Origin of the sequence: Duganella violaceipulchra, from assembly GCF_019166075.1 — a bacterium.
GTDB classification, from domain to species: Bacteria; Pseudomonadota; Gammaproteobacteria; order Burkholderiales; family Burkholderiaceae_D; genus Rugamonas; species Rugamonas violaceipulchra.
In genome coordinates, this window is sequence record NZ_JAHTGR010000013.1 from 1 (window position 1) to 57,671 (window position 57,671).

Sequence of the window (57,671 nt, forward strand, 5' to 3'; positions counted from 1 at the left end):
GTCTGACATTCGGACACGTGCTCTGCCGTACGCGAAGGCTACGGCAGAGCACGTGTCCGAATGTCAGACTTGACCCCGGCAGGTTCAGCAGGCCGCGTGGTTGACGGTGATCACGTGGATCGCCAGGCCGCCCAACGAAGTTTCCTTGTACTTGGCCTGCATGTCGGCGCCGGTCTGGCGCATGGTTTCGATCACTTCGTCGAGACTGACGAAGTGGGTGCCGTCGCCCTTCAACGCCAGCGAGGCGGCGGTGATCGCCTTGACCGCGCCCATGCCGTTACGCTCGATACAGGGAATCTGCACCAGGCCGCCGATCGGGTCGCAGGTCATGCCCAGGTGATGTTCGATGCCGATTTCGGCCGCGTTCTCGATCTGGGCGTTGCTGCCGCCCAGCGCCGCCACCAGCCCGGCCGCCGCCATCGCGCAGGCCACCCCCACTTCGCCCTGGCAGCCGATCTCCGCGCCGGAGATCGACGCGTTACGTTTGCACAGCATGCCGATGGCCGCAGCCGTCAGCATGAAGTTGCGGATGCCGGTGACCGGATCGCTCGGCTTGCAGTCTTCCGCGTAGTAGCGCAGCACGGCCGGGATGATGCCGGCGGCGCCGTTGGTCGGCGCCGTGACGACGCGGCCGCCGGCGGCGTTTTCCTCATTGACCGCCATCGCGTACAGGCTGACCTGGTGCAGCGCGTCGTGCGGAAGGTCGTTGGCGCGGTTGTCGGAAGCCTTGGCGTCGCTGGCCTGCTTCCACAGGTTGGCGGCGCGGCGCTTGACATTCAAGCCGCCCGGCAGCTGGCCCCCCGTCTCCAGACCGTGGGCGATGCAGTCGCGCATGACGTGCCAGATCTTGTCGATGCCGGCGTTCACTTCCTCGTCCGTGCGCTTGATGTTTTCGTTCGTGCGCAGCATCTGCGGGATGGTCAGGCCGGTGCGTTCGCCATGGGCCAGCAGCTGGTCCATGGTGTCGAAGGCGAACGGGATCGCGGCGGCGGGAGCGCTGCCCACCGTCGGCGCGGCCTGGTGGGCTTCGCCCTCCTCCTTGATGAAGCCGCCGCCCACCGAGTAGTACACCTTGCTGTAGGTGCCGCCGTCGGCGCGGGTCAGCGTGAAACGCATGCCGTTCGGGTGCTCGGCCAGCGATTCGGCCATGTGGAAGATCAAGTTTGTGCCGCGCTTGAACGGCACTTTGTGGGCGCCCAACAACAAAAGTTCGCCCACCTCTTCGGCTTGCGCCAGTTGCGAGTCAACGCTGGTCGGCACCACGTCTTGCGGGGTTTCGCCCATCAGGCCCAGGATCACCGCCTTGTCGGTGGCGTGGCCGATGCCGGTCAGCGCCAGCGAGCCATACAGTTCGGCCTTCACACCGGTGACGTCGTCCAGCGGAGCGCTATCGAGCAGAAAACGGCGGGCCGCCACCATCGGTCCCACGGTGTGGGAACTCGACGGCCCGATGCCGATTTTAAACAGGTCGAATACGCTCATGTCCATCAGTTGTCTCTCTTTTTTGTAGTGTGTTTGAATTACGCGGCTTTGCCCAGGTGGACGTCGACGTTGGCCAGCATGTCGGCGACCATCTCGTCGACGCCGATGCGGGCTTTCCAGCCCCAGTCGGCGGTGGCGGTGGCGTCGTCCAGGCTTTGCGGCCAGGTGTCGGCAATGGCCTGGCGGCTGTCAGGCTTATATCCGATCTTGAAGTCCGGCAGCGCACGGGTGATCGCCGTCGCCAGCTGCTCCGGGTTGAACGACACGCCGGCCACGTTGTAGGCCGAGCGCACCTTCACTTGCTCAGCCGGCGCGTCCATCAGCTCGATGGTGGCGCGGATCGCATCGGGCATGTAGATCATCGGCAGCGTGGTCTGCGGGCCGAGGAAGCATTCATAGCGCTCGCCGCGCAGCGCCGAGTGGAAGATGGCGATGGCGTAGTCGGTGGTGCCACCGCCCGGTGGCGACTTGAAGCTGATGATGCCGGGGTAGCGGATCGAGCGAACATCGACGCCGTACTTGATGAAGTAGTACTCGCACAGGCGCTCGCCGGCCAGCTTGCTGATGCCGTAGATCGTGGTCGGGTCCATCACCGTGGTTTGCGGTGTGTTGACGGCCGGGGTGTTCGGGCCGAAGGCGGCGATCGACGATGGCCAGAAGATGCGCAGCGGCTTGCCGATGGCGCCGCGCTCGCGCGCCACTTCCAGGATGTTCAGCAGGCCGTCCATGTTCAGCGTCCAGGCTTTCAGCGGCGCCGCTTCGCCGGTGGCCGACAGCATCGCCGCCAGCTGGTAGACCTGGGTGATGCCTTCGTCCGTGACCAGCGCCGACAGCGCGACCTTATCGAGCACATTGAGCGTGGTGTAGCGCGCCGCGCCATACAGATTGGTCGGGCTGATGTCGGCGGCGATGACGTTCTGCGCGCCATGCTGGGCGGCCAGCGCCTCCACCAGCTCGCTCCCGATCTGACCGTTGGCCCCAATGACGAGGATGCGTTCTTGAGTGTTCATATTATTGTTCCTGACGATTTTCATGTTTTAGTTCTTCAGCAGGCCGAGCTCACGGCCTGCCTGTTCGAATGCTTTGAGCACGGTTTCCAGCTGCTCGCGGGTGTGGGCCGCGGACAGTTGGACACGCACGCGGGCCTGGCCCATCGGGACCACCGGGTAGAAGAAGCCGCTGAGCAGAACGCCCAGCTCATACATTCGTGCCGCGAACTTCTGCGCGACGGGCGCGTCGAACAACATGACAGGAACTACAGGGTGCGTACCCGGCTTGATGGTGAAGCCGATACGCTCGATCTCCTTGCGGAAGAAGGCGGTGTTTTCATGCAGGCGGTCGCGCAGTTCGGTCGATTCCGACAGCTTTTGCAGCACGGCCAGCGAGGCGCCGGCGATCGACGGCGCCAGCGTGTTCGAGAACAGGTAAGGACGCGACTTCTGGCGCAGCATGTCGATCACTTCCTTGCGCGCCGAGGTAAAGCCGCCCATCGCGCCGCCCAGGGCCTTGCCCAGGGTGCCGGTGATGATGTCGACGCGGCCCATGACGTTGTGGTGCTCGTGCGTGCCGCGGCCGGTCGCGCCCATGAAGCCGGAGGCGTGGCATTCGTCGATCATCACCAGCGCGCCGTATTTGTCGGCCAGGCCGCAGATCTTGTCCAGCTGGGCGATGGTGCCGTCCATCGAGAACACGCCGTCGGTGACGATGACTTTATGGCGCTTGCCGGCCGCCGCTTGCAGCTGCACTTCCAGATCGGCCATGTCGTTGTGGGCGTAGCGGAAGCGCGCCGCTTTGCACAGGCGGATGCCGTCGATGATGGAGGCGTGGTTCAGCGCGTCCGAGATGATGGCGTCGTTTTCGTCGAACAGCGGCTCGAACACGCCGCCGTTGGCGTCGAAGGCGGCCGCGTACAGAATCGTGTCCTCGGTGCCGAGGAACTTCGAGATCGCCTGCTCCAGCTGCTTGTGCACGGTCTGCGTGCCGCAGATGAAACGTACCGACGACAGACCGTAACCATATTTTTCCGTCGCCTCGATGGCGGCCTGCGCCACCCATTCCTGGCCGGACAGGCCCAGGTAGTTGTTGGCGCACATATTGATCAGCATTCGACCATCTTCGCTCGTCACTTCCGCGCCCTGGCGCGAAGCCAGCACGCGCTCTGGCTTGTAGAGGCCCTGCTCGCGCAACTGGTCGAGGTTTTCTTGCAGGCCGCTGAAGAAGGTGGTTTTAGCTGGAATGGTCATGATGGGTCCCTGTGTGTGGTACGATTTCACCGCAATTACACTGCTTTATGCGAAATCCGTTATGTCGAACTTAAATTCAATATATCGAATTTTACAGAACAGCAGTGCGCTGCGCAAGCCATGCGCGCGCAGCGATTCACTTGAAATTTAGCCTATCTGCCGAATAAAACAATGAAAACACCCGTTTCGACGAATGCACCTCCAGAAGTCGGCGCCGCCCTCCAGCGGCTGCGCCTGGCCCGTGGCCTGACACTGGAGGATCTGTCGCGCATCGCCGGCGTCTCCAAATCAATGTTGTCCCAAATTGAACGTGAGAAGGCGAATCCGACCATCGCCATCACCTGGCGGCTGGCCAATGCGCTGGGCGTGCAGATCGGCGAGCTGCTGGCGACGGCGGAGCGGCAGACGGAGACCGTGCGCGTGATTGAGGCGCACGAGATCCCCACCCTGCCCGGCCATCACGCCGGTTATGTGCTGCGCATCCTGGGTCCGCTGGAACTGGCCAGCAAATATGAGTGGTATGAACTGACGCTGGCGCCGGGTGGCGAGCTGGCTTCGCAAGGGCATGATCCCGGCGCGCAGGAGCACCTGACTCTACTGCATGGTTCAGTGGAAGTGGAGGTCGGACCGGACAAGAAGAAGATGAAGCTGGGCAGCACGGCGCGCTACCCAGGGGACCAGCAGCACATCATCCGCAACGTCGGCAAGACCGAGGCGAAGGCGCTGCTGGTGGTGATACACCGCTAACCGTTAACGCTGGCGGCAGCGTCAATATTAGTGTTACTATCCTTGCAATTATTAATTAATAAACATTGCAAGGAGCCAGTTCAATGCCATCCCCTCATTTCGTCCGCACCTTCCTCGGCATGAGCATAGTGGCTGCAAGCGCGCCCGTGCTTGCAGCATCCTTCCCCATCGATACCATGATCGAGGCCGAGGCGCTCCCGGAGAATGCTTCCTGGACGTTGACCAACAACTCGACCGCATCGGGTGGCAAGTACATGGCCGCTACAACAGGGCTACTCGACCTCTCCTACGAGGTGGACATTCCTTATCCGGGCAACTACAAAATCTGGATAAGGGGACTGGCCAGAGACAAGAGTTCCAATGCCGTACGCCTCTTCACGTACCAAACATCAAACCCCAACTTTGTCATGCCAAAAACATCCGATGCGTGGCAATGGTACGCGACGACAAGAGTCCTGCCGAAGGGTAAGCAGACTCTCAAGTTCACGCCCTTTTCAGAAAATTTTGGACTGGACCGCATCTTCGTTACGGCATTGCCTTCATTTACGCCCACTGGCGTTGGAACTAACCCCGCCGCATTGCCGGTCACTCCACCCGCTGGCCACCCGCGCCTGTTTGTCAGGTCATCCGACCTGGCCGATATCCGCAGCCATTTCAGTGCCCCTGAGCTGCAGCTGATCCGCAAGCGCCTGGACGCCGCCGTGGCAGCACCAGGATCGGGCATCTTGCCGCCACCGGCGGAAGCAGGCAAATCCAATTTCAGCTCGGCGGTGTTGGCTTCGGTCAAGGCCAAGGCCCTCTATTATCTGCTTGATGGCAACCAGGCCAGCGGTGCGCAAGCGGTCACGATGATGACCGACTTTATCAACACGATTAGCTTCAACGTCCCGGATGACGACGGTAGGCCCCGCGGCGACACCATCCTGACCACAGCAATAGTCTACGACTGGTGCTACCCGCTGCTGAGCACCGAGCAGCGGCAGTTATTCATCGACAAGTTCGTCGAGATTGCCGGGAAAATGGAGATCGGTTTCCCGCCGAGTAAGCAGGGATCGGTCACAGGCCATGGCAGCGAAACTCTGTTGATGCGCGACCAGCTCGGTGCGGCCATCGCCTTCTACGACGAAGCGCCAGCCATCTATCAACTGGTGGCTGGCCGCTTCTTTGCCGATTACATCGAGCCGCGTAACTACGCCTACCCATCGCACGCGCATCACCAGGGCGTGTCCTACGGGCCGGTGCGCTATATCGGAGACATGTTTGCATCGTGGATCTTCCGCCGCATGGGCAGCGCGAACCTGTTCGATCCTGCACAGCAAATGACACCGTATCATTGGATCTACATGCGCAGGCCGGATGGACAGTTCTTGCGCGACGGCGATGTCTATCATTCGTACTACATGCAGTACCGCCAGTATTGGTCAGAACCGATGCCATACCTGCTGGCATCCAGCTACTACAGCGATCCAATGCTGAAGCATGAGATGGTATTACAGCAAAAAGTTGTGGAGCAACTTAACGTCACGTCTGCTGCGCTGGACGACATCTGGCATGTGCTGTTCCGCGACACCCAATTGCCGGAACAAGTGTCGCAATCACTGCCATTGACGAAGTATTTCCCGGAACCGTATGGAATGATGGTTGCGCGCACCGGCTGGACAGACGGCGTGAATATGGATTCCGGCGCGGTGGTCGCAAGCATGAAGATTGGCAGCGTCCAATACAGGAATCATCAGCACCTGGACGCAGGACAATTCCAGATTTACTACAAGGGCGGGCTGGCCACGGCATCCGGCATTTATGAGGGGCTAGCGGAAAACTGTCCCGGAGTGAAAAACTGTCCAACGCAGGGCTACGGCGGTTTGCACGACATGAACTATCAAAAACGGACCATAGCGCACAACAGCCTGTTGATTTTCGACCCCGCCGAGACTTTCCAGACATCCGGCAATGACGGTGGCCAGCGCTGGGTCAATCCGCAGAATCGGCAGGAGTCATTCTCGCAGGCGGATCTACTGGGCACCTCGCCGGCCGATGTCTTGCGCGACGTGCCGGTCAAAGACAGCTCCATTGTAGCAAGCGTGCTGAAGCACGATTTCGGCCCCGACCCGGTCATACCGGACTACAGCTATCTGAAGGGCGACCTGACCAATGCGTACTCGGCCAAGGTGAGCGAAGTCAAACGCTCCTTTGTCTTCCTGAATCTGAAGAACACGGAACACCCTGCCGCACTGATCGTGTTCGACAAGATTACGTCGACGAATGACAGCTTCACCAAGACGTGGCTGCTGCATAGCCAATCCCAACCACAGATCGTTGGCGACACCGTCACAATCAAGCGGGTCGACGCCACCGTCGGCTACAACGGCCAACTCGTTAATCGCACCCTGTTGCCGGCCGGCGCCAACGCCGTTATCACGGCAGTGGGCGGGACTGGCAACGAGTACCGGGTCCAGGGCAGCAACTATCCTATTTACGCCGCCAACGTCAAAAACACAGAAGAAGCCGGAGCATGGCGCATAGAAATATCGCCCGCCACAAAAGCCGCCGCAGACACCTTCCTGAATGTCATGCAGGTCATGGACGCTACCGGCCGCACGACTGCGCTTCCGGCCACGGCTGTCGTATCCGACCTGCTATCCGGCGTGCAGATTCAGGACCGCGCCGTACTTTTCTCCAAGGACAGCAAGGAACTGGACACCTCCGCCAGCTTTACCTTGTCGGCCTCAAGTCTGTCGGTTCAAGTGCTAGTTACCGATTTGAGCGCGGGAATATGGTCCGTCGCCAAGCTGGGCGGCCAGCCGGTACAGTACGAAGTCAAGCCCGAGGCCGGCACGCTGTACTTCACGGCGCCCGGCGGTGGCGACTACGTGCTGCAACGCGGAGCGGTCAGCCACATACCGTAAGCTACCAATTGGCTTCACGCTCCGGCGTGGAGCTGATGCGGTGGATCGCCAGGTCGGCGCCCTGGAACTCTTCTTCCGGGTCCAGGCGCAGGCCCAGCGTGGCCTTCAGCACGCCATAGATGGCGAAGCCGCCAAGCAGTGCGATCGCCATGCCCAGCAAGGTGCCGCCCAGCTGGGACGCCAACGACACGCCGCCGATGCCGCCCAGCGCCTTCTGCCCGAAGATGCCGGCAGCGATACCGCCCCAGGCGCCGCACAGGCCGTGCAGCGGCCACACGCCCAGCACGTCATCGATCTTCCATTTGTTTTGCGCCAGCGTGAACATCCAGACAAACACCGCGCCCGCGATACAGCCGGTGGCCAGCGCGCCCAGCGGGTGCATCAGGTCGGAGCCGGCGCACACCGCCACCAAGCCGGCCAGTGGGCCGTTATAGGCAAAGCCGGGGTCATTCTTCCCCATCAGCAGCGCGACCAGCGTGCCGCCGACCATGGCCATCAGCGAATTGACCGCGACCAGGCCGTTCATCTTGTCCAGCGCTTGCGCGCTCATGACGTTGAAGCCGAACCAGCCCACCGTCAGAATCCAGGCGCCCAGTGCCAGGAAAGGAATCGACGATGGTGGATGGGCGGCGATGGCGCCGTTCTTCATGTAGCGTCCACGGCGCGCGCCCAGCAGCAGCACCGCCGGCAGCGCGATCCAGCCGCCCACCGCATGCACCACCACCGAACCGGCGAAATCATGGAACTCGGCGCCAAACACGGACGCCAGCCACTCCTGCACGCCAAAGCGGTGGTTCCAGACGATCCCCTCGAAGAACGGGTAGACCAGGCCGACCAGCAGCGCGGTGGCGATCAATTGCGGATGGAAGCGCGCCCGTTCGGCGATACCGCCCGAGATGATCGCCGGGATGGCGGCGGCAAACGTCAGCAGGAAGAAGAATTTGACCAGCTCATAGCCGTTCTTGGCGGACAGCACCTCGGCCGAAGTGAAGAAATTGACGCCATACGCGATGCTGTAGCCGACGAAAAAGTAGGCGATCGTCGATACCGCGAAATCCACCAGGATCTTGACCAGCGCGTTGACCTGGTTTTTCTTGCGCACCGTGCCCAGCTCCAGGAAAGCGAAGCCGGCATGCATGGCCAAAATCATGATGGCGCCAAGCAATATGAACAATGCATCGGCGCCGTCCTTGTATCCACCCATCAAAAATTCTCCCCAAAATAATGCAAAAATTGACAACGAGCACTGATAAAAGCAAGTTTCGTTCCAATTTGGTGCAAATTTTAAGTACTTGATTTCAAGGTGTTTTTATTTTGTGCATGAACATGCACCAAGGCCGTGCGCACCGAAATAAGGCGTCATTTTGGTGCGCGCGGTTTTTGAGGTCAGATCGGTGCGCCTGGCGGAATGGACGGCATGGCGCGCAGTTTGACGCTGCGCGGATCGGCCAGGTAGACGGCAATCAGGGCGGCCGCCTGCTTGCGGCTGTCGGCGGTGACGCCTTTGCCCGGATTCTTTTGCAGCCATTGCGCCAGCTCGCGAGCGGACTGGCGCACTTCCGCGTCCACCTGCGGGTGCAGCTTGCCGCCGTCGAGCAAATTCAAGGTGGCGTCGATCAGCACCCAGTTGGCGGCCAGTTGCACCGCCTCGCCGCCAGCCACGGAGGCTGGCACCGGCTCGCGTTTCCAGGTCTTTTGCAGCAGCAGCGACAGCACTTCCTGCACGCCCGGCTGCTGCGCATCGCGCGCGTGCTGCCAGGCGACGCGGTTGATGCGTGCCGGGTCGAGCAGGAAGCCGGCCGTCTGCGCGGCGCCCGCTTCGGCGATCGAGAAGGCGTCGAACACCGACTCCATGCGGGTGGCGAAGTATTCGCGGCTGCGTTCATGGCCCATCGCCGGCGGCGTCAGGATATCGAGCACACCGGCCGGCAGCGCCAGGTATTCGGCGCGCAGGCTGTCCGCCAAACGATTTAGCGCCTGGCGCTGCACCGCCGCCGGCGTGGTCTTGATGCCCGCCTTGGCCAGGCCGGCCTTGATGTCGCCACTGATAGCGTAGTCGAAATCGCCGCCGCCGATCAGGCGCGCCAGCGCTTCGCCTTGATAGCGTTGCAGCAGGTAGACCGGCACCAGCCGCGCCTCCAGCTCGCCGATCTGGCGGGCGTCGGGCAGCACGTCGACCGAGAAGGTTTGCAGCGCGCGCTGGCGCACGGCGCCCAGCTGGTCCCAGGTCTTGATCGAGTCCGGGCCGAAGTCCCACAGCAGGCCGTCGGGATGGCTCGAGCCGGGCGAGCGGTCGTCCTGGTCGCTGGAGTACAGCATGCCGGCCGCGCGGGCCTCGGCGCGCAGCTTGGCCAGTGCGGCCTGCTCTTGCGCGCCGCCGCCGAAATCGCCGTAGATGTACTTGACGATGTAGTCGTCCCACGGACCGACGCCGACGCCGTAGGCATCGGCGATATCGACGTTGCCCTTGGCGTCCAGCTTGAGGATGGGGTGCGGATAGTCCATCACCGAGCCATTGCCCATGCGGCTGGCCGCGAAGTTGTGTGCAAAGCCCAGCGTGTGGCCGACTTCATGTGCCGCCAGCTGGCGCAGGCGCGCCAGCGCCATGGCCTCGGCCAGTTTCTGCTTGTCGGCCGGGGCGTTCTTGCCATATGGCGCGAGCAGGCTTTCTGCAATCAGGATGTCCTGGCGCACGCGCTGCGAACCAAGCGTGACGGCGCCCCGGATAATCTCGCCGGTGCGCGGATCGGCCAGCGCGTTACCGTAGGACCAGCCGCGCGTGGCGCGGTGCACCCAATGGATCACGTTGTAGCGGATGTCCATCGCATCCACGCCTTCGGGCAGCAGCTCGACACGGTAGGCGTCCTTGAAGCCGGCCTTCTCGAAGGCGCTGGCCCACCATGAAGCGCCGGCTATCAGCGCCGAGCGCACCGGCTCAGGCGCGCCACGGTCGACGTAGTAGACGATCGGCTTCTTGACGGTGCTGACCGCAGCCGATGGATCGGTCTTCTCAAGACGATGCCGCACCTGCCAGTGCACATCGATGCTGCTGGCGAGCGGCGTGGCGAAATCATAGTAGTTGACATCGAAGCCGCCGGAGTACGGATGATAGCTGCGCGGTTGCCAGTCCGTCGCAGGCAGGCGCACCATGCTGATGCGCTGGCGCAGCGACAGGCTGCTGGCGTCGGCCGCAACCTGGCGCACATGCTCCGCTTGTCCCGGACCGGCGAAAGTCAGCAGCGCTTCCAGTTCGACGTTGTCCGGGAAGGCTTTGGCCTGCTCGGCCAGCACCGCGCTGCGGGCCGCATCGATCTGGTACGCGCCCTGCTTGGTGGCGGTCAGCCGCGCGCCGACGCCGTGCCGGTCCGCCAGCAGGAAACTGGAGAAGTCGATCAGATGGCGCTCACCCTCACTGGCGAGGATCTCGCCGGACCACAGCACGCCGCTGGCGAACGATTCGGCAACGGCGGCGCGTTCATCCTTGTCCGCCGAGGCGGCAATGAAATTGGTATTTTGCTGCACGAGGAGCAGGCGCGCGCCGTGCTTTTCAAAATGCACCATGCGCATCTCGCCCGGCTGGCCACGATCGAGGCCAACATCGTTCGAGCCCAGCGCATAAGGCAAGGAACTCAATAGCAGAAAGGGCTGCTCCAGCGCCGGCACGGACAGCAGCACCCTGCCCTTGTCCGTATCGCGCCACAGGTCGATGAAGCCCGGCTGCGATTGCAGGCCGCGCGTGACATCGGCGATTTTCTTGGCCGAAGGCGCAGGCGCACCTTCGGCGGCTGCCGCCAGCACCGGCGCCATCGGCGCCACGCCCAGCATCAGGATGGCGCACAGCAGCGGCCCGGCGACTGGCGCGGCCCTCACTGCTGGCCTGCCGCTTTGACTGCCTCCGTGACGCCATCCATCTTCAGCGCGCGGCTCAGGAAGCCCCAGCGGTCCGCCACTTCCTCGATCTGCTTGGTGGTCGGCTTGCCGGCGCCATGGCCCGCCTTGCTGTCGATGCGGATCAGGATAGGCGCGGCGCCGCCCTGGTCGGCCTGCGCGGTGGCGGCGAACTTGAAGCTGTGCGCCGGCACCACGCGGTCGTCGTGGTCGGCGGTGGTGATCATGGTCGCCGGGTAGCAGGTACCCTTCTTCAGGTTGTGCAGCGGCGAGTACTTGACCAGCGCCTTGAACTCGTCGGCGTTGTCGGATGAGCCGTAGTCCGAAGTCCACGCCCAGCCGATGGTGAACTTGTGGAAGCGCAGCATATCGAGCACGCCCACCTGCGGGATCGCCGCCGCGAACAATTCAGGACGCTGCGTCATCGCCGCGCCAACCAGCAGGCCGCCGTTGCTGCCGCCGCCGATGGACAGCCTGGCTGGCGACGTCACCTTGTTTGCGACCAGCCATTCGGCCGCGCCGATGAAATCGTCGAACACGTTCTGCTTTTGCAGCTTGGTGCCGGCCGCGTGCCACGATTCGCCGTACTCGCCGCCGCCGCGCAGGTTGGCCATCACATAGACGCCGCCCATTTCCAGCCACGCCAGGTTGGCCACCGAGAACGACGGCGTCAGCGAAATATTGAAACCGCCGTAGCCATACAGGTAGGTTGGGTTGCTGCCGTCCAGCTTCAGGCCTTTTTTGGAGACGATGAACATCGGCACCCTGGTGCCATCGCGGCTGGTGAAGAACTCCTGGCGGGTTTCAAACGCGGCCGGGTCGAAGTCCACTTTAGGCTGGCGGTACACGCTGCTCTTGTTGGCCTTCAGGTCGTAGCGGTAGATGGTGGTCGGCGTGGTGAAGCTGGTGTACGAGTAGAAGGTCTCCGCATCGCCGCGCTTGCCGCCGAATCCGCCCGCCGAGCCCAGGCCCGGCAGCTCGAGATCGTGCAGCGGCTTGCCTTTCAGGTCGAACACCTTGACCAGGCTGTGGGCGTCGCTCAGGTAGTCCACCAGCAGCTGGTTGTTGACGATCGACGCCGACACCATGGTGTTGGCGGTTTCCGGCACGATCTGCTTCCAGTTCAGCACACCCGGCTTGCGGGTGTCGATGGCGACGATGCGGCCGCGCGGCGCATTGCGCTCGGTGCGGAACCAGAACACCGTGCCATCGTTGCCGATGAAGTTATACGATGCGTCGAAGTCCTCCAGCAGCGGCACCACCTTGGCGTCCTTACGCGACAGGTCCTTGTAGTAGACGCGGTTCTTGTTCTCCGTGCCCTGCGATGCGGTGATGATGAGGAAGCGGCCATCCTCGGTGACTTCGCCGCCGAAGCCCCAGTCCTTGTGGTCGGGACGGTCGTAGACCAGCGTGTCCGCGTCTTGCGGCGTGCCGATCTTGTGGAAGTACAGCTTCTGGAAGTAGTTGACGTCGGCCAGCTTGGTCGCTTCCTTCGGTTCGTCGTAGCGGCTGTAGAAGAAACCGGAACCGTCGTGCAGCCATGCGGTGCTGGAGAACTTGACCCACTGGATGTGATCCTCGATGTCCTTGCCGGTGTCGATGTCGCGCACCTTGATCTCGTTCCAGTCGGAGCCGGAAGCGGCGGTGCTGTAGGCGAGGTATTTGCCGTTCGGGCTCACCGCCAGGCCGGCCAGTGCGACGGTGCCGTCGGCGGCCAGCGTGTTCGGATCGAGCAGCATGCGCGGCATGTCGGCCAGCGTCTTCATCGTGTACAGCACCGACTGATTTTGCAGGCCGTCGTTACGGCTGTAGAAATAGCGGCCGCCTTCCTTGAACGGCACGCTGAAGCGCTCGAAGTTCCACAGCTTGGTCAGGCGGGTCTTGATGGCGTCGCGGCCGGGGATCTGCGACAGGTAGTCCTGCGTCAGCTTGTTCTGCGCGACGACCCAGGCGTGGGTCTCGTCGCTGTTGGCGTCTTCCAGCCAGCGGTAGGGATCGGCCACCTTGACGCCGTGGTAGTCGTCGGTTTGATCGACGGTGCGGGTGACGGGATAGTTCATGCCGGGGCCGGAAACGGCGCAAGTCTGGGCGGAGGCGCTGTGCGCCAGCAGCACGGCGGCCACCAGGGCGGCGCATTTCAAATGCTTCATGCGAAAGTCCATAAGATCGAAGAATATTCGGGAACGGCGGACCGGGCTACGGTACCGCCGGGGGCTCTATGACACCAGCAACCACCACGCGTCACGCGGTCGATCATAGCTTGCTTTGTGACAAATAAGCAATGATAGGAAAGCGTTATCGGCGTGTTTTATTCGGCGCGCAGGATGCTGTCCGTGCTGATGATGCGCACGTCATGCATCGCGTTCAGATAAGCCTCCAGGTAGCCTTTGTGCGACGCGCCGACGACGACCAGGGTGCGCCCGCCTGGTTGCAAGGCGGACGCCTCGCGGATGTTCGAGGCCATCCGCAGATTGCGCGTCTCCCAGTAGCTGACGTAGCCGCGGCCGAAGTGCTGGGGCGACGGCTCTTCCAGCGCCGCGCCGAAATCGCCGCGGAAGACCAGCTCGGCGGCGTCGGCGGCGTTGAACCCGCGGTATAGCGCCAACACGCCGGCCGGTGTCCCCAGCCCGCCGCGCAAGGCATCGTCCTGGCGCTTGCGCGTCGCGTTGTACGGGTTGTCCCAGGCTTTCATAATCGCCGCGCCATAGGCCTTTTCATCGGCGACATTGGAGTCGGAGGTGTGGTCATCCATCGGGTAGACCCGCTCATGGCCGCAGCGGGCCGCGAGCGGCGCGGCGATCAGATAATCCTCATTGCGCTTTTGACGCAGTTTGTCGAGGATTTCCACCAGCTTGTCATTCAGGCCGTCGCCTGCGTGCCGCTCGTTGGCGGGCAAGCGCAGCCACTGCACCGTCGCGGAGGCGGGTTCGCCTGCCGCCAGCAACAGCGACGCCAGCTTGCGCCGCTGGCCTGCCGTCGGCGCGGCCGGCCACGCTGCCAGCATCCGATCCACTTGCGCGGTAGCGGCGGGCACGTCCAGGCCGGTGGCGCTGACCGCCGGCGCCGGGTCCCAGCAATAGGTCTTGACGGTATCGTCATAACGTCCAGGGTAGCTGCGCAAATACGCGCACTGCGCCCCGGACAGCGCCTCGATGGCGATGGCCTTGGGCTGCCAGCTCGCGAGACGGTCCATCAACAGGCTCAGATTGACGGGATCGAAGGACTTCGGCAATTGCGACAGATGGGCGGTGCCAAGCACCATCAGCTCGTTCGGCTGCCCCCTTTGCAGCTTGAATGCGCCAGGCATGAAGGCCGGACCGGGCGATTCGACGGCGAAGACGTTACCGTGAAACACGGCGGCGACAAAGATACCGGCGAGCAGACGCTGCATGGGGCCTCCTGAAATAGTTGGAATCGCGCTAGCTTAAGGAGGCCGCGAAGTGGTGTAACAGACAATGCGACGTAATGCAGATTCAGCCAACCGAAATGCAAATTTCCGGGATGGAGCAGGACGAAACAGGATGGGGCTCGCTGAAAATTCAGCTGCCGATATCGACGGCGCTGTAGTCCGGCCCCAGCTTGGCGGTCGGCGCTTGCCACTTCTCCAGCCACGCGATCAACTGGTCGCCCGGGATCGGACGGCTCATGAAGTAGCCCTGTCCCTGATCGCAGCCCAGATCGGCCAGCAGGCGCCAGACGGCCTCGCTCTCGATGCCCTCGGCCACCACGCGCAGGCCCATGTTGTGGCCAAGGTCGATGGTGGAGCGGACGATCTTGGTGTCGCCGATGTCGTTCTCCATGTTCAGCACAAAGGACTTGTCGATCTTCAGCTCATTGACCGGCAGGCGCTTGAGGTAGGCCAGCGACGAATAGCCGGTGCCGAAATCGTCGATCGACAAATCGACACCCATGGCGCTGAGCCGCTCCAGCGTGTGCTGGGCGCGCACCGGATCGTCCATGATGGCGCTCTCGGTGATCTCCAGGCAGAACGAGCTGGGAGCGAGCTGGTAACGCGCCAGCGTTTCGGCAAACTTGGCCGGCAGGTCCTGGTCCAGCAGGTCGCGCGTGGACAGGTTGACCGAGACCTTGAGCGGATAGCCTTTGGCCGTCAGCTCCTGGCACAGCTCCGCCGACTTCTCGATCACCCAGCGGGTCAGCACGCGGATAAAGCCGGTCTGCTCGGCGAAGGGAATGAACTCGTCGGGGAACACGTTGCCGCGCTCAGGATGCGCCCAGCGCACCAGCGATTCCATGCCCACCACCTCGCCGGTATCGAGCCTGATCTTGGGCTGCACGTGGAGACGAAACTCGTTGCGTTCGATGGCGTTGCGCAGCTCCGTCAACAGCGACAGGCTCTTCTCGCTGGACTTGTCCATCGCCGGGTCGTACACCACGGCGCCGTCGTTGCGCTGCTTGGCCGCGTACATCGCCACCTCGGCCATGCTCAGCAGCGCCTCGCCGTCGTTGCCGTGTTCAGGGTAGCCGGCGATACCCAGGCCGGCGCCGATGTCCACCGTCTGGTCTTCCAGCGACAGCGGCGTCTCCAGCGCCTGCAATATCTCGGCCGCCATACGCCGCGCCGAATCGAGGTCCGACGATGGCAGCAGCACCGCGAATTCGTCGCCGCCCAGGCGCGCCACCTGCGCCGACGATTGCCGTCGATTGGCCAGCAGCAGCTGCAAGCGGCCGGCCACCTGGCGCAGCAAGGCGTCGCCGAAGCTGTGGCCCATCACATCGTTGACGTGCTTGAAGCGGTCCAGATCCATCATCAGCACGAACACGGTTTCCTCGCGCTTGGCGGCATTGGCCAGCGCGTCGTTCAGCAGCAGCACGAATTGCGCGCGGTTCGGCAGGTTGGTCAGCGTGTCCCAGTACGCCAGCCGGCGGATCTCCTGTTCGCGCTTGGCGATCCCCTCGCGCATGGCGTCGAAGGCATGCGCCAGCGCGCCGATTTCGTCTTCGCGGCTGGTATCGATCTGGCACTTGTAGTCGCCCTGCTCCAGACGCCTGGCGGTGACGGCCAGCTCGCTGATCGGCTGCGCGATGCGCTTGGCGGTGAACACGATGGCCAGCGCCGAAACCAGGATGCCGCCCAGCGTCAGTCCGATCAACCAGCGCTCAAGACGGCTGTATTCCGCCGTCGCCTCGTCGATTGAACGGGCCAGCAGGACGTTGGCGGTCTGGCCGCCATCCTGGCCGATCGCCAGCAGGCGCGCACTGTATTGGCCGGCCGACAGCGACAGGTCGAACGGGCCGACCGGCGTGCCGGGCAAGGCTTGCAGCTGCTGGACCACGCTCTGTGTCTCCGGGCCGGCGAAGGTCGAGCCCACGGCCAGCCATTTGCCTTGCGCGTCGCGGGTCAGCACGGCGGTATCGAGCGCGCTGATTTCGCGCATGTCGCCGGCCAGCTGGCGGTCGATCGGGAAGGTCATGACGATCCAGCCTATCGTCCGCGGCGCCAGAATGGGCATGACGACGATCTGGTAAGGCCGGTGTTCGACAATGGCGATGCCGCTGGCGCCCACCGAGGATTCGGCGGCATCGAGCATGCCGGCGACCTGCTTCTCCAGCGCGGCCGCCTGGCTGTTGTTGGTGGCGACGCTGATCTTGCGGTCGGCGGTGATCAGCATCGACAGCGAAGCCTTGATGCGCTTGCCGCTGTTGTCCAGCGCGGACAGGATGGTGCCGCGGTCGTTCTCGTCGTTGTTGCCGATGGTGGCCACAAAAGCGGTATCGCGCGCCAGCAGACGGGCGCCGAAGCGCAGGTTCTGCGCGTTCTGGTCCAGCAGTCGGCGGAACACCTTGGCGCCGTTGCCCAACTCGCTGCTGATGGACAGGCGCGCATTGTTGTCGATGCCGCGCTGGATCACCAGCAGGCCGATCACCTGCACAGCCACGATCAACACCAGGAACAGTGTGACGATACGGCTTTCCAGGCTGCGGAAGCGCATGCGCATGCTCGGGCTTTCCCTTAAAGTGTGGACGACGACGGGTCGTCGGCCACGATCGGTTTCATCGGCAGCCTGAAGGCGGCGCTGGCCGGCGCTTCGCCCGCCTTCACCGTCACCACCTGCTCGGGCGTGGCGCCGCCGACCGTGTTGTAGTGCCAGGCCTTGACCAGGTACTTGCCGCCGGCCGGCAGCTCGATGCGGGCGGCGCCGCTGGCGTCGGTCTTGGCGAAGTACGGCGTATCGACAATCTTGACATAGGCCAGCATTTTGTCATGGATGTTACAACCCAGTACCACCGTGCCGGCCTTGTCGAACACCTGCGGCGTGGCCGACTGGCCGGAATACAGCTTCTGGTCGAACTTGTGGGCCGGCGAGAACGAATAGATGTGGTGCCTGACCTTGTCGTTGTTCGGAAAGTAGATCTTGGCGCCGGTCTGGACCACGCTGACCAGGGGCACGAATTTCAGCCCCTTCTGCTCGATTTCCGCCGTGGCCGGTGCCCGCCCGCTGGCCGCACCGCTTTCCGGCTCGACATAGACCACGGTATCGGCCAGCGCCTTGCCGCCGGCGTCCTGCACCTGCACCGTGATGCCGGTGGCGCCGGCGCTTGCCGCGCTCAGCAACAGCAAGGTGGACAGGGTCTGGCGGGTGGCGTGATGGTACATGGATAGCCTGATCTCGATGAAACGAAGGTTGGTCAAATTAGATTGTAGCGCGTGGGCAATAATCTACGGCACGGTTTTTCGCAGTTTGTCGCGAATTCTTTCCGCAGGTCATCACGCAGTCACAAAAGGCAATTAACATTACGCAGTTAAACCGACTTTTGGCAAGCATTCACCGTGAATTCCGTCCTCAGCCCCAACATCATCTATCTTCCGCCCAAGGCCGAGGACGAGGAGGCGGTGTTGCGCGCCCACCTGTACGACATCCTGGCACGCCGCCAGTTGAGCGCGTTGTTCCAGCCGATTGTACACATGCAGAGCGGCGAAATCATCGCTTATGAGGGCTTGATACGGGGGCCGTCCGACAGCCCGCTACACGCGCCGATGAATCTGTTCAAGGTGGCGCGCGCCAACGGCTTGACGGTCGAGGTCGAGCACCTGTGCCGGCGCGTGGTGCTGGAGCGTTTTGCCGAGCTGGAGCTGCCGGGCAAGCTGTTCCTCAACGTCAGCCCGGAATGCCTGCTGCAACGCGACGCACCGCACGGCGAGACGCTGGAATACATCCACCAGATCGGCATCAACCCGGACCGCGTCATCATCGAGCTGACCGAGAACCAGCCGACCTACGACTACGAGCTGATGCGCGAAGCGGTGCTGCATTACCGTAACATGGGCTTCCAGATCGCCATCGACGACCTCGGCGAAGGTTTTTCCAGCCTGCGGCTGTGGTCGGAACTGCGGCCCGAGTATGTCAAGATCGACATGCATTTCATCCAGGGCATCAACCACGATCCGGTCAAGCTGCAGTTTGTGCGCTCGATCCAGGAGATCGCCGAGAAGTCCAACACGCTGGTGATCGCCGAGGGCATCGAGACCCAGGCCGAGCTGCTGGTGCTGCGCGATGTCGGCGTCGCCTTCGGCCAGGGCTACCATCTTGGCCGGCCGCACGCCCAGCCAGCCCGCGCCGCGCCGGCCGAGGTGGTCAAGGCGCTGGCGCGCAACGGCGTGGCGGTCTATCCGCAGCGCGGCGCAGAAAAGAACGGCGCCAGCATCTACAAGCTGCTGCACCAGACTGACTCGGTGCCGTCCAGCATGAACAACAACGAGCTGTACGAAATCTTCGTGCGCCATCCCAAGCTGCTGATCGTCCCGGTGGTGGACGACGGTGTGCCGCTGGGCCTGGTCAGCCGCTTCGACATGATCGAGCACTTCGCCCGCCCCTACCAGCGCGAGCTGTACGGCAAGAAGTCGTGCAAGCAATTCATGGACAGCAATGCGCTGATCGCCGACAAGGACACCAGCCTGCAAGACCTGAGCTTCCGCATGATACAGGCCGACGCCCACCAGCTGTTCAACGGCTTCATCATCACCGACCAGGGGCGCTACCTGGGCATGGGCACCGGCCACGACCTGATGCGCGAGATCACGCAGATGCAGATCAACGCGGCGCGCTACGCCAATCCGCTGACCCAGCTGCCGGGCAATGTGCCGATCAACGAGCATATCGACCGCCTGCTGGAGAGCGGCACGCGGTTCTGGGTCTGCTATTTCGACCTCGACCATTTCAAGCCGTTCAATGATGTCTACGGCTACCGCCGCGGCGACGACGTGATCCAGCTGACCGGCCGCCTGCTCAGCGAGCGCACCGACGCCGACCGCGACTTCGTCGGCCACATCGGCGGCGACGACTTCATGATCCTGTTCCAGAGCGAAGACTGGGAGGCCCGCTGCAAGCTCATCCTGGAAGAGTTCGAGCGGCAAGTGCAGGATTTCTACAGCATTGAAGACCGCGAGCGCGGCGGCTACATCAGCGAAGACCGCCAGGGCAAGAAAGTGTTTTACTCATTGATGAGCTTGTCGATCGGCGCGATCCGCGTCGAACCGCGCCAGTACTACACCCACCACCAGATCGCCACCGCCGCGGCGGAATCGAAGCGACAAGCCAAGAAGATCCACGGCAACAGCCTGTTCGTCGACCGCCGCCAACAAGCCAACTGAGCCGATCAAGCCGGACGCACCTGCGTCGCATGGGTGGCACGCCAGCGGCGCGCCTGTTCGTTGGCCGCTTCGATTGCCTGCGGCGTCAGGGCCAGGTCGGATTTCTTGCGGTTGCTGGCCGCCGCCAGGTCGCTGGCCTCGGCGGCCAGGGTCAGCCACATGCAGGATTTTTCATCGTCGCGCGCCACCCCGCGCCCGCTGCCGTACATGCCGCCCAGGTTGAACTGCGCCAGCGCATGGCCCTGCTCGGCCGCCTTGCCGTACCAGCTCACGGCCAGTTCCTCGTCGCGCGCCACGCCCAGGCCGTTGGCGTACATCACGCCCAGGTTGTTTTGCGCACTGGCGTCGCCCTGTTCGGCCGCGCAGCGATACCAGGCCACCGCCCGCGCCTCGTCCTTGGCCACGCCGTGGCCGTTGGCGTACATCACGCCGACATTGAACTGGGCGTTCGGCGCCCCCTGCTCGGCCGCCAGGCGATACCACTCCAGCGCCCGCTGTTCGTCGCGCGCCACGCCGCGTCCGCGCGCGTACATGCCGCCGAGGTTGTACTGGGCCAGCACATGGCCGGACTCGGCTGCCCGGCGATACCAGGTGAAAGCCAGCTCGTCGTCGCGGTCCACGCCCTTGCCGTTGGCCAGCATGATGCCCAGATTGAATTGCGCGTCGGCGTCTTCCTGCTCCGCCGCCCGCAGCAGCCAGGCATAGGCGCGCAGCTGGTCGGCCGCCACGCCCTGCCCCTCGGCATAGGCCACGCCCACCAGCCGCTGCGCGACGGCGCAGCCCTGTGCGGCGGCCTGCCGGAACCAGGCCAGCGCCTGCCCGTCGTTGCGCGCCACGCCGTGGCCGTGCTTGTACATCAAGCCGAGATTGAGCTGGGCGCTGGCATCGTTTTGCAGCGCCGCCTTGCGGAACCATGCCAGGGCCAGCGGATAATTGCGGCGCACGCCATGGCCGTGCACATAGGCCTCGCCCAGCAAAGTCTGCGCGCTGGCGACGCCCTGCTCGGAGGCGCGGTAGAACCACGACAGGGCGGTCTCATCATTGCGCGCCACACCGCGGCCCTTCTTGTACATCTGCCCAAGATTTTGCTGGGCCGAGACCTCGCCCTGCAGCGCGGCCGCGCGAAACCAGCGCACGGCCTCCTTGTCGTTGTGAGCGACGCCACGGCCGTTGAAGTACATCACGCCCAGGTGATTCTGCGCGAACGCCAACCCCTGCTGGGCCGCCTTGGACATCCAGTAAAAAGCGCGGACCTCGTCGCGCGCCACATCCTGCCCTTTTTTATAGACCAGGCCCAGATTGAACTGGGCGTAAGGATTGCCGCGCTCGGCCGCCTCCCGGTACCATAGAAAAGTGTCGTAACCTGCCCTCGCCGAGCTTTGATTCTTCATGGTACACCTCTGGCCAACACCACAACATTGTTGGTTAAAGTGTAAAACGCAGCCCCGGCTCGGGTTTGACTACGCTCAAACGAGTCATAGTGAAATGATATCGTTTCTAGTGATGGGCCACGCGACGCGCGCCATTCGGTTTGGGGCCAAATGCGTAGACGGCGATGGCTATTATCGTCAGGCACCAGACGATCAAAGCGCCCGACGGCAAATCGTAGAGCGTCGACAAGACCAGGCCGCTGGCGTAGCCGGCGGCGCCGATCAGGTAGGCCAGCACCAGACGTTTCTTGCCAACATAGTGGCGCACCGCCAGGCCGGGAACGATCAGGCTGGTGAACACCAAATACACACCCACCAGCTGCACCGACGCCGTGACCGCCAACGCGAAGATCAGGTAGAAACCCAGCCGGCTCAGGCGTTCCCGCAGGAAAAACAGCAAGCCGCAGATCACCACCGTGCCGACTGCCGGCAACAGCAGCTGTTCGTAGCGCACCCATAAAATCTGGCCGGCCAGCAGGTCCTGCAAATGCTCGCCGCCATGTGGGTTATGGGCCACCAGCAGCAAGCCGGCCGTCGCGGCCAGGATGAACATCACGCCGATCTGCGCTTCCTGCACTTCCGGCCAGCGTTTTTCAGTCCACGTCAGCAGCAGCGCGCCGAGCACGGCGGCCGCAGCGGCGGCGGCCTGCACGGCCCAGCTTTGTGGATCAAGCTCGGCGGCGCCGGCGATGATCACACCCAGCGCCGCGATCTGCGCGATCGCCAGGTCGATAAACACGATGCCGCGTTTGAGCACCTGCGCACCCAGCGGCACGTGGGTCAGCAACACCAACAGGCCGGCCAGCAAGGCCGGCAGGATGATCATCAGATCAAGCACTTCCGCGTTCATTTATTAGCATCCATCAAGCGTTGTACCGTCGAATCAAACAGGCCAAACAAGTCCTTGCTCTTGTCGTCGCCGCCGACGGAGAACGGCAGCACCACCGCCGGAATCTTCGCGTGCTCGGACAGCCATTGCGAAGCGCGGCCGTCCTGGTAGGCGGCGCGTATCACCATCTTGGCCGGCGCGCGCTGCAGTTGCGCCAGCAGCTCGGACAGATGGGCGGCGCTCGGTTCCACGCCCGGCTTGGCCTCCAGCGTGCCAACCTGACGCAAGCCCAACCAGCCCATCAGATACTCCATGTTCTTGTGGTGTTCGACCACGGCCACGCCTTTCAATGGCGCAGCCTGCTTCTCCCACTTGAGCATGGCCGCATCCCAGCGCGCCGCGAAATCTTTCTGGCGCGCCTGGTAGTAGGCGGCGTTGGCCGGGTCCAGCTCGGCCAGGCGCTTGGCCAGCGCCACGGCGACCAGCGCGATATTGTGCGGGTTCTGCTGGATGTGTGGATTGCCGGCGGCATGCACGTCGCCCTCACTGCGGTCGACCTTGCCCGGCACGTCAAGGCGCGGCACGAAGGCGCCCGCCTCGAAGTTGCCCGGCTGGCCGGCGGCGATCTTGCTGTTGCCCGATTGCTGGACCAGCACCGGCAGCCAGCCCACTTCCAGTTCCAGCCCGGTACACACCAGCAGGTTGGCGTTGCGCGTGCGCGCGATCAAGCTCGGCCGCGCCTCGATGCGATGCGGGTCTTGCAGCGCGTTGGTGGCGCTGGAGACCTTGACCTTGTCGCCGCCGAGCTCGTTGGTCAGCGCTTCCCATTCCGGCTCGCAGGCCAACACATTGATGGCGGCGTGCGCCGAGGTGGCTGCCACGCAGGCCGCGGCGACCAGCAGATGTTTGAGTGTGCGTTTCATGCCTGCTCCTTTAGAACGAGTGGGCAGCGTGCGTGCCCAGGCTCATGATGTATTGAAGGAAAATCTGGTTGTCGGTGACACCCGGACGGGACTGGTCGCGCGCCAGTTGCAGGCGCAGGCGCGAGAATTCGGACGGACTGTAGTCGATCATGAAACTGCTGCGCGACGGGTTGTAGGCTTCGAGGATGGGCAGGTTGGCCCAGGCCAGCGCGCCGCTGTCGATCAGGCCGATGCGCTGCGAGCCGGACGACAGCCGGTCGTAGCGCAGGCCGGCGCGCCAGGTCGGCATGAACTGGTAGACGCCCTGCAGGTACCAGCCCGACTGCACGCTGCGGTAGTCGCCGCTGGCCGCCGCGTCGGTCTCGACCGCGTAGTTCAGCATGCCGCTTTCCTTGCGGCGGAAGTACTCGCCCTGCAGCTTGAAGTTGGTGTTGGTCGGGTTGCCGTTCGGCGCCCATTTGTAGATGGCGTCGGCGATCCACATATTCGACTTGCCGCTGAAGCTGTTGGTCAGGCCCTGGTCCTGGTAGGCGCGCTGTTCGGCGCCGGTGTGCAGATAGGACACCCCCGCGCGGTAGCTGGACGAGTTGCCGATATCGTCGCCGAGGTGGGCGAACACGCTGACGGCGCCGGCGCCGTTCTTGTTGCGGTCGTTGCCTGGGAAGGCAGTGCCGTTGCCGGCCTCCATGCCGACTTCCAGGAACTGGTCGAGCGGCGCCAGCCACTTGGCTTGCACGCCGTCCGGCTTGTACTGGCCGCCGAGGAAGGCTTGATAGGCCAGCGGCGCATCGACGAAGTCCCAGGTGTGGGCATGCTGCCCGTTCAGGTAGCCGATCGCTGACAGGAAGCGGCCGGCCTTGATGTTCAGTCCGTTCTCCATGCCGCGCGTCTGCACATACGCTTCTTCAACGCTGACCTCGTTCTCGCCACTCAGCGAGAAGGTCAGTTGGCCGGCGAACTGCGGGTCGATATTGGCCGCCATGGTCAGCTCGGATTCGCCCAGGTTGAAGCCGCGCTTGCCGGGACCAAGCTCGCCGCCGCTCGGCGCGAAGCCTTGCAAACGATATTGGCTCGGGTCCTGCTTCAGGTTTTGCAGCGTGCCGCCGAGGATCATCGAGATGTTCGGGTTGAACAGGTTGCTGGCCGGATTGGCGCTGCCGGTCGGCGCCGCGCTGGCAGGCGCTGCCGGTGTTTCGACGTAGGCGGCCACCGGCGCGGCGGGCGCGGCCGAGGCTGAAACCTGGGCTGCCGGCGCCCCCGCACCGATCGCCGCGATCTGCGCCCTGGCGGCGGCATTGTCGGCTTGCGCCTGTTGCAAGCGCTGCTCCATCGCCTGCAAGCGCGCCTCGTAGGCTTCCTTCATCTGGCGGATCTCGGCGCGGATTTCCGCCAGTTCCTTCTGTTCTTTTTTATCTGCGGCATAGGCCTGCGGGGACGCCACGGCCACGCTCAAGGCGGCCATCATCACTTTGTGTTTCAACATGTCAAATCCTGTAGATAGCTACGATAAGCCGCACCTCTGCACGAACGGCAGCGGTGACGGATCAAGGGTGTGCGATCAGGACAGGACGGGCGGCGCTCGCGATCGGAAGCCGCAGACGGTGCGCCGGCAATCGAGCGGCGCCGGCGTGTGGGTGACGGCGACCGACGTATTGGCAGCCAGCGGGAAGGAATAGAAATGGGTGCCAGCGGCGGAGGCGAGCTGCGCAAACGCCAGGCATTGCGCGCAATTGTGATCCAGCCCCAGCTTGGTGATACCGCTGCCCGCATCGTCGTCCTGCTGCGCGGCGGCCTGCACCACACCGGTCGCGGCCGTAGCGTGCGACAGCGCGTGCGAGTACCCCATCTGCTGGGAGAACACCAGCAGTAGCGACAGCAGCACATACAAGAAGTTGCGGCGTATATTCACAAAATACCAACTATCGGACCATCAGTGCCGGTATTGTAATGCGAGCTACCGGTTTTCAGCGACCTTTTTGTTTTTCGAGGAATTGGTGCACTTTGGCGGCCGCCAGCTTGTTGATCGCCACCAGCAAGGCGGGATCGACACCGGCGATGCCGTAGGTCGAACCGATGTGCTTGCCGATGTGGATCAGCACCTCGGCCGCCACTTCCGCATCGGACTCGGCCCGGTGGGCAGCGCTCTTGAAACGGATGCCCAGCTCGCCCGACAGATTGCCCAACTTGTAGCTCGACAACTTGGGGAACACGCGGCGCGACAATTTCAGCGAGCACACCAGCGATTGGTAGCCGGGCGTCAGGCCCAGCCGGGCCGCCTCGGCGCGCAGGAATTTATCGTCGAAGCTGGCGTTGTGGGCGGACAGCGCATCGCTGCCGATAAAGTCCAGCAGCTCCGGCACCACCTGCGACACCGGCGGCGCGCCGTCGACCATGGCCTGCGTGATGCCGGTCAGGCCGGTGATGAAAGACGGTATCCGCACATTGCAGTTAATCAGCGTGACATAACGCTCGACCACCTTGCCGCCGACGATGCGCAACGCCGCCACCTCGGTGATGCGGTCGCCCATATCGGGCGACAGGCCGGTGGTCTCGAAGTCGAGCATGACGATGGGTTGGTCGAGCATGGTGTTCCTTTTTATTTAGCCGAACTTGCGCACGGCATCCAGCGCCAGGCCGGCGCCGATACTACCGAACAGGTCGCCTTCGACCTTGCGGGCCGACGGCACCAACGCACCGATGCGCTCGCGCAGCATGCGCACGCCGCTGGAGCCGCCGGTGAAGAATACCGTATCCACATCGGCAGGCGCCACGCCGGCGTCGCGCAACAGGCTGAGCACGGTGTTCTCGACCGAGCCGACCAGGTGGCCGATGGCGTCGTCGAACTGCGCGCGGTCCAGCTCCAGGGTCACCGGCGGCGACAGGCGGTCCAACTCCAGTTGCACCTTGACGGCGTCGGACAGGGCGATCTTACCCTCCTCCGCCTTCATCGCCAGCCAGTGGCCGGCGCGCTGGTCGATCAGCTTTTGCAGGCGGCCCAGCTTCTCCTGCTCGGCCGAATCGCGCAGCAGGTCGGACAGCTGGGTCCACATCTTCTTGGTGTAGGCCTGGTTGATGGTATGCCAGGTCGCCAGGTTGAAGAAGTAGCTGGACGGCACCTCGCTGTTGTTGCGCAGGCGGCTGCCGTAGCCCAGCAACGGCATCACGGAAGACAGGCTCAGGTATTTATCGAAGTCGGTACCGCCGATGTGCACGCCGCCGTTGGCCAGGATGTCGTCGCGGCGCTCGCTCTTGTTGGCGCGCTCGGGCGACAGGCGCACCAGCGAAAAGTCCGAGGTGCCGCCGCCGATGTCGGCGATCAGCACCAGCTCTTCGCGCGTGATCTGCGACTCGTAGTCGAAGGCCGCGGCGATCGGCTCGAACTGGAAGGCGATGTCCTTGAAGCCGACCGAACGGGCCACTTCGGCCAGGGTATCCTCGGCCAGCTGGTCGTTTTCCTTGCTGTCGTCGATGAAATGGACGGGACGGCCGAACACGGCCGACGTGAACTGGCGCCCGGCCGACTGTTCGGCGCGGCGCTTCACTTCACCGATGAATTGCGCCAGCAGCGCACGGAATGGCAGCGCGCGGCCACCCACCTCGGTCTGACCGTCGATCAGACTGGTCCCGAGCAAACTCTTCATGGAGCGCATCAGGCGCCCCTCGTAGCCGGCCAGATATTCGGCCAGCGCTGCACGTCCGAAGGTAACTTCTTCGTCCTCGGCGTTGAAGAAAACCACCGACGGCAAGGTGGTCTTGCCGTCTTCCAGTCCCAACATCACCGGGTGTCCGGGACGCACCCAGCCCACCGTGGAATTTGACGTGCCAAAATCGACGCCGCAAGCAATGGCCATGTCGACCCTTCACGTGAATAAAGGGGCGTTATCTTATCAGAAAACCCCGTCTTTCAGGAAAAATTGCAGCGGGACCACACCCGGCCCAATATTTCTTGAAAGAAAATCGATTATTATTGCCATTGGGTAAGTTTTTGATTATGCTCGTTTAACTAACGAAGATGCAAGCAACACCACGCACGTAACGAGACGATGACCACATCCAAGCCGACAATCGAAGTCTGCGCGACCGAACACAAAGCCAGCATTGCCCGCGAAGCCCGCCGCGTCACCTCGTATGACGTGGCGCTGGTGGCTGGCGTGTCGCAATCGGCGGTGTCGCGCTGCTTCAAGCCCGGCGCCAGCGTATCCAAGTCCACCCACGCCCGGGTGATGAAGGCCGCCGCGCTGCTGGACTACATCCCCAACGCCGCCGCGCGCAGCCTGATCACGCGCCGCTCCAATATGGTCGCGGTGCTGATCACCAACCAGGCCAACCTCTACTACCCGGAACTGCTGGCCGAACTAAGCCAGCAACTGACCACGCTGGGCAAGCGCGTGCTGCTGTTCCCGCTGGCGCGCGAGTCCGATGTCGAGCGCGTGCTGGCCGACGTCTGGCAATTCCAGGTCGACGGCGTGATCGCCGCCGCCCGCCTGTCGAACGAACACATCGCCGAATTCGAGCGCCGCCACATGCCGCTGGTGCTGTTCAACCGCACCTTGCGCCACCAGTCGGTCAACACCGTCACCTGCGACCATCTGGAAGCGGGCCGCATGCTGGTGTCGCGGCTGGCCGCCGCCGGCCACCGCCGTTTCGGCATCATCGGCGGCAGCGCCGATTCCAGCGTCGCCAGCGAGCGTCATCGCGGCGCCTGCGAACGCCTGGCCGAACTGGGCCTGCCGCCGCCGGTCGTGGTGCCGGGCGAGTACGACTATAAAAGTGGCGCCACCGGCCTGAAGGCGCTGATCGCACAGATGGGCGGCGTCCCCGACGCCATCATCTGCGGCAGCGACGTCATGGCCATCGGCTGCCTCGATTGCGCCCGCCACGAACTGGGCATTGACGTGCCGGGCCAGCTGTCGGTGGCCGGCTTCGACGCGGTCGAGCCGTCCAACTGGCTGAGCTACAACCTGACCACGCTGCGCCAGCCCATGCCCAAGATGGCCAGCGCGGCGGCCAGCCTGCTGTGCACCGTCATCGACAGCCGCGAATCCCAGGTGGAACGGCGCGTATTCAGCGCCCAGTTCATCGAAGGCGCCACCGCGCGCCTGCGGCCGAAGCCGGCCGCGCCGTCCGCGACGACGGCATCGGCCACCGGCATCCGCGTGCCGGCCGCTATAATGCAGTAAATGAACGATGCCAATCCTCCCCGCTTCACCCCGCAAGGCCTGATCCCGACTCCCGAGCAGACCGCCATTCAGCTGGCGCAGAACAAGGTGGTGCTGGTGGACGCCAACGCCGGCGCCGCCAAGACCACCACGCTGGCGATCCGCATCGGCGAGGCGCTGGCGCGCAAACTGGCGCCGGAACAGATCCTGGCGCTGACCTTCACGCCGGAGGCGCGCGACGTCATGCGCCAGCGCCTGCTCGACGTGGGCGTGCCGCACGCACTGGCGAGCCGGGTCGCCGTGCTGACCTTCGAGGACTTCGCCGGCCTGCAACTGGACCGCATCGACGGCGACGACCTGCGCCAGTGCGCCGAGGCGCGCCAGCTGAAGGACTTTGCGCTGGCCGCGATCGACCGCGTGAGCGAACGCTATGCCGGCCGCCTGGAAGACCTGAACCTGCAAACCCACAGCATCGCGCTGGCCCAGTTCCTCGACGTGCAGCTGCAACTGAAGGCGACGATGGCGCTGGCCGCCGACGTCGAATACCTGGGCATCGAGGAAGTCGCCGAGACCATGGGCGTGCCGCTGACCGACTACCTGACCACGGTGGAATACGAAACCCTGCGCCTGGACGGCGGCGCCGGCGCGGTGTTCCGCGGCCCGTTCGACGCCACCTACGACCTGGCCAGCAACCTGGAAGCGGGCGCGCGCCTGGCCGAGCACTTCCCCGACTACCGGCTGGTGCTGTGCGACGAGCTGCACGACCTGAACGAAGCGGCGTTCCAGATCCTCGACGCGCTGATCGCCAAGCCGCAATGCTTCTTCGTCGGCGCCGGCGACAAGGACCAGGTGATCCACGCCAAACTGGGCGCCAGCGACGAATACCTGAACCGCCGCTTCGCCCAGAACTATCCAAAGCTGGTGCGCTATCCGCTGACCTACAGCTACCGCCACGGCCCGCACCTGGCCTACGCCATGGCGGAGTTCAAGCAGAAGGCGGTGGAATCGAGCCTGCCGCTGCACACGCAGATCCGCCACGCGCACTACGACAACAACGCCGGCTGCGCGCAGCAGGCCGTCGCCGCGATCCAGCAGTGGAAGGCCGACGGCCATCCGCTCGACGGCTGCGCCATCCTGATACGCGACCGCCATCAATCGATGGCCATCGAGAACGCGCTGATCGAAGCCGACATCGACTACCGCACGCCCGCCATGGCCGGCTACCTGCAGCGCGACGAGATCCTGTTCCTGCGCGGCCTGCTGGCGATCGCGCTCAAGGACTTCGGCGCCGTCAAGACGGAGCAGGTGCGCAGCGCCATCGTCGACGCCATGACCGCCTTCAGCGAGATGCGCTTTACGGCGCGCCGCATGGACAACTTCAAGGCCCAGATCATCAAGGACCCGGCGCTGCTGGGCGAGTTGTTCCTGATCGAAGACGAACGGCGCGACGGCGATGAACCGAACTACGGCGACATCGCCAGCCAGGCCACCAAGAAGGCCGTCATCGACACCATCGCCTGGCTGTCCGGCGTCGATCCGGCCACGCCGGCGGCGGCCGTGCTGGCCGAGGTGTGCGAGCGCGTGAAGCTGGTGGCGACGGCGCGCCGCATCTTCGTGCGTCCCTACGAAGCGGGCGTGGTCAACAAATCCGTGGCCGGCCTGCTGGAAGCGGCGGCCGCCTCCGGCCAGACGCTGGCCGAGTTCTGGGCCGCGCTCAACGCGCGCGAAGCCTTCGTGCGCCGCAAGCGCGAACGCAAGGCGGTGCTGATCGAATGCGTGGCCAACGCCAAGGGCAAGGAGTTCGACCACGTGATCCTGCCTTTCCTGCAAGCGGACGAATTCCCGCATCCGCTGCAGCCCAGGGCCGAGGAGGAAAACCTGTTCTACGTCGCCGCCACCCGCGCCCGCGCGCGCCTGACGCTGCTCTCCCCCACCGACGCCGCGCTGCGCAGCGGCTTCCTGGCGCAAATGCGCCTGCCCAAGTCGGCCGCCGCCGCCGATGCCGCCATCGCCCGCAACCAGGCCAGGCCGGCCGCAGCTTCCGCCACTGGAGCGCGCCAGTACCTGACGGCCACCTACCACGAGAAGGACCAGGTCAAGGCGCTGGGCGCGCAATTCGACATCGCCCGCCGGGCCTGGTTTGTCGAGGCGGGCAAGGATCTGGGCCCGTTCGCGCCCTGGATAAAAAAATAGTGCAGCAAGTTAATTTTTCTGAGGGAAACCCTTATATAATGTCGGTCGCGGCTGGTGTCCAAGCCTCACACCCCATGCACGTCCAAAAAAACTGAACCATTTCGGGAGCATTTCCATGAAAGCACAACAAAAATTCTTGCTGGCAGCCTGCGCACTGGCTGTTCTGAGCGCTTGCAGCACCCCAGCCCCAGTCGTCGCCCCAGCACCGGCTCCAGCGCCAGTCAAAGCTGCACCGGCACCCGCTCCGGCGCCAGTCACCGCGCCAGTCGCAGTTTCCCTGCCGGCCTACCTGGACCCAAACAGCTCGATCTACAAAAACCGCAGCGTTTTCTTCGACTTCGACAAGTACACCGTCAAGCCTGAATTCAGCGCCCTGGTTGCCGATCACGGCAAGTTCCTGTCGGCCAATCCTAACGTCTCGATCAAAGTCGAAGGCAACACCGATGAACGCGGCGGCGCAGAGTACAACCTGGCCCTGGGCCAGAAGCGCGCTCAAGCCGTGATCACCGCCCTGAAAGTACAAGGCGTGAAAGACAGCCAGATGGAAGCCATCAGCTACGGCAAAGAAAAAGCCACCGGCAGCGACGACGCAGCCCGCGCACAAAACCGTCGCGCAGACATCGTCTACCCAAGCAAGTAATTAGCCACAGCAGTATGTGGTAAGCTCAAGCGCCCGGCTCAACAGCCGGGCGTTTTTGTTTTGGGCTCTCCCGAAAGAGAGCTGTGTAAGCGCAAGGTGTTCGTTATGCTGGAAGTTTCCGTTCAACTCACACTGCCCAAGGACGCTACATGAAAAACCTCACCACCGCAGCCGGCGCGCCGGTCGTCGACAACCAGAACACCCAGACCGCAGGCCCCCACGGCCCGGTCCTGCTGCAGGACGTGTGGCACCTGGAAAAGCTGGCCCACTTCGCGCGCGAGGTGATCCCGGAACGGCGCATGCACGCCAAAGGCTCCGGCGCCTTCGGCACCTTCACCGTCACCCACGACATCAGCAAATACACCCGCGCGGCGTTGTTCTCCGAAGTCGGCAAGAAGACCGATATCTTCATGCGCTTCTCCACCGTGGCCGGCGAACGCGGCGCAGCCGATGCGGAACGCGACATCCGCGGCTTCGCCGTCAAGTTCTACACCGAGCAAGGCAACTGGGACGTGGTCGGCAACAACACGCCGGTGTTCTTCTTCCGCGATCCGCTCAAGTTCCCGGACCTGAACCACGCCGTCAAGCGCGATCCGAAGACCAATATGCGCAGCGCCGAAAACAACTGGGACTTCTGGACCCTGCTGCCGGAAGCCCTGCATCAGATCACCATCGTCATGAGCGACCGCGGCATCCCCAAGGGCTACCGCAACATGCACGGCTTCGGCAGCCACACCTTCAGCTTCATCAGCCCTGGCAATGAGCGCTTCTGGGTCAAGTTCCACTTTATCTGTCAGCAGGGCATCGCCAATTTCAGCGACGCCGAAGCCAGCGAGGTGGTTGGCCGCGACCGCGAAAGCTCGCAGCGCGACCTGTTCGACGCCATCGAAAACAAGGCCTTCCCGCGCTGGAAACTGGCGGTGCAGATCATGCCGGAAGCCGACGCCTCCAAAGTGCCGTACAACCCATTCGACCTGACCAAGATCTGGCCGCACAAGGACTATCCGCTGGTCGATGTCGGCGTGCTGGAACTGAACCGCAATCCCGAGAACTATTTTGCGGAGGTCGAGCAGTCGGCCTTCTCGCCGGCCAACGTGGTCCCCGGCATCAGCTTCTCGCCGGACAAGATGCTGCAATCGCGCCTGTTCTCGTATGGCGACGCGGCCCGTTACCGCCTCGGCGTGAACCATCACGCGATTCCGGTCAACGCGCCCAAGTGCCCGTTCCACAGCTTCCACCGCGACGGCGCCATGCGCACCGACGGCAATCACGGCGCCGCCACCTCGTATGAGCCGAACAGCCGCGGCGAATGGGCGCAGCAGTCGCAGTTCGCCGAACCGCCGCTGTCGCTGGAAGGTGCGGCCGGCCACTGGGATCATCGCGTCGACACCGACTACTACTCGCAGCCGGGCAATCTGTTTCGCCTGCTGACGGCCGAGAAGAAGCAGCTGCTGTTCGAGAACACGGCGCGCGCCATCCACGGCGTGTCGAAGCCGGTGCAGGAACGTCACATTCACAACTGTAGCCAGGCCGATCCGGCCTACGGCGCGGGCGTGGCGGCGGCGATCCAGGCGCTTGAAAGCACACAATCAATCTTGTAAAAATAGTAAACATCGGTAAAATGGGGCTTCTTGTCGTCCCGTTTTCCGATGCCCTCCTTTCTACTCCGCCTGGCCATGTGCGCCCTGCTGCTCTGCCACTGCGCCGCCCGCGCGCAGGCCGTCGCCTGGCTGTGGGACGAGGCCCTGTTGCCAGCATGGTCGCAGCCTGAAGCGGCGGTCCTGCACCGCCATATCCTGCTGAGCGGCGACACCGCCCGCACCCGTCCGCGCATGCGCCAGCCCGCGATGCCGGCCGCCACGCGCGTCACACCGGTGCTGCACGTGGAAGTGAGCACCGTCAATCCGCCGCGGGATATTGAAGCTAGCCGCGCGATGATCGTGCGGGCGCTGCTCGATGCGGCGGCAGACAGCACCTCCGGCTGGGTGCAGCTGGATATGGAGGCCAAGCCCTCGCAGCGCGAATTCTATCGCTTGCTGGTCAAGCAGCTGCGTGGCGCGCTGTCACCGCAGATCAAACTGAGTGTGACCGCGCTGGCGTGGTGGTGCCGCTCGCCGGCCTGGCTGGACGGACTGGCCGCCGACGAGGTGGTGCCAATGTTCTTCCGCATGGGCCGGGACAGCGCCAGCATGCGCGACATCGTCGAACAATCGCCCGCCACGCTGCACGCCAGCTGCCGCGCGGGCAGCGCAGGATTCTCGCCGCAGGAACCGTTCACGCCGCAAGTCGCGGCCCGCTATCGTAAAACTTATTGGTTCGACCGCCACGCGTGGAAGCGCGCCGGCGCGGACCTGTCGCCGCTTTCAAGGAGCTCTCCATGATCACACTACTTCGTCCACTTACCATCGCTGCGGCGCTGCTGGCCTGCGCCAACGCCGACGCCAGCGGCGGCGGCGCGTGGGATTCCTACGTCAATCGCAGCGGCCCCGATATCGCATTGAACCGCTATCAGGCCGGTGAGCTGGGCATCGTGATGCCGAGCTACGAACGGATGTACATGTACACCGCCTGGCGCAGCGTGCTGCTCGGCGTCGATGGCTTGAAGACGGCGCCGAATCCGCAGGGCGGCCTGCTGCGCGCCATCGGCAGCCGCAATGGCGGCTGGGTCGATGCGGCCGAGGGCAAGAAGGTCTATGGCGCCTGGCAGGCAGCCATCAATAACGCGTTGAAGCAGGCGCCGGTCGCGCCCAAGGACGACGACAGCCTGGCCAATGGCTTTCTGACTTGCCCACTGGGCAGCTACACCTTCGCCACCGCCACACTGAACGACCTGGCCCGCCGCAGCGACGCCACGCCGACCCGCCTGAACGCGTGGGTGACGACGCAGCGCCAGGTCTTCAAATTCTGCGGCGACGACGTGGAAGCGCAGCGCAATCGTTTCGACGGGACCAAGCGCGTGATCCCGGCGCCGGTCGAACTGCCGGCCACGGAAGCGCTGTACTGGCGCCAGATGCAGCAGTATCAACTGGCGTCGGCAGCCTTCTACGGCGAAAACTACACGCTGAGCGGCAGCCTGTTCGCCCGAATCGGCGTCACCGACAAGCATCCGCTGCGCCAGTGGGGCGAGTATCTGAGCCTGCGCTCGCAGGCGCGCGCCGCCGTGTTTGTGCCGGGGCCGAATCCGGAACAGGCGATCTGGCAGGAGCGGCTGGACGCCCGGCGCGAAGGTCCGGCCGCCGCTGCGGCGCGTTTGGCGGCAGCGCAGAAGAAGCTGGCCGGCATCCAGGCCAGCGCCGATCACATTCTCGCCAATCCTGAGCTGGCGTCGCTACATGAGGCCAGCCGCGCCATCGTGCGCAGCATGCAGGTGCGGCTGACGCCATCGCTGCGCTTCGCGGAGCTGAGCAAACTGCTGGAGGACCCGCGCGCCAATCCCTACCTGGACGATCATTTGGGTGACTGGCGCGTGCTGGCCAACGACCTGCTGCAAGCGCCGGTCGCCGAACAAGCCGACGCCCGCGCCGCCTTGCGCGGCAGCGCAGGCTTTATCGATTGGATGCAGACCATCCAGCAATGCCAGGAATACCAGGCCAAGCCCGGATGCGTAGTCGAACGCGCGCACGCGGTCACGCTGTGGAACCGCTACGCCAAGGAAGGCAACAAGGCGCAAGCGCGCGTTTGGCTGCTGGCGGCCGTCCTACTGTCCGAGAAGATGTCGCCGGAGCTGGAGAAGGCCGCGCTGCAAACGCCGGCCAACACACCCGAATACCTGACCATGCGATACGCGCTGACCCGCCACTACCGCTTGAGCAAGCAGGCCGACAAGGCCCGCGCGATTGCAGACGGCGTGTTGACCGGCACCGCTCTGTCCACCAACAACTCGACCAGCGTGCGCAATCAGTTCCTGCAGGAGCGCTTTGCCGTGGCATCGTCGCCGGCGGACGCCGCCAATTATCTGCTGCGCGCATCAAGCCGCGACCTCGATCCCGACACCGGCGAACTGGTCAAGGCCAGCGAGGAAGCCGGCGCGGTGCCAGCCCGCGTGGACATCGCAGCCGACGGCATCCGCTGGCTCAACAGCGGCCTGTCCACCGCAGACCTGTCCGCGCTGGCCGCGAATCCGAAGCTGCCCAAGGCCTTGCGCGTGCAAATCGCCGTCTCCAGCTGGATGCGCGCCGACCTGCTGGGCCAGGACGAAGCAGCGCTGGCCGCCGCTTTGGAGATCGAGCAGAACGCGCCGGCACTGACTGCGGTAATGCAGAAGTACCGCAAGCTGGCGGGCACGCCTGAGCACCATTCCTGGATGCTGGTGAACGCCTTGAAGTACGGCCTGTCGCCGATGTACAGCTACTCCAGCGCCGACATCGCCGCGCGTGCGCCGGACGACACCCTGGCCGACATGTGGTGCAAGGTGCCGGCCAAGGCGGGCGATAGCTATGGCGAGAACACCGAAGCCGAACACTCGCCGCCGATGCCGGAGCTCGGCAACGCCGCCGCTCGCGACCAGGAGCTGGCGCAGCTGTCCCGCATGAAGACCGCCACCGGCTACTTCGGCGACTTCGTCATGCAGCGCGCCACCGCCGTGCCCAACGACCCGGAACTGCCGTGGCTGCTGTACGTGACGGTGCAATCGACGCGCGGCGGCTGCCTGGACGCCGACTCCAAGGTGTTGTCGAAGAGCGCCTTCACGCTGCTGCACAAGCGCTACAAGAACAACGAGTGGGCACGCAAGACACTGTATTTCTATTGAGTGGGATCAAACGCGGGAACAGGCATAGGATTAGCCTGACGAATCTGGAGGCGCGCCATGCAAACCCTGGTCCAATCCCGCAAACACCCGAGCTACGACGACGATCTGGCGCTGTGGATAGACGCACAAATCCAACTGCTGCTGGATCGCAGGTTCTCCGAGTTGGACATCGGAAACATGGTCGCGGAGCTCGACGATATGAAGAAGAGAGAAATAAGAGCGCTAAAGAATCGCTTGCGCGTGCTGGTCATGCACCTGCTCAAATGCCGATACCAGCCTGAGCATCCGCAGAACAAGTGGCGCGCCACATTGATTGAACAACGCGAACGTTTGGCACTGCTACTGGGAGACAGCCCGAGCTTGCGTACATCACTTCCAGAGTACGTGCAGCAGGCCTACCCAATCGCCGTCAAATTGGCATCGGCCGAAACCGGTCTGCCTGCCAATGTCTTTCCTACGAGAAGCCCGTTTTCCGTCGAGCAGATACTTGATCAGAATTTCACGCCGTAACCGCAACACCTACGCGGTGCAGCAATTGCTCACACCGTTGCGACAGGTGCTGGACCTGCAAGACCTTGCCCGCCTTGGCATAGCGCTCGTGCAGCGTGGACACCGCCACCACCGCCGAATGATCGACCAGCCGCAGATGGCGGCAATCCAGCACCACCGTTTGCGGATCGTCCTGCACGTTGAACAAATCATTGAAGTGCGCGACCGAAGCGAAGAACAAGGTGCCATGCGGGGTATAGCGACGGATACCTTCGGCGCCCAGGGCGACGTCGGCGCGTATGTCGCGCGCATGACGCCAGGCGAAGCTGAGCGCCGCGATGATGATCCCGCACAGCACAGCCACCGCCAGATCGGTCGCCACGGTGATGGCGGTGACCAGCACGATCAGCAAGGCGTCATGACGCGGCACCTTGCCCAGCACCCGCAATGAACCCCAGGCAAAGGTCTGCTGCGCCACCACGAACATCACACCGACCAGCGCCGCCAGCGGAATGCGCTCGATCAGCGGAGACAGAAACAATATAAACAGTAAAATCATTATGCCGGCGACGGCGCCGGACACCCGCGTACGGCCGCCGGAACTCAGGTTGATCATGGTCTGGCCGATCATCGCGCAGCCGCCCATGCCGCCGAACAGGCCGGACACCATATTGGCCGCGCCCAGCGCCACGCATTCGCAGTCCGGCAGGCCGCGCGTCTCCGTGATTTCATCGGTCAGGTTAAGGGTGAGCAGGGTTTCCAGCAGGCCGACCATCGCCATCAGCACGGCATATGGCAGCACGATGCGCAGGGTTTCCACCGTCATCAGCACGACCGGGATTTGCCAGGCTGGCAGGCCACCGGCGATATGCGCCATATTGCCCAAGGTGCGCGCCGGCAGATGCAACAGCTGCGCCACCACCCCCACACCGACGATGGCGACCAGCGCCGGCGGCACCGCCCTGGTCAAGCGCGGCAGCAGGTAGACGATCAACATGGTCAGCGCCACCAGGCCGCACATCCACACCAGCGCATCACCGTGCATCCACTGCCCGCCAATCTTAAAGTGCTGCAATTGCGACCAGGCGATCACGATCGCCAGGCCATTGACGAAGCCCAGCATCACCGGATGAAATCATGCCGGGACGTCCACCGAACACCGCCGTGATCGTGCAAATGAAAAAAGCCCCGTACAAGCCGACCAGCGGATTGAGCTGCGCGACCAGGGCGAAAGCGATGCACTCCGGCACCAGCGCGAACGACGTGGTCAAGCCCGCCATCGCGTTTCTGGCAAGATTAGTTGTCCACATGGAAAGAAAATAAGACTATAAGTGCTGCGAAAATGCAACAGAGGGCGCATTTTACACGTCCATATCTGATTTCTCGTCGTTATGGGTGAAATGGCGCACATTCAATCGTCGGCGAGCGGGGCAGAATGGCATGGCATACTATTCAACCCTAGCCAGCGTCACCGCCACCATGACAACTCTGATATCTGCCACCTACGCCCTGCAAAGACAGAAAATCGCCGTGGAGCGAACGCTGTATGCGCGTTCGGCGGAAGAGTCCCAACTGGCGGCCCGCTGGGCGAGCGCGTGGCATAAGTTAGTCCAGCGCAAACTGGACCAGGCCGAAGCCGTCTCCCCTGCATTACGTATGAACTACACCGGCTTCAGCATGCAACCCGCACCACGGGTGCTGCATTAATCAGAAGCTGGCGCGCAACTGGACATATGCCATGCGCGGCGTACCCACCATGCGGCCGGCGTTGCCGTCGACGTTGCGGGTGTAGTAGCGCTTGTCGGCGATGTTGTTGATGCCGGCCATGACTTCATAGCCCGGCTTGCCCGGCATCTTCCAACTTAACTGCGCATTCCACAGACGGAAGCCCGGCACGATGCCGTTGCTGCCGTTCGCCGCTTCCGGCACGGTGTTGGCCGTGTCCGAATACTGCTTGCTTTGATGCGTGGTCGACAGATTGGCCGTCCATGCGCCGACCCGGTAGCGCGCGCCCAGCGTGTCGGTGTTGCGCGAGTAGAACGGCACGTCCAGTCCCGCCGTGTCGCCCGAATCCTGGATCGCCTTGGTGTAGGTGTAGTTCGCGTAGACGTTCAGACCGGCCAGGGCGCCACCCTCGGCGAAGGTATAGTCGGCAGCCGTCTCGATGCCGTCGTGGTTGGTCGCGCCCAGGTTGCGGAACACAGCGGGCGTCGTGCCCGGCACTTGCAGGATCTGGTTGTCGAACTTGAGCTTGAAGGCGGTGATTTCGGCGTTGACCGCGCCAGTCTTCCAGCGCGCCCCCAGTTCGGCCGTCCTGGCCAGTTCCGGCTTCAAGGGATAGCTCGGCGTCTGCGAGTTGAGCTGGGTATTCTGCACCGGCCCGAACGACGTCGTGTAGTTGGCGAACACGGTCAGCGCGCGGTTCAACAGGTAGGCCACATTGAGCGACGGCAGGGCCTTGTTGTTGTCGCTCTCGAAGACCGACTTCGCGCTCACGTCCTTGCGCTCCGACTTGATGTGCTCGTAGCGCAAGCCGGGCGTGATGCGCCATGCGCCCAGCGCGATGCGGTCGTCGACATACACGGCATGCGCATCGGTGCTGTTGGCGAAGGTGGTCGTCGCGCCATTGATGCCCGTCTTCACGGTCTGGATATAGCTGTTGTCGTCGCCCCGCTCGCGCAGGTAGCGGTAGCCCGCCGTGACGTCGTGCGTCAGGCCGCCGGTGGCGAAGCGCTGTGTGTAGCGAGGCTCGATGCCCAGCACTTCATAGTTGCGCGGCTGCCTGGTCAGCTGCGTCTTGGCCGCGTTGATCAACGCGCTTTGGCGGAAGCTGTCGCTGTAGTAAGCCTTGACCTCGAATTCCTGCGTGGCCGACAAAGTGTTCAGGTAGCCGACATCGGCGCTGCGGCGGTCGCCGCTCCAGTAGTCGGTGGGCCGCGTGTTCTGGAACGGATCGGCGTCGTACTGCGCCACCGTCAGCCCGCCCGGCGTGCGCGAATTGACTTCGTAGTAGGACAGCTTGGCGTTCAGCTCGCTATGCGGATTGAGCGGGTAGCGGAACTTCAGCGCCAGGTCGTTGACCTTCTCATCGCTGCCCGCGCGCCACTCGGAGCCGGCCATGCCCGAATACAGCACCGCCACGCCCAGCCCGCCCTCCTGCTGGCTGCCGACGAAGGCGCTGTACTGGCGGTTCTGGCCGCCGTTGTTGAAGTCGTTGTAGCGGAACGACGCGTCGCCACTGACGCCCGGCGCATCCGGAATCGAACGGCTGCGGAAGTTGATGATGCCGCCGACGTTCTGCGGACCGTAGCGCACCGCGCCACCGCCACGCACCACGTCGATCGATTCGATATTGTTCAGGCTGACCGGCGCGAACGACAGCTGCGGCTGGCCGTACGGCGCCACCGCCAGCGGTATCCCGTCCAACAACACAGTCGAGCGCGGCGAGTAGCGCCCCGTCAGCCCGCGCACACCGATGTTGAGCGAGATGGCGCTGCCGGCGGTGCCGGAGTTGTCGGTCGACTGCACGCCCGGAATGCGGCGCATCACATCGCCGATGTCGGCGGCGCCGCTGTTGTCGATGTCTTCCTTCTTCAGCACGGTGCGGGCGCCGGCGAAGTTCTTGACGCTGTTCTGCAAACCCGAACCCAGCCAGCTGCCTGCCACCTGGATAGACTCGATCGGCGCGGCGGCCTCCTGCGCATGGGTGGGCATGGCCAGCAAGGAAGCGGCAACGGCGATCAGGGTGGGTTTGAACGGGATGGTGGTCAGCGACATGGTGTGGGTGCGGTGGTGTATCAACGGCGCAAATGATAACACTTCTCATTCTCAAATGTAAGTGTGAGGATTTGTTATAATTACCGCCATGTTCAAACTTGCGAAACGTCGAACGCTGCACATCTGGATCGCCATGCTGGCCGTCCTGTTCAGTGCGCTTGCCCCGACGGTTTCGCGTGCGCTGACGCCGGCCTCGCCGTATGGCTACGCCGAGATCTGCTCGGTCGACAACATCAAGAAGTCCCCTGCCCCGGTCGAGCACGCGATGGAACACTGTCCGTATTGCGTCACGCACGGCGGCAGTTTCGCGCTGCTGCCGCAGGCCATGGCCAGTTTCGCCGTCATCGGCGGCCATGACTACTACCCGCCGCTGTTCTACAGCGCACCAAGGCCCCTGCATAGCTGGAGCGCCGCCAACCCGCGCGGACCGCCCGCCCGTTCCTGATCGTCCGCCGTACCCGCTGCCGCCCGCCGCGCACCTCCCGTGTGCGCGCAGGCGGCGGACATCATCCCAACATCAGGAACACCATGAAACCGACCATGTCTCCACTGGCGCTGGCGCTGCTTGCCGCCTTCTCCACCTTCGCCTGCGCGCAGGACGCGCCCCTTCATCAACTGGGCACCGTGATCATCACCGGCAACCGTCCGACGTCGCTGCCGACCCAGATCCCGACCACGATCGAAGGCATCACCCAGGCCGAAATCGAACGCACCATCAACGCCACCGACGCCGAAGACGCGTTGAAATACCTTCCCAGCCTGCTGGTGCGCAAGCGCTACATCGGCGACTACAATCACGCCGTGCTGTCCACGCGCGCCTCCGGCACCGGCAACAGCGCGCGCTCGATGGTGTACGCCGACGGCATCCTGCTGTCCAACTACCTCGGCAACGGCGCCAGCTTCGCGCCGCGCTGGGGCATGGTCAGCCCGGAGCAGATCGAACGCGTCGATGTGCTGTATGGTCCCTTCTCCGCAGCCTACGGCGGCAACTCGGTGGGCGCAGTGGTCGATTACGTGACCCGCATGCCGACCAAATTCGAAGCCCACGCCAAACTGACGCTGACGCACCAGCCCTTCGAGCTGTATAGCACCAGCACCAGTTACCAGGGCAAGCAAGCCAGCATCTCGCTGGGCGACCGCCAGGGCGGCTGGTCGTGGTTTGTGGACGTCAATCGCACCGGCAGCGAGGGCCAGCCGCTGACCTTCCCGACCAGGGCGCCCAGCGTCGGCAAGCCAGGCAGCGCCGGCATCCCGGTCACCGGCGCGGTCGCGGGCCTGGACCGCAACAACAAGGACTGGTTCATCCTCGGCACCGCCACCCAGTACCACACGGTGCAGGACCAGTTCAAAGGCAAGCTGGCCTACGACATCTCGCCGACGCTGCGCGCCAGCTACACCTTCGGCGTATGGCGCAACGACTCCGAAGGACGTCCGGAAAGCTATCTGCGCGATGCAGCGGGACGCCCGGTCTACAGCGGCGCGGTCAACATTGCCGGCCGCAGCTACACGCTGGCGCCGACGGATTTCAACCTGTCGAACGAAAATATCCAGCACCTGATGCACGGCCTGACCGTCAAGTCCCACACCAGGGGCGTATTCGACTGGGAAGTCGCGGCCAGCCTGTACGACTACGACAAGGACCAGCTGCGCGCCGCCACCGTCGAGATGCCGGCCGCACTGGCCGGTGGCGCCGGCCGCATCGTCAACCAGGGCGGCACCGGCTGGAACACCTTGTCCGCCAGGGGCGTATGGCGTCCGAACCCGGCGCACGTGGCGGAATTCGGCTATCAGCGCGAAGCGTATAAATTGTCCAGCATCGAGAACGCCGCCAGCAACTGGATAGATGGCGCGCCCGGCGACCGCAATGTATCCTTCACCGGCAAGACCGAAACCAACAGCCTGTTCGCGCAGGACAGCTGGAAGTTCGCGCCCCGCTGGAAGACGGTGCTGGGCATGCGCTACGAGCGTTGGAGCGCCCATGACGGCGCCACCTCCAACCGCAGCGTGACGGCGCGGCACCCGGAACGCAACGAGAACTACCTGTCGCCAAAAGCCGCGCTGGCATACCAGGCCAGCGACGACTGGGTACTGAAAGCCTCGCTGGGCCGCGCCGTGCGCATGCCCACCGTGTCCGAGCTTTACCAGGGCGGCATCAACGCCGCCGGTGACTTGATCAACAACGATCCGAACCTGAAGCCGGAAAAATCGTGGACCACCGAACTGACGGCGGAACGCAGGCTGGCCAACGGTCTGTTGCGCCTGACCGCTTTCGGCGAGCGAACCAAGGATGCGCTGTACTCGCAGACCAACGTGCTGGCGGGATCGAACGTCAACACCATCCAGAACATCGACCGCATCAACACCAAGGGACTGGAAGCGGCCTACTCGGCGGACGACGTGTGGGCGCGCGGACTGGCGCTGAGCTCCAGCGTCACCTGGACCGATTCGAAGATCGCCCGCAACGACAAGTTCCCCGCCAGCGTGGGCAAGTGGCAGCCGCGCATTCCGGAATGGCGCGCCACCGGCGTGGCCACCTACGCCGTGAACGACCAGCTCTCGCTGACGCTGGCCGCGCGCTACAGCGGCAGCCAGTATTCGACGCTCGACAACACGGACGTCAACGGTTTCGCCTACATGGGCGGCAGCAAATACTTCACGACCGACGTGCGGGCGCGCTACCGCATCAACCGCCAGTGGAGCGCCGCGATCGGCATCGATAACCTCAACAACTACAAGTACTGGAACTTCCACCCGTATCCGCAGCGGACCTACGTGGCTGAATTGAAGTTCGATCTCTAAGCCAGGCCACCGCAGGCGCAATCGTTTTTCCGATTGCGCCTGCTCAGCCATTTAAACATTCATGTGATATACTTCTTTACATCGAAACCACACATGGACCGCAAAATGCTCAGCACCGAACAAAAAGCCATCATCAGCGCCACCGTCCCTATCCTGGAACAAGGCGGCGAAGCCCTGACCCGTCACTTCTACCTGACGCTGTTCCGCGACTTCCCGCAGGTGAAGCCGATCTTCAACCAGGCCAACCAGGCAGACGGCAACCAGCAACGCGCGCTGGCCAATGCGGTGCTGATGTACGCGAAGAATATCGACCGGCTGGAGCAACTGGGTCCGCTGGTATCGACCATCGTCAACAAGCACGTATCGCTGCAAATCCAGCGCGAACACTATCCGATGGTCGGCGCATCGCTGCTGAAGGCGATCCGCGAAGTGCTGGGCGCCGATGTCGCCACCGATGCCGTCATCGACGCTTGGGGCGCGGCCTACGGCCAACTGGCCGACATCCTGGCCGGCGCGGAACAAAGCGTCTACGAGAAGAACGAGGCGGCGGAAGGCGGCTGGAGCGGCGCCCGCGAATTCAAGGTGGTCTCGAAGACCGTCGAAAGCGACGAAGTCACCTCCTTCGTCATGCAGCCGGCCGACGGCGGCAAGGTGGTGGCCCATGTGCCAGGCCAGTATATCGGCCTGCTGATCGACGTGAACGGCGCAGAACAACGGCGTCAATACTCGCTGTCCGCCGCCAGCAACGGCAGCAGCTACCGCATCAGCGTCAAGCGCGAGCCGGGCGGCGCGGTGTCCAACTTCCTGCACGACCATGTCAACGTTGGCGACAGCCTGAAACTGGTGCCGCCGTCGGGCGACTTCACGCTGGCCGACAGCGACAAGCCGCTGGTGCTGATCAGCGGCGGCGTCGGCATCACGCCGACCCTGGCGATGCTGACGGCGGCGCTGGACACCGGACGCCCGATCCACTTCATCCACGCGGCCCGCAACGCCAGCGTTCACGCCTTCCGCGAGCATATCGACACGCTGGCGGCGCAGCACCCACAACTGCAACGCTTCTACTGCTACGAGGCGGCCAACGACAGCGGCCCTCAGCCGCACGCCACCGGCTATATCGACCAGCAGCGCCTCAACGCATGGCTGCCGCAGACGCGCGACATTGAAGCCTACTTCCTCGGCCCCACGCCGTTCATGAAGGCGATCAAGTCGCACCTGCTGGCGCTGGGCGTGCCGCAAGCGCAAACCTACTACGAGTTCTTCGGTCCTGCCGAAGCCCTGGCCTGAAGAGTTATTGAAGGAAGCTCCATGCCCGCGATATACTGCGGGCATGGACAAGAAAAAACCGACACCGATGCGGCGCCTTGCCGCATCGCTAGTCGCACCACTGGTCGCCTGCTCGTTGCTGCTGACCGCCTGCGCTCCGCTGACTGCGACCCAAACCCCGCCCGTCTCCATAGCGGGTCTGCGCTTCATCGGCGAACAACGCCTGCCGTGGCGCCAGCAGTTCCAGGGCACCATGGTCGGCGGCCTGTCCGGCATCGACTACGACGCCGCCACCGACGAATGGGTGATCATCAGCGACGACCGCTCGGCCAACAACCCTGCCCGCTACTACCGCGCGCGCCTGGCCTACGACGAACACACGTTCAAGTCGGTCGAGCTGACCGGCGTATCGTTCCTGCTTCAACCGGACGGCAGCACCTACCCCTCCAAGGAAGAATACGCGATACGCGGCGGCGTCGTGCCGGACCTCGAAACCATCCGCGTCGATCCGCACGACGGCAGCATCTGGTATGCCAGCGAAGGCGATGTCGCCCTCGGCCTCGATCCCTTCGTGCGCCATGCAAGCCGGGACGGCCGCTTTCTCGCCACGCTGCCGCTGCCGCCGGTTTTCAGCGTCACGGCCAACCACACCACCGGACCGCGCAACAACCTCAGTTTCGAAGGCATGAGCTTCGCACCGGACGGACACACGTTCTGGGTGTCGATGGAAGGCCCGATGTACCAGGACAGCGACGCGCCGACGCCCGAACATGGCGCGGTCAACCGCCTCACCCGGTTCGGCCGCGACGGCAAGGTGCTCGGGCAGTACGCCTATGCGCTCAGCGCCATTCCAGCCGCGCCGGGCAAGGGCAAATTCGCCGACAACGGCGTCTCCGAAATCGTCGCACTGAGCGACACCCGGCTGCTGGCGATGGAGCGCTCCGGGGTGCAGGGCGCGGACGGCAAGTACAAGGACTACGTGCGCCTGTTCGAGGTCGACACGGCCGACGCGTCCGACATCGCGCATCTGCCGGCGCTGCAGGGCGCATCGTATCGGCTGGCGCAAAAGCGCCTGGTACTCGATGTCAACCAGTTGAACCTGCCCACCGTGGACAACCTGGAAGGCATGTCTTTCGGACCGCGGCTGGCCAACGGCCACGCCAGCCTGGTGCTGATCTCCGATGATAACTTCGGCAAGAACCAGGTTATCCAGCTCTTGCTGTTCGAAGTCATTCCGTGACCAGGGCGCCCAGCGCCGCTTCCGGCACGGGACGGCTGTACAGATAACCCTGATAACGTCGGCAACCCAGTTCCTCCAGCAGCACGCGCTGCGCCATGGTCTCGACGCCTTCCGCGATCACGTCCAATTGCAGGCTGCGCGCCATCGCGATGATGGTCCGCACGATGACCTGGTCGTTGCTGTCGCTGGCCAGGTCGCGCACGAAGGACTGGTCTATCTTCAGTTGACTCAAAGGCAGGCGCTTCAGATATTGCAGCGACGAGTAGCCGGTGCCGAAATCGTCCAGCGAAAAACGCACGCCGATCGCCTTCAGCTCCTGCATGCAGGCGATGGTTTCCTCGATCTTATCCAGCAGCACACCCTCGGTCAGTTCCAGCTTCAGCGAGCGTGGATCGATACCATGCCGCTCTACGGCGGCGCGCACCTCCGCACCAAAATCCGGCTGATGGAATTGCTGCGCGCTGACGTTGATCGCCAGGACCAGCTGCGCCATCCGCGGCGCCGTTTGCCATGCCGCGAGCTGCGCACACGCCGTCTCCAGCACCCAACGGCCGATCGACAGTATCAGCCCGGTCTCCTCCGCTAGCGGAATAAAGCTGGCCGGCGACACCGTCGTGCCATCGCCGCGTATCCAGCGTATCAGCGCCTCGGCGCCGCGTGCCTTGCCGTGCTGGTCGACCTGCACCTGGTAGTGCAACACGAATTGATCGCGTTCGATCGCGTGGCGCAGATCGTTTTCCATTTGCGCGCGTTCGCTGATGCGGTCCTGCATCTGCCGGTCGAAGAAGCGCATACCGTTGCGGCCGGCCTGCTTGGCCTGGTACATCGCGATATCGGCCTGCTTCAACAAGTCGTCCGGAAGTGGCGGCTCGCCGTTGTGGAACAAGGTCGCGCCGATGCTCGGCGTGCTGCGGCAGTGATGCGTCCCCAATTCGTAAGGCCGGTTCAACGCCGCCAGTATCTTGGCTCCCAGCGACTCGACTTCGGCCGCAGCTTCCAACGCACCGCTGCTTAGTCCCTCCACCAGCACCACAAATTCGTCGCCCCCCAGGCGCGCGACGGTGTCGCCCTTGCGCAGGCTCGATTGCAAGCGCTCCGCCACCTGCGACAGCAGCAAGTCGCCGACGTTGTGGCCCAGCGTGTCGTTCAGAATCTTGAAGTTATCCAGGTCGATAAACATCAACGCGCAGTAGTGGTCATGCTGGCCACTGGCTGCCAGCACTTGGCGCAGGCGGTCCAGCAGCAGGCGGCGGTTGGGCAAACGGGTCAGCGGATCGTAGAACGCCAGGCTGCGGATTTCGTCGTTGGCTGCCTTGCTGAGCGTGATGTCGGTCAGCGCGGCGACGTAGTTGGTGATCTCGCCGCCGTTGTCGCGCACGGCGGTGATGCTCAAATGTTCAGGATAGACCTCGCCGTTCTTGCGGCGGTTCCATATCTCCCCTTCCCAGATGCCGTCGCGCGCGATGGCGGTCCACATCACCGTGTAGAAATCCGGCACATGCCGCCCGGAGCTCAATAGCCTCGGCGTTTGACCGACCACCTCCTCGCTGCTGTAGCCGGTGATGCGAACAAAGGCCCGGTTAACTTGCACGATGCGGCCGTGCGCGTCGGTCACCATCATGCCCTGAGCGGCTTCGAATACAGTGGCGGCCAGGCGCAGCGCCGCGTCGGGATCGGGATCGGGATCGGCGACATACGCCGGTGCGTACGCGCTCAGGGGAGGTGACATGTAGAACCTTAGTTACAAAAGATGGAATAAGCGAAGGTTACTGATCCTCATCAAGAAAATAATTGATCCAGATCAAAGAAATTGCAGTTCCAGCTCACTACCATGATCTAATCGTCCAGAAAATAAGAGTATAAAATCATGAATATCTCCATCGAACGCAATAATTGCGCCGAGTGCGAGCATCGCATGACGTGCGTTGGCGCCGCCGCCGGCAATCGGGACGCCAGCCAGCGCATACGCATCGCCCGCCACGACACCCTGTACCAGGCCGGCGATGCGGTCAGCGATCACATTTTCAACATCCGCTCCGGCAGCTTCAAGGTATTGCGCGCCGCGTCGCAACAACCAGCGCAGATTATCGGCTTCGCGCTGGCGCCGGATTTCCTCGGCCTCGATGCACTGGACCGCGAGCGGCACGCCAACACCGTCATCGCGCTGGAGGACAGCGAGGTGTGTAGCATCAACTGGAACCGGCACGCCTTCGAAGGGCGGCGGCGCCCGGTGATGCGGGCCAGCCTGCACGCCCTGCTCAGCCGTGAGATCCGCCGCGAACAGCGCGCCGCCCTCATGCTGCGCAATACCCAGGCCGAGCAACGCATGGCCGACCTGCTGCTGTCGCTGTCGCAACGCCGCGTCGAATTCGGCCACGTGGCCGAGCAGTTCCGGCTGCCGATGTCGCGCTGCGATATCGCCAGCTACCTCGGCGTGACGGCCGAGTGCGTCAGCCGCCTGCTGCTGCTGTTCCGCCAGCGCGCACTGTTCGAGTTGCGGCGCAGGGACATCAAGCTGCTGGACCTGTCGGCGCTGCACCGCATGGCGATCGGCAGCGCGCCGGAATCGGCAATGGTGGCGTCATGACGGCGCTGGAACTGGCCCAGTGCCAGCTTGGCAGCCAGATACAACTGGCACGTGGCGAGCACCTGTTCCAGATGGGCGCCGAAGCCGACGGCGAACTGTATTTTGTCCGCAGCGGCCACTTGAAGATCTACCAGCCCTGCGACGACGGCGTGCAGCGCATCATCGACTTCACGCGTCCCGGCGACTGGCTGGGCGTCGACACGATAGGCGAACAATATCGGCACGCGTCCGCCCACGCCTTGACGGACTGCCAGGTGGATGTGGTGCAGTACCGCCATCTGGCCGAGTTGATGGACGAGGAGCCGTACAGCTGCGACTTGTTCAGCGCGATGCTGAGCCGCGAGATCGACCGCCAGCAGCTGGCCGCCGCCATCCTGCGCAGCGCCGGCGCCTGCCAGCGCATCGTGATGTTCCTGCTGCAGCGCGCCGGGCCGGCGCCGCAAGCGCCGATGCTGGAAACCCATGCACCGCTGCCGATGTCGCGCCAGGACATCAGCGACTACCTGGGCCTGACCCCGGCCACCGTCAGCCGCACGCTCAGTTCCCTCAAGCGCAACGGCTGGATATCGCTGGGCCAGCGCGGTTTTGTGGTGCAATCCCGCCCCGCGCTGGAGCGCTTGGCGGCCGGGGCGCCGTTGGCCATCGCCCCCCAAGCCGCCTGACGCGGCGTCACACTGCTGATTTTGCTCGGCGCCTGCGGGTGGTGATGCTTTCGCGATTCAAGCCCCAATTGTCGGTCTCCACCTCGTCGATGATGACGAAGGTGGTTGCCGGGTCCTTGTCCAGCACACGGGTCAGCAGGTCGGTGACGCCTTCGATCAGCTCCAGTTTCTGGGCTGCCGTGACGCCTTCTTTGGTCACGCGGATGTTCACGTATGGCATGGCGCGGCTCCTTACCAGGTGCCGGCGGTGGCGCCGCCGTCGACAGGCAGCACGACGCCGCTGGTGAAACCGGATTCGGTCAGATACAGCACCGCTTCCACCACATCCTTCACGCCGCCCATTTCGCCGCTCGGCGACAACGCCTTCAGGAACGTACGCGTGCCTTCGTCCTTGCCGTGCATCGGCGTATCGATAATGCCGGGAGCGACCGCGTTGACCTTGACATTGGAAGCGGCCAGCTCCAGCGCCAGGCCGCGCGTGGCGTTATTCAAGCCGCCCTTGATCAGGATCGGCAGCAGCGCCGGCACCTTGGCGGTCGGCTGAAGCGCCAGGCTGGCGGTGATGGTGACGATATGGCCGGAGCGGTTGGCGCTCATGTGCCGCGCGGCCGCCTGCGATGGGTAGAAAAAGCCCATCAGATTGGTGTTGACGATGGTCTGCACTTCTTCTTGCGTATAGTCGCCGACTGGCTTGGCGATGAAAATGCCGGCGTTGTTGATCAGGACATCAACCTTGCCAAAGGCCGCAATGGCGCGTGCGAACAGCTCCCTGGCCGTGGCAGGATCGGCGATGTCGCCCGCCACCGGCAGGAAGTTGGATGGATTGCCCCACTGCGCGGCGGCGGTCTGCAGGCGGTCCAGCGTCCGGGCGTTGCCGACCACGTTGTAGCCGCGTTTCAGGTAAGCCTCGGCGATGGCGAAGCCGATGCCGCTCGATGCGCCGGTGACGATAACTGTTTTCATGGTGATGCTCCTTTGGGTTTCTGGTTGCGGCGTTCAACGACGCCATGCAGATCACTATACTTATGACTTCGGCGTTGATAAATGAGGTTCAATGCAAGATAATTGATACACCATGTAATCAATGAGGCCAATATGAAGCGCAATTTCGACGACGTCCTGCTGGGCAGCATAGAGCTGTTCTGCTTTGCGGCGGAACTGGGCAGCTTTACCGCGGCGGCCACCGCGGCCAGCGTGACGCCGGCCGCGGTCAGCCGCTCCATCGCCAGGCTGGAGGAACGGCTGGGCGTGCGCCTGTTCGTGCGCACCACGCGCCAGATCCGCCTGACGGACGGCGGCCGTCACTATTTCGAACAATGCCGGCAGGCGCTGTCGCTGCTGACTGACGCCGAGCGCCAGGTCACGGGCGGCCAGGCCAAACCGGCCGGCGCGCTGCGCATCAGCGCACCGACGCCGTATGCGCATTACCGGCTGCTGCCTTTAATGGGGGAGTTCCGCCGGAAGTACCCGGATGTGACGGTGGATATCCACGTCAGCAACCGCAATATCGACTTCGCCGACGAGGGCTACGACCTGGCGATACGCGGCCGCGCGCCGGCCGACTCCAGCCTCATCGCCCGCAAACTGGAGGACGCGGAGCTGGTGCTGGTCGCCTCGCCCGCCTACCTGAAACGCCACGGCAAGCCGCGCAAGCTGGAGGACCTGCACCAGCATGAATGCATACAGTTCGAGCTGCCCAGCACCGGCAAGCGCATTCCGTGGCAGTTCATGCAGGACGGTGTGGCGATCGACATGCCGACCAGCGGAGGCTTATGCTGTTCGGAGGACGTGCTGGGCATCGTCACGCTGGCGCGCGCCGGCGCGGGACTGGTGCAGACCTACCGCTACATCATCGAACAGGACCTGGCGCGCGGAGACCTGGTCGAACTGCTGCCGCAACACGGCGGCACGTCGCGGCCCTTTATCCTGCTGTATCCGCATGCTCGCCACCTGTCGCTGCGAGTGCGCACCTTTGTCGACTTCCTGGTGGCCAAGCTGCAGGACCACTAAGCCAGCATATCCGCGAAGGCGCTGCGGGCAGGATGATGCAGCACGTCCTTGCGCCAGACCAGCAGCGTTTCGACCTGTGCGATATGCGGCGGCAGCGGGTGCTGGCGTATGGTCTTGACCAGCTTGCGCTGGTTTAGCAGCTCTTTCGGCATCAGCGCCACGCCCATGCCGGCGGCCACGCAGCCGATGATCGCCTCAAAGGTGCCGAATTCCGACACCCGCGCCGGCGCCGCGCCGCCCTCGGCAAACCAGGCTTCGAGCCGTCGGCGGTAGGTGCAGCCGGTGCGGAACACCAGCAGGTTGCGCCGCGCCAGCTCCTGCGGCGACGTCACCGGAGCATGGCCGTGGCAGGTAATCAGCACCAGTTCCTCTTCAAACACCGGCAGCTGCTCAAGGTCCGCGTGCTGCACCGGGCCTGCCACCAGGGCCACATCCAGCCGGTGCTTCAGGACGCCGTCCAGCAGCTGGTCGGTGGGCGCGGTGTCCAGTATCAAATCCACATGCGGGTGCTTGCGGTTGAAGGCGGCCAGCACTTGCGGCAGGCGCGCCGCCGCCGTGGTCTCCATCGAGCCGATGCGCAGCTGGCCGGACGGCTTCTGGTCCGGCTGCATGGCGGCCTGCGCTTCCTCCGCCAATTGCAACAGGCGATCGGCATAGGCCAGCAGGCGCGAGCCTTCGACGGTGATTTGCAGTTTGCGGCCGGAGCGATGGAACAGCGGCACGCCCAACGACTCCTCCAGCTGCGTCAGCCGCGCCGAGACGTTGGACTGGACGCGGTTCAGCCGCGAGGCGGCCAGCGTGACGCTGCCCTCCTCGGCAACCGCTTTAAAGATGCGCAAGGCGGAGAGTTCCATGGTCGATTCTTAAAATGAGATAGGTTACTTCATTATTATTCATTTTTTGAAATAGTCAAACCATCCTATAGTACAGTCATGAAAACCGACCGCGCCCCCTCCCTGGCCATCCTGCTCGCATGCAGCTTCGCCTTCATCATCGTCCAGCTGGACGTCACCATCGTCAACGTCGCCCTGCCGCAGATAGGCCGCGAGCTGGGCGCGGACGTAACGGACCTGCAATGGGTGGTGGATGCCTACACGCTGGGCTTCGCCGTCTTCCTGCTGTCGGCCGGCGCGCTGGGCGACAAGTTCGGCTCGCGCCGCACCTTCCTGACCGGCTTCGCACTGTTCATCGCGGCCTCGCTGGCCTGCGCGATGGCGCCCAGCGCCACCGCCCTCAATATCGCCCGCGCGCTGCAAGGCACCGGCGCCGCGCTGCTGGTGCCCAGCTCCCTGGCCATCCTCAACGCCACCTATGCCGATGACAAGGCCATGCTGGCCAAAGCCATCGCATGGTGGACCGCCTCCGGCGGCATGTCGATCGCGGCCGGGCCGGTGCTGGGCGGCCTGTTGCTGTCGGTAGCCGGGTGGCGCAGCATCTTCTGGGTCAATGTCCCGATCTGCGTTGTGGGTTTCTGGCTGACCTGCCGCGTGGTGCCGGCGTTGGCCGGGCGCGATCCGCATCGCTCGCTGGACCTGGCCGGACAGCTGCTGGCCATCGTCGCGCTGACCGGCTTGATCGGCTCCGTCATCGAATTCGAATCCCTGGGTTGGTCGCACTGGATGGTGCGCGGCGGCCTGGCCGCGGCGGTTGTGGCCGGAGCGCTGTTCATCGGCGTCGAGGCGCGCAGCAAATCGCCCATGCTGCCCCTGTCGCTGTTCCGCAGCGCGCCCTTCTCCGGCGCGGTGCTGTTCGGTGTGCTGGTGAATTTTTCATATTACGGCGTGATCTTTGTGCTCAGCTTTTACCTGCAAAAAGTGCGCGGTTTCGGCGTGCTGCACGCGGGCCTGGTGTTCCTGCCGCTGACGGCCACCTTCATCCTGTCCAACATCGTCAGCGGCTGGATGGCGCCGCGCACCGGGCTGCGCACGCCGATGATCGTGGGCGCCATCATTGGCGCCAGCGGTTACGCGCTGCTGGGCTGGTGGGGCATATCGAACGGCGCCACCTTCCTGGCAATGCTGCCAGGGCTGGCACTGATCCCGGCCGGCATGGGCCTGGCGGTGCCGGCGATGACCACAGCTATCCTGTCCGGCGTGCAGCGGCGCCAGGCCGGCACGGCTTCGGCGGTGCTGAACACGGCGCGCCAGGTGGGCGGTGCGGTCGGCGTGGCGATCTTCGGCGCGCTGCTGGCGGCCGGCGCCGATGGCGCGGAAGCCAACCGCCACATCCTCAGCGGAATCCAGCTGGCGATGGGCGTGTCGGCCGCACTGTTGTTGCTGGCGGCGTTGCTGGCGTTGACGTGCATCCCCCGGCCGGCGGCGCAGCTTCGATCCGTTGCGGACTGTCCTGGATAGACGGCGGCGACAGGCAGTTGTCGCACCGGCAGCAACGCGCGAAGTCTGGCGGACAGTCGCCGAAGTAATCGAGCAGCAGCTCCCAGCGGCAACAGCCGCTCTGCGCATACGCCACCATCTGGTCCAGGCCTTGACGGTCGCGCTCATGCTTGTCGACGTAAAGCTGTGCCATCCGTTGAAAATCCGCTGCCTTCGGCGAACCGCCCGACAGCACATAGGCCAGTTTGCGGTTGCGCTTCAACAGCTTGCCATCCTTGAGCATTTTCAGGCAGATCTTCAGTTGCCCAGCGGGCGTTTGCTCCAGCAGCGGCTTCAATTCCGCCTCGGTAAACGATGCCCGGCCCAGCGCCACGGCCGCCTCGTACACGGCCTTCAGCTCGTCGGCCGATGGATAGTGCTTGATCAGGAAGTACTGCTGCAGGCGCTTGTCCGCGTGGTAGTACACCAGCGTGCATTCGGCGTCCAGCCCATCCCGGCCGGCGCGCAGCTTGCCGTGATAAATGGTCGCACTCTCGCCTGCCTGCCGCAGCAGCTCATGCATCTCTTCGGCCGCCTTCACGGTCGCCGCATAGACGATGCCGACGCCGTCGCTGTCGCGCACCAGTTGCAGCGCGGCCGCGTACTGCTCGTCCGGATTGGTCACCTGGCGCACGCGATAGTGCAGGTTCGGCCGGTAGATGCCGGTATTGATGACCGCCATGCGCGGACGGCCCAGCTGCCGGCCGATATCGGCGATCACTTCGTCGGTCGCGGTGGCGGTCAACGCCAGCAGTTGCGGATTGCCCAGTGCATCGAGCGCCGCGCCGATCTCCAGGTATGCCGGACGAAAATCATGGCCCCATTGCGAAATGCAGTGCGCCTCGTCGATGACCACCAGCGAAATGCCGCTGCGTTTGAGCAGCGCCAGAAACTCCGGCGTGACCATCCGCTCCGGCGTGCAAAAAATCACTTCCTTCTCCGCGCGACCAATCGCAGCCAGCGCGGCCAGTTCGTCGCCGCGCGACAGGCTGCTGTTGACCTGTGCCGCGCTGGCGATACCGCCCTCCTCCAGCTTCTCGGCCTGATCCTTCATCAGCGATATCAACGGCGACACCACCAGCGTCGCGCCGTCGAGCAGGTGGGCCGGCAGCTGGTAGCACAGCGACTTGCCGCTGCCGGTCGGCATGACGGCCAGTGTGTCGCGTCCCGCCAACACACTCTCGATGACGCGACGCTGGCCGTCGCGCAGCGCCGCCATGCCGAATACCTTGCGCAGCACGGTGGCGATCCGCTTCGTTTGGCTGGGTTGCGGGCTTGCCATCTCACTCTCCGTTGAGCGGGTCGCCCCGCCGTGCAAGCAGCTTAGCCATCGGATTACGGGCGGTATGTACGGCAGCGCACCGTCGATCGTTAACGGCTATCGCATTCCGGCACGGCATGAGGTCCCGGCCTGCATGCAAATCTGTCATACTGATGTTTTTTCGCTGACATGAATAGATGGACCCGAGACGAGAACATGTGCGCCGCTTGCTACAGGTGGACGCCCACATCAGCGACATGGATGGTCAACACTACGTCGTCACACAGATCATCGACATTTCCCGCATGGGCGTAGCCTTCCTCAGCGACCATCCGCTGCCGACGGACACCAACTACGTGCTGACGTTCTGTTTTCCCGGTAGTTCCATCCAAAACAAGGTCACGCTGACGGTGCTGCACAGCGCCCTGATCGGAACCCACGGCCGCTATCGCAACGGCGCGCGCTTCCTGGCCATCCCCGACCAGGCCGCGGAACTGATCTTCGAATACTTGACCAGCGCACCCGAAGCCTAACATCCGCAGCCGCGTCCGCCGTGCTATGATTTTCCGCTTGTGTCACCATGCGGAAAATCCCACGATGTGGATCGTTCAAATCGCCTTGCGTCGCCCTTACACCTTCATCGTGATGGCGCTGTTGATTCTGCTGTCCACGCCGCTGGTGCTAACCAAGATGGCGACCGACATTTTCCCGGAAATTAATATCCCCGTCGTCAGCGTGATCTGGCAATACGGCGGCCTGTCCGCACAGGAGATGGGCCAGCGCGTCGCCAATTCGACGGAACGCAGCCTGACCACCACGGTCAACGACATCGAACATATCGAATCGCAGTCGCTGGCCGGTTCGTCGGTCATCAAGATTTTCTTCCAGCCGGAAGCCAATATCCAGACCGCGATCGCGCAGGTGGTGGCGATCTCGCAAGCGCAGCTGCGCCAGCTGCCGCCGGGGATGCAGCCACCGCTGATCATCAAGTACTCCGCCTCCAGCATCCCGGTGATCCAGCTGGGTCTTTCCAGCCCGTCGATGACCGAGCAGGCCATGTTCGACACCGCGGTCAACTTCCTGCGGCCGCAGCTGGTCACCATTCCCGGCGCGGCCGTGCCCTACCCTTACGGCGGCAAATCGCGCCTGGTGTCGGTGGACCTGGACACCAAGGCGCTGCAAGCGAAGGGGCTGACGCCGACCGACGTGGTGGCCGCCGTCAACGCCCAGAACCTGATCCTGCCATCGGGCACCGCCAAGATAGGCGGCACCGAATTCAACGTCAGCATGAACGGTTCGCCCGACACCATCGCGGGCCTGAACCAGCTGCCGGTGCTGAGCAAGAACGGCAGCATCACCTACCTGTCCGACGTGGCGCGGGTGCGCGACGGTTTTTCGCCGCAGACCAACATCGTGCGCCAGAACGGCGAACGTGGCGTGCTGCTGTCGGTGCTAAAGAACGGCGGCTCGTCGACGCTGGACATCGTCAACACGCTCAAGGGACTGTTGCCAAAGGCGATGCAGTCGCTGCCGGCGGAATTGAAGATCACGCCGTTGTTCGACCAGTCGCTGTTCGTCAAGGCCGCGATCAGCGGCGTGGTGCGCGAGGCCATCATCGCCGCCGCGCTGACCGCCGCCATGATCCTGCTGTTCCTCGGGAACTGGCGCAGCACCTGCATCATCGCCGTGTCGATCCCGCTGTCCATCCTGTCGTCCATCCTGGTGCTGCACATGCTGGGCGAGACCATCAACATCATGACGCTGGGCGGCCTGGCGCTGGCGGTCGGCATCCTGGTGGACGACGCCACCGTCACCATCGAGAACATCGAGCGCCACCTGCACCAGGGCTCGGACCTGCACCAGGCCATCATGGAGGGCGCCGGCGAGATCGCCGTGCCGGCGCTGGTGTCCACGCTGTGCATCTGCATCGTGTTCGTGCCGATGTTCTTCCTGACCGGCGTGGCGCGCTACCTGTTCGTGCCGCTGGCCGAGGCGGTGGTGTTCGCGATGATCGCGTCCTACATCCTTTCACGCACGCTGGTGCCGACCATGGTGATGCTGATGATGGACCACGCGCCGTCCGCAGTGGACGCGAAGCCGAACCTGCTGCAACGGGTCTACCTGCGCTTCGACGCCGCGTTCGAGCGCTTCCGGGGCGGCTACATCATCATCCTCTCCACGCTGCTGACGCACCGCAAGCGCTTCGGCGGCGCCTTCCTGCTGTTCTGCGTGCTGTCGCTCGGGCTGGTGTTTGCCATCGGCCGCGACTTCTTCCCGAGCGTGGATTCGGGCCAGATCCGCCTGCACATGCGCATGCCGACCGGCACCCGCATCGAGGAAACCGCGCGCGTCACCGACGAAGTGGAGAAAGTCATCCGCGAGGTGATCCCGAGGGACGAGCTGCAAACCATCCTCGACAACCTCGGCACACCGTACAGCAGCATCAACCTCTCATACAGCAACGCCGGCACCATCGGCACGCTGGACGCGGAGATACTGATGTCGCTGCACGAGGATCATCGTCCGTCGAAGGTCTACATCGACCGTTTGCGGCGCGAGCTGCCCAAGCGCTTCCCCGGCGTGGAGTTCTTCTTCCAGCCGGCCGATATCGTCACGCAGATCCTCAACTTCGGCCAGCCGGCGGCGGTCGACATCCAGATCGCCGGCAAGGACCTGGCCAGCAATTACCAGCTCGCCGCGCGGCTGATGAAGCAGATCAAGCAGGTGCACGGCGCAGTCGATGTTCACATCCAGCAGCGCATGGACCTGCCGACGCTGGGCCTGAAGATGGACCGTGGCCAGATGAAACAACTGGGCCTGAACCCTATCGACGTGGCGCAGAACCTGCTGGTTACACTGTCGGGCAGCTCGGTGACGCAGCCGGCGTTCTGGCTCAATCCCAGCAACGGCGTGGTGTACAACGTGGCGGTGCAAACGCCGCAATACCGCATCGACGACCTCGATGCGCTGCTGCGCACGCCGGTACGCGGCGCCGGCACGTCTGGAGCGGTGGGCGATGGCACCGGCGCCACCCAGCAGTTGAGCAGCCTGGTGACGGTGTCGCCGTCGACGCAGCCGGCCATCGTCTCGCACTACAACCTGACGCCGGTGATCGACATCTTCGTCAGCGTCGAAGGCCGCGACCTGGGCGCCACCTCGGCGGAGATCCAGAAGCTGGTGGACCAGATGGGCGCCAAACTACCGCGCGGCAGCAAGATCGACCTGCGCGGCCAGGTCGAGACCATGCACTCGTCCTTCTTCGGACTGGGCGTCGGCCTGCTGATGGCGATCGTGCTGGTGTACCTGCTGATCGTGGTGAACTTCCAGTCCTGGGTGGACCCGTTCATCATTGTCACCGCGCTGCCGGCGGCGCTGGCGGGCATCGCCTGGATGTTGTTCCTGACCGG

At 64.0% G+C, this 57,671-nt stretch carries 42 protein-coding genes and 2 pseudogenes (1 of these 44 running past the window's edge); 21 read left to right on the top strand and 23 right to left on the bottom strand.

Annotated elements, in window-relative coordinates:
- Positions 1–84: 84 nt before the first annotated feature.
- Genes KVP70_RS22370 through kbl form a run of 3 tightly spaced genes read right to left on the bottom strand, consistent with a single transcriptional unit; the run spans position 85 to position 3,725 of the window.
- On the bottom strand, positions 85–1,488 hold the full coding sequence (locus KVP70_RS22370; protein ID WP_217944490.1) for an L-serine ammonia-lyase: 1,404 nt from the start codon (positions 1,486–1,488) through the stop codon (positions 85–87).
- Positions 1,489–1,520: 32 nt separating this feature from the next.
- Positions 1,521–2,492, bottom strand: a complete 972-nt coding sequence (locus KVP70_RS22375; RefSeq protein ID WP_217944492.1) for an NAD-dependent epimerase/dehydratase family protein — start codon at positions 2,490–2,492, stop codon at positions 1,521–1,523.
- 27 nt (positions 2,493–2,519) lie between these two features.
- A complete protein-coding gene (kbl, locus tag KVP70_RS22380; protein WP_217944494.1) occupies positions 2,520–3,725 on the bottom strand; it encodes a glycine C-acetyltransferase in 1,206 nt (401 codons plus the stop codon).
- A 171-nt stretch (positions 3,726–3,896) separates the two neighbouring features.
- Between kbl and KVP70_RS22385 the strand changes: the two genes are divergently transcribed.
- Positions 3,897–4,472, top strand: a complete 576-nt coding sequence (locus KVP70_RS22385) for a helix-turn-helix domain-containing protein (protein ID WP_217944496.1) — start codon at positions 3,897–3,899, stop codon at positions 4,470–4,472.
- 83 nt (positions 4,473–4,555) lie between these two features.
- Positions 4,556–7,378 (top strand): heparin/heparin-sulfate lyase HepB, encoded by a 2,823-nt coding sequence (hepB, locus tag KVP70_RS22390; RefSeq protein WP_217944497.1) that lies wholly within the window; start codon positions 4,556–4,558, stop codon positions 7,376–7,378.
- Between the two features lies 1 nt (position 7,379).
- On the opposite strand, the gene KVP70_RS22395 is transcribed toward hepB, so the two are convergent.
- From KVP70_RS22395 to KVP70_RS22420, 6 genes are all read right to left on the bottom strand, one after another.
- On the bottom strand, positions 7,380–8,582 hold the full coding sequence (locus KVP70_RS22395) for an ammonium transporter (RefSeq protein WP_217944499.1): 1,203 nt from the start codon (positions 8,580–8,582) through the stop codon (positions 7,380–7,382).
- 182 nt (positions 8,583–8,764) lie between these two features.
- The gene (locus KVP70_RS22400) at positions 8,765–11,248 is read right to left on the bottom strand and encodes a zinc-dependent metalloprotease (protein WP_262311695.1); all 2,484 of its coding nucleotides are present in this window, start codon (positions 11,246–11,248) and stop codon (positions 8,765–8,767) included.
- Positions 11,245–13,416, bottom strand: a complete 2,172-nt coding sequence (locus KVP70_RS22405; RefSeq protein WP_217944501.1) for a prolyl oligopeptidase family serine peptidase — start codon at positions 13,414–13,416, stop codon at positions 11,245–11,247. Before KVP70_RS22405 ends, KVP70_RS22400 begins: the two co-directional genes overlap by 4 nt.
- A 158-nt stretch (positions 13,417–13,574) precedes the next feature.
- On the bottom strand, positions 13,575–14,657 hold the full coding sequence (locus tag KVP70_RS22410) for a DUF5694 domain-containing protein (RefSeq protein ID WP_217944503.1): 1,083 nt from the start codon (positions 14,655–14,657) through the stop codon (positions 13,575–13,577).
- A 148-nt stretch (positions 14,658–14,805) separates the two neighbouring features.
- Positions 14,806–17,223, bottom strand: a complete 2,418-nt coding sequence (locus tag KVP70_RS22415) for a putative bifunctional diguanylate cyclase/phosphodiesterase (RefSeq protein ID WP_217944504.1) — start codon at positions 17,221–17,223, stop codon at positions 14,806–14,808.
- A gap of 14 nt (positions 17,224–17,237) precedes the next feature.
- The gene (locus KVP70_RS22420) at positions 17,238–17,882 is read right to left on the bottom strand and encodes a methylamine utilization protein (protein ID WP_217944505.1); all 645 of its coding nucleotides are present in this window, start codon (positions 17,880–17,882) and stop codon (positions 17,238–17,240) included.
- Positions 17,883–18,056: 174 nt separating this feature from the next.
- Between KVP70_RS22420 and KVP70_RS22425 the strand changes: the two genes are divergently transcribed.
- Positions 18,057–19,877, top strand: a complete 1,821-nt coding sequence (locus KVP70_RS22425) for a GGDEF domain-containing protein (RefSeq protein ID WP_262311696.1) — start codon at positions 18,057–18,059, stop codon at positions 19,875–19,877.
- Positions 19,878–19,882: 5 nt separating this feature from the next.
- On the opposite strand, the gene KVP70_RS22430 is transcribed toward KVP70_RS22425, so the two are convergent.
- The 7 genes from KVP70_RS22430 to KVP70_RS22460 all read right to left on the bottom strand — a co-directional run bounded on the left by KVP70_RS22430 (position 19,883) and on the right by KVP70_RS22460 (position 26,910).
- Entirely contained in the window at positions 19,883–21,268 is a 1,386-nt protein-coding gene (locus tag KVP70_RS22430; protein WP_217944506.1) for a tetratricopeptide repeat protein, read from the bottom strand.
- 106 nt (positions 21,269–21,374) lie between these two features.
- The gene (locus KVP70_RS22435) at positions 21,375–22,157 is read right to left on the bottom strand and encodes a metal ABC transporter permease (protein WP_217944507.1); all 783 of its coding nucleotides are present in this window, start codon (positions 22,155–22,157) and stop codon (positions 21,375–21,377) included.
- A complete protein-coding gene (locus tag KVP70_RS22440) occupies positions 22,154–23,059 on the bottom strand; it encodes a metal ABC transporter substrate-binding protein (protein ID WP_217944508.1) in 906 nt (301 codons plus the stop codon). Before KVP70_RS22440 ends, KVP70_RS22435 begins: the two co-directional genes overlap by 4 nt.
- Before the next feature lie 10 nt (positions 23,060–23,069).
- Positions 23,070–24,542 (bottom strand): putative porin, encoded by a 1,473-nt coding sequence (locus KVP70_RS22445; RefSeq protein ID WP_217944509.1) that lies wholly within the window; start codon positions 24,540–24,542, stop codon positions 23,070–23,072.
- A 75-nt stretch (positions 24,543–24,617) separates the two neighbouring features.
- The gene (locus KVP70_RS22450; RefSeq protein WP_217944511.1) at positions 24,618–24,968 is read right to left on the bottom strand and encodes a hypothetical protein; all 351 of its coding nucleotides are present in this window, start codon (positions 24,966–24,968) and stop codon (positions 24,618–24,620) included.
- Between the two features lie 55 nt (positions 24,969–25,023).
- Positions 25,024–25,644 carry a 3'-5' exonuclease gene (locus tag KVP70_RS22455; protein WP_217944513.1) on the bottom strand — a complete coding sequence of 207 codons (621 nt, stop codon included), beginning with the start codon at positions 25,642–25,644 and terminating at the stop codon, positions 25,024–25,026.
- 15 nt (positions 25,645–25,659) lie between these two features.
- A complete protein-coding gene (locus KVP70_RS22460) occupies positions 25,660–26,910 on the bottom strand; it encodes an Hsp70 family protein (protein ID WP_217944515.1) in 1,251 nt (416 codons plus the stop codon).
- Between the two features lie 192 nt (positions 26,911–27,102).
- On the opposite strand from KVP70_RS22460, the gene KVP70_RS22465 reads away from it, so the two are divergent.
- The 7 genes from KVP70_RS22465 to KVP70_RS22495 all read left to right on the top strand — a co-directional run bounded on the left by KVP70_RS22465 (position 27,103) and on the right by KVP70_RS22495 (position 36,311).
- Complete coding sequence (locus KVP70_RS22465) at positions 27,103–28,239, top strand: LacI family DNA-binding transcriptional regulator (RefSeq protein WP_217944516.1); 1,137 nt, start codon at positions 27,103–27,105, stop codon at positions 28,237–28,239.
- Positions 28,240–30,411 carry a 3'-5' exonuclease gene (locus KVP70_RS22470; RefSeq protein WP_217944518.1) on the top strand — a complete coding sequence of 724 codons (2,172 nt, stop codon included), beginning with the start codon at positions 28,240–28,242 and terminating at the stop codon, positions 30,409–30,411.
- Between the two features lie 115 nt (positions 30,412–30,526).
- Positions 30,527–31,051, top strand: coding sequence for an OmpA family protein (locus KVP70_RS22475; protein ID WP_217944520.1), 525 nt, complete (start codon positions 30,527–30,529; stop codon positions 31,049–31,051).
- Positions 31,052–31,200: 149 nt separating this feature from the next.
- A complete protein-coding gene (locus KVP70_RS22480; protein WP_217944521.1) occupies positions 31,201–32,652 on the top strand; it encodes a catalase in 1,452 nt (483 codons plus the stop codon).
- Between the two features lie 48 nt (positions 32,653–32,700).
- On the top strand, positions 32,701–33,432 hold the full coding sequence (locus KVP70_RS22485; protein ID WP_217944522.1) for a hypothetical protein: 732 nt from the start codon (positions 32,701–32,703) through the stop codon (positions 33,430–33,432).
- Positions 33,429–35,801 carry a hypothetical protein gene (locus KVP70_RS22490; RefSeq protein ID WP_217944524.1) on the top strand — a complete coding sequence of 791 codons (2,373 nt, stop codon included), beginning with the start codon at positions 33,429–33,431 and terminating at the stop codon, positions 35,799–35,801. Before KVP70_RS22485 ends, KVP70_RS22490 begins: the two co-directional genes overlap by 4 nt.
- A gap of 57 nt (positions 35,802–35,858) precedes the next feature.
- Entirely contained in the window at positions 35,859–36,311 is a 453-nt protein-coding gene (locus KVP70_RS22495; RefSeq protein WP_217944525.1) for a DUF29 domain-containing protein, read from the top strand.
- Here the strand turns inward: KVP70_RS22495 and KVP70_RS22500 are convergent.
- Positions 36,301–37,570, bottom strand: a pseudogene (locus KVP70_RS22500) (SulP family inorganic anion transporter). The gene KVP70_RS22495 and the pseudogene KVP70_RS22500 sit on opposite strands and share 11 nt — an antisense overlap.
- Positions 37,571–37,730: 160 nt before the next feature.
- Here KVP70_RS22500 and KVP70_RS22505 point away from each other — a divergent pair.
- Positions 37,731–37,997 carry a hypothetical protein gene (locus tag KVP70_RS22505; protein WP_229225027.1) on the top strand — a complete coding sequence of 89 codons (267 nt, stop codon included), beginning with the start codon at positions 37,731–37,733 and terminating at the stop codon, positions 37,995–37,997.
- On the opposite strand, the gene KVP70_RS22510 is transcribed toward KVP70_RS22505, so the two are convergent.
- Entirely contained in the window at positions 37,998–40,067 is a 2,070-nt protein-coding gene (locus KVP70_RS22510; protein WP_217944778.1) for a TonB-dependent receptor family protein, read from the bottom strand.
- Between the two features lie 88 nt (positions 40,068–40,155).
- Between KVP70_RS22510 and KVP70_RS22515 the strand changes: the two genes are divergently transcribed.
- The 4 genes from KVP70_RS22515 to KVP70_RS22530 all read left to right on the top strand — a co-directional run bounded on the left by KVP70_RS22515 (position 40,156) and on the right by KVP70_RS22530 (position 45,372).
- Positions 40,156–40,512 (top strand): DUF2946 domain-containing protein, encoded by a 357-nt coding sequence (locus KVP70_RS22515; protein WP_217944527.1) that lies wholly within the window; start codon positions 40,156–40,158, stop codon positions 40,510–40,512.
- An 83-nt stretch (positions 40,513–40,595) separates the two neighbouring features.
- Entirely contained in the window at positions 40,596–42,866 is a 2,271-nt protein-coding gene (locus KVP70_RS22520) for a TonB-dependent receptor (RefSeq protein WP_217944529.1), read from the top strand.
- A 105-nt stretch (positions 42,867–42,971) separates the two neighbouring features.
- The gene (hmpA, locus tag KVP70_RS22525; protein ID WP_217944780.1) at positions 42,972–44,153 is read left to right on the top strand and encodes an NO-inducible flavohemoprotein; all 1,182 of its coding nucleotides are present in this window, start codon (positions 42,972–42,974) and stop codon (positions 44,151–44,153) included.
- Between the two features lie 43 nt (positions 44,154–44,196).
- Entirely contained in the window at positions 44,197–45,372 is a 1,176-nt protein-coding gene (locus tag KVP70_RS22530; protein ID WP_217944531.1) for an esterase-like activity of phytase family protein, read from the top strand.
- Here the strand turns inward: KVP70_RS22530 and KVP70_RS34885 are convergent.
- Complete coding sequence (locus tag KVP70_RS34885; RefSeq protein WP_217944533.1) at positions 45,362–47,101, bottom strand: putative bifunctional diguanylate cyclase/phosphodiesterase; 1,740 nt, start codon at positions 47,099–47,101, stop codon at positions 45,362–45,364. The genes KVP70_RS22530 and KVP70_RS34885 overlap by 11 nt on opposite strands.
- Positions 47,102–47,239: 138 nt before the next feature.
- Between KVP70_RS34885 and KVP70_RS22540 the strand changes: the two genes are divergently transcribed.
- Entirely contained in the window at positions 47,240–47,959 is a 720-nt protein-coding gene (locus KVP70_RS22540; protein WP_217944534.1) for a helix-turn-helix domain-containing protein, read from the top strand.
- Positions 47,956–48,621 carry a Crp/Fnr family transcriptional regulator gene (locus tag KVP70_RS22545; RefSeq protein ID WP_217944536.1) on the top strand — a complete coding sequence of 222 codons (666 nt, stop codon included), beginning with the start codon at positions 47,956–47,958 and terminating at the stop codon, positions 48,619–48,621. Before KVP70_RS22540 ends, KVP70_RS22545 begins: the two co-directional genes overlap by 4 nt.
- Before the next feature lie 7 nt (positions 48,622–48,628).
- Here KVP70_RS22545 and KVP70_RS22550 read toward each other — a convergent pair whose 3' ends face one another.
- Positions 48,629–48,841, bottom strand: coding sequence for a 2-hydroxymuconate tautomerase family protein (locus KVP70_RS22550; RefSeq protein WP_217944537.1), 213 nt, complete (start codon positions 48,839–48,841; stop codon positions 48,629–48,631).
- Positions 48,842–48,852: 11 nt separating this feature from the next.
- Entirely contained in the window at positions 48,853–49,584 is a 732-nt protein-coding gene (locus KVP70_RS22555; RefSeq protein WP_217944538.1) for an SDR family NAD(P)-dependent oxidoreductase, read from the bottom strand.
- A gap of 132 nt (positions 49,585–49,716) precedes the next feature.
- Between KVP70_RS22555 and KVP70_RS22560 the strand changes: the two genes are divergently transcribed.
- Positions 49,717–50,631 (top strand): LysR family transcriptional regulator, encoded by a 915-nt coding sequence (locus KVP70_RS22560; protein ID WP_217944540.1) that lies wholly within the window; start codon positions 49,717–49,719, stop codon positions 50,629–50,631.
- On the opposite strand, the gene KVP70_RS22565 is transcribed toward KVP70_RS22560, so the two are convergent.
- The gene (locus tag KVP70_RS22565; protein ID WP_217944542.1) at positions 50,628–51,485 is read right to left on the bottom strand and encodes a LysR family transcriptional regulator; all 858 of its coding nucleotides are present in this window, start codon (positions 51,483–51,485) and stop codon (positions 50,628–50,630) included. The genes KVP70_RS22560 and KVP70_RS22565 overlap by 4 nt on opposite strands.
- Before the next feature lie 78 nt (positions 51,486–51,563).
- On the opposite strand from KVP70_RS22565, the gene KVP70_RS22570 reads away from it, so the two are divergent.
- Positions 51,564–52,985 (top strand): MFS transporter, encoded by a 1,422-nt coding sequence (locus KVP70_RS22570; protein ID WP_229225028.1) that lies wholly within the window; start codon positions 51,564–51,566, stop codon positions 52,983–52,985.
- 70 nt (positions 52,986–53,055) lie between these two features.
- On the opposite strand, the pseudogene KVP70_RS22575 reads toward KVP70_RS22570, so the two are convergent.
- Positions 53,056–54,285 (bottom strand): annotated as a pseudogene (locus KVP70_RS22575) (RecQ family ATP-dependent DNA helicase); the annotation flags it as partial.
- 197 nt (positions 54,286–54,482) lie between these two features.
- On the opposite strand from KVP70_RS22575, the gene KVP70_RS22580 reads away from it, so the two are divergent.
- Together KVP70_RS22580 and KVP70_RS22585 are read left to right on the top strand one after the other, a co-directional pair.
- Positions 54,483–54,797, top strand: coding sequence for a PilZ domain-containing protein (locus tag KVP70_RS22580; protein ID WP_262311697.1), 315 nt, complete (start codon positions 54,483–54,485; stop codon positions 54,795–54,797).
- Between the two features lie 64 nt (positions 54,798–54,861).
- On the top strand, positions 54,862–57,671 hold the 5' portion of the coding sequence (locus tag KVP70_RS22585; protein ID WP_217944545.1) for an efflux RND transporter permease subunit. The gene runs 397 nt beyond the window's last position; 2,810 of the gene's 3,207 nt are visible here — the first part of the coding sequence; it begins with the start codon at positions 54,862–54,864; its stop codon lies off the right edge, out of view.

Excerpts from the sequence above, each read along its gene's own strand:
- KVP70_RS22370 (WP_217944490.1), bottom strand. The coding sequence starts at position 1,488 with ATGGACATGAGCGTATTCGACCTGTTTAAAATCGGCATCGGGCCGTCG.
- KVP70_RS22375 (WP_217944492.1), bottom strand. The coding sequence starts at position 2,492 with ATGAACACTCAAGAACGCATCCTCGTCATTGGGGCCAACGGTCAGATC.
- kbl (WP_217944494.1), bottom strand. The coding sequence starts at position 3,725 with ATGACCATTCCAGCTAAAACCACCTTCTTCAGCGGCCTGCAAGAAAAC.
- KVP70_RS22385 (WP_217944496.1), top strand. The coding sequence starts at position 3,897 with ATGAAAACACCCGTTTCGACGAATGCACCTCCAGAAGTCGGCGCCGCC.
- hepB (WP_217944497.1), top strand. The coding sequence starts at position 4,556 with ATGCCATCCCCTCATTTCGTCCGCACCTTCCTCGGCATGAGCATAGTG.
- KVP70_RS22395 (WP_217944499.1), bottom strand. The coding sequence starts at position 8,582 with ATGGGTGGATACAAGGACGGCGCCGATGCATTGTTCATATTGCTTGGC.
- KVP70_RS22405 (WP_217944501.1), bottom strand. The coding sequence starts at position 13,416 with ATGAAGCATTTGAAATGCGCCGCCCTGGTGGCCGCCGTGCTGCTGGCG.
- KVP70_RS22410 (WP_217944503.1), bottom strand. The coding sequence starts at position 14,657 with ATGCAGCGTCTGCTCGCCGGTATCTTTGTCGCCGCCGTGTTTCACGGT.
- KVP70_RS22415 (WP_217944504.1), bottom strand. The coding sequence starts at position 17,223 with ATGCGCATGCGCTTCCGCAGCCTGGAAAGCCGTATCGTCACACTGTTC.
- KVP70_RS22420 (WP_217944505.1), bottom strand. The coding sequence starts at position 17,882 with ATGTACCATCACGCCACCCGCCAGACCCTGTCCACCTTGCTGTTGCTG.
- KVP70_RS22430 (WP_217944506.1), bottom strand. The coding sequence starts at position 21,268 with ATGAAGAATCAAAGCTCGGCGAGGGCAGGTTACGACACTTTTCTATGG.
- KVP70_RS22435 (WP_217944507.1), bottom strand. The coding sequence starts at position 22,157 with ATGAACGCGGAAGTGCTTGATCTGATGATCATCCTGCCGGCCTTGCTG.
- KVP70_RS22440 (WP_217944508.1), bottom strand. The coding sequence starts at position 23,059 with ATGAAACGCACACTCAAACATCTGCTGGTCGCCGCGGCCTGCGTGGCA.
- KVP70_RS22445 (WP_217944509.1), bottom strand. The coding sequence starts at position 24,542 with ATGTTGAAACACAAAGTGATGATGGCCGCCTTGAGCGTGGCCGTGGCG.
- KVP70_RS22455 (WP_217944513.1), bottom strand. The coding sequence starts at position 25,644 with ATGCTCGACCAACCCATCGTCATGCTCGACTTCGAGACCACCGGCCTG.
- KVP70_RS22460 (WP_217944515.1), bottom strand. The coding sequence starts at position 26,910 with ATGGCCATTGCTTGCGGCGTCGATTTTGGCACGTCAAATTCCACGGTG.
- KVP70_RS22465 (WP_217944516.1), top strand. The coding sequence starts at position 27,103 with ATGACCACATCCAAGCCGACAATCGAAGTCTGCGCGACCGAACACAAA.
- KVP70_RS22470 (WP_217944518.1), top strand. The coding sequence starts at position 28,240 with ATGAACGATGCCAATCCTCCCCGCTTCACCCCGCAAGGCCTGATCCCG.
- KVP70_RS22475 (WP_217944520.1), top strand. The coding sequence starts at position 30,527 with ATGAAAGCACAACAAAAATTCTTGCTGGCAGCCTGCGCACTGGCTGTT.
- KVP70_RS22480 (WP_217944521.1), top strand. The coding sequence starts at position 31,201 with ATGAAAAACCTCACCACCGCAGCCGGCGCGCCGGTCGTCGACAACCAG.
- KVP70_RS22485 (WP_217944522.1), top strand. The coding sequence starts at position 32,701 with ATGCCCTCCTTTCTACTCCGCCTGGCCATGTGCGCCCTGCTGCTCTGC.
- KVP70_RS22490 (WP_217944524.1), top strand. The coding sequence starts at position 33,429 with ATGATCACACTACTTCGTCCACTTACCATCGCTGCGGCGCTGCTGGCC.
- KVP70_RS22495 (WP_217944525.1), top strand. The coding sequence starts at position 35,859 with ATGCAAACCCTGGTCCAATCCCGCAAACACCCGAGCTACGACGACGAT.
- KVP70_RS22505 (WP_229225027.1), top strand. The coding sequence starts at position 37,731 with ATGGCATACTATTCAACCCTAGCCAGCGTCACCGCCACCATGACAACT.
- KVP70_RS22510 (WP_217944778.1), bottom strand. The coding sequence starts at position 40,067 with ATGTCGCTGACCACCATCCCGTTCAAACCCACCCTGATCGCCGTTGCC.
- KVP70_RS22515 (WP_217944527.1), top strand. The coding sequence starts at position 40,156 with ATGTTCAAACTTGCGAAACGTCGAACGCTGCACATCTGGATCGCCATG.
- KVP70_RS22520 (WP_217944529.1), top strand. The coding sequence starts at position 40,596 with ATGAAACCGACCATGTCTCCACTGGCGCTGGCGCTGCTTGCCGCCTTC.
- hmpA (WP_217944780.1), top strand. The coding sequence starts at position 42,972 with ATGCTCAGCACCGAACAAAAAGCCATCATCAGCGCCACCGTCCCTATC.
- KVP70_RS22530 (WP_217944531.1), top strand. The coding sequence starts at position 44,197 with ATGGACAAGAAAAAACCGACACCGATGCGGCGCCTTGCCGCATCGCTA.
- KVP70_RS34885 (WP_217944533.1), bottom strand. The coding sequence starts at position 47,101 with ATGTCACCTCCCCTGAGCGCGTACGCACCGGCGTATGTCGCCGATCCC.
- KVP70_RS22540 (WP_217944534.1), top strand. The coding sequence starts at position 47,240 with ATGAATATCTCCATCGAACGCAATAATTGCGCCGAGTGCGAGCATCGC.
- KVP70_RS22545 (WP_217944536.1), top strand. The coding sequence starts at position 47,956 with ATGACGGCGCTGGAACTGGCCCAGTGCCAGCTTGGCAGCCAGATACAA.
- KVP70_RS22550 (WP_217944537.1), bottom strand. The coding sequence starts at position 48,841 with ATGCCATACGTGAACATCCGCGTGACCAAAGAAGGCGTCACGGCAGCC.
- KVP70_RS22555 (WP_217944538.1), bottom strand. The coding sequence starts at position 49,584 with ATGAAAACAGTTATCGTCACCGGCGCATCGAGCGGCATCGGCTTCGCC.
- KVP70_RS22560 (WP_217944540.1), top strand. The coding sequence starts at position 49,717 with ATGAAGCGCAATTTCGACGACGTCCTGCTGGGCAGCATAGAGCTGTTC.
- KVP70_RS22565 (WP_217944542.1), bottom strand. The coding sequence starts at position 51,485 with ATGGAACTCTCCGCCTTGCGCATCTTTAAAGCGGTTGCCGAGGAGGGC.
- KVP70_RS22570 (WP_229225028.1), top strand. The coding sequence starts at position 51,564 with ATGAAAACCGACCGCGCCCCCTCCCTGGCCATCCTGCTCGCATGCAGC.